The sequence below is a fragment of the Rhizobium sp. TAL182 genome (assembly GCF_002117725.1).
GTDB lineage: Bacteria > Pseudomonadota > Alphaproteobacteria > Rhizobiales > Rhizobiaceae > Rhizobium > Rhizobium esperanzae.
Genome location: NZ_CP021028.1, coordinates 1 through 57,671 on the forward strand (window position 1 = coordinate 1; position 57,671 = coordinate 57,671).

Sequence of the window (57,671 nt, forward strand, 5' to 3'; positions counted from 1 at the left end):
ACGGCCCAAAAGCTTCGCGCCAGTCGCAGCGGTTAAAGGGAGTGTGGATCGGCTATCTTCTTCGCTTCTTCACGCGCTTTCTTGAAACAAACCGTTAACCATGTCATAGATGGCGGAAGAAAACGGGTAGTTTGCTTCCATTTGTGAAAAACCGTAAAGCTTAACAATGCGCTACGATATCGATGGTGCGATGCTTCAGACACTGCTCCCATTCCTTGCTGCGGCGGAGGATGCGGTGGCGCGACTGGACGAGCGGGTGTTGCGCTCGCCGGTGGGGGAGGGCTTTGCCGAACGCAGCCATTTCTTCGATGCCGCGGGGGCGCTATGGGTCGCCGGCGAGCTGGTCCACGTCGAGGATCTCGTTTTGCACGACGCGCATATGGATAGCCGCGCCCCCAGCCACGAACTGACGATTGCCCATTCGGTGCTGCGGACTCGTCGGCGCATCTGGACCGGCGAACCATCGTGGGCGCTCGGCGCCTCCGGCCTTGCAACGTTGACCGCGACCATAGGGGAGGGGGAAGGTAGCGCTCAGGAAGCCAAAGGCCTGACGGTTGTCGGGGCCGACGACGAGGGCGACGATGAAGATGCGCCGCTTGCTGCCGAGATGGCAGAGATCGACGCGCTTCTTGCCCGCTCGCAGAAGCTCATCGACATCCATACCGGGAAAGCGCCGGCCGAGACAGCCGCGATATCCCCGGCCAAGCGCAACGAGGATCCGCTCGGCCTGCTCGGCGACGAGGAGTGGGACGAGGAACAGCGGCTCGCGGAGTGGCGCGGCGTGCTGCCCTTGGCCGATCGCCTGCCGCCGATTCTCGGCGCCGTCATCCTGTTCGAAGCCTGGGACAGGATCGAGCCGTTGCGGCGTCAGCATTGGCTCGGCGGGCTTCTGGTCGAAAGCTACCTGCGCGCCCGCGGTAAGGTCGCTTCGCATCTCTTTTCCTTTTACGGCGGGCTGAAATTGGTGCGCCATGAGCGGCGTCGGGCCCGTGACCGGGCGACGCGGCTGCAAGCTTTTATCGAAGCGATGCAACTGGCTGCGGCGGCCGGCCTCAAGGAAATCGACCGGTTGTCGCTGGCCCGCACGCAAATGGAGCTGCGCTTTCGCGGCCGTCGCTCGAACAGCAGCCTGCCGGAGCTTGCCGATTTCGTCCTGTCGCGGCCGATGGTGTCGGCGGCGATGATCGCCCGTCATCTGCGCATCACGCCGCGCGGCGCGCTGAACCTCGTCAATGAGATCGGCATTCGTGAAATCACCGGCCGCGGCCGCTATCGCGCCTGGGGCATCATCTGAAATAAAAAACACGGCCGGTTCGACGTCCGGCCGTGTCCTCTGAGAGTGAGCGCCCGGTCTGCCATCCTGTCACAGATTGCAGGCCGGGCGCCCTTGCGCTTCCATTGCCCCCAGAAGCGCGGTCCTATTCCCGCTCGCCGGTGAAGTTGAGCAGAAGCTGGAAGATGTTGACGAAGTTCAGGTAGAGCGAGAGCGCACCGAAAACGGCAAGCTTCTGGTTCGATTCCTGATCGTAGTTTTCCGAATATTGTTCCTTGATGTTCTGCGTGTCGTAGGCGGTCAGGCCGACGAAGACGACGATACCAATCACCGAGATGGCGAACTGCAGCGCACTCGAGCCCAGGAAGATGTTGACGATGGCGGCGATGATGATGCCGAAGAGGCCCATCATCAGGAACGAGCCCATCTTCGAGAGGTCACGCCTGGTCGTGTAGCCGTAAAGGCTGGTGGAGCCGAACATCGCCGCCGTGATGAAAAAGGTCTGGGCGATGCTCGTCTTGGTGAAGACCAGGAAGACGGAGGCAAGCGACAGGCCCATCACGGCGCAGAAGGCCCAGAAGGTGATCTGGGCGGTGCTCGCCGACATCGTCTGGATGCGGAAGGAGAAGAAGAAGACGAAGGCGAGCGGCGCCAGCATCACCACCCATTTCAGCGGCGAGCCGAAGATCGGGACATAAAGCGCCGGCGTCGAGCCGACGATGAAGGCAACGATGCCCGTTATGACCAGGCCGAGGCCCATATAATTGTAGACGCGCAGCATATGCTGACGCAGACCCTCGTCGAAGAGGGCCTGTGAGCCGGCGACGGCTCCGTATCGGGGATTGATCGGGTTCATGCTGATCTCCTCGGTTTGAACTAGTAGAGCGAACGGGCCAGCCGTTCGGCCGCCTGATCGAGATTGAGTCCGCTATCGTCGGCGATCAGCGCATAGGCGACCTCGCCGATCTGCCAATAGGCGGCTTCTGCTTTTTCGAGTGCGAGATGGCTGACCGGCCGGACCTCGAAGGCTCCCGGCCGGACGGCGAAAAGCGAAAGCCGCTTTCCATCGGCCACCGTGATCGCCATCTCGATGCTCGGGCCGAATTCGGACGGGAATATCTGGACGTCGGCGATCTTCCAGTCTTTCGGCAGTTCGGGCATGACGATCGCGGTCGCGGCGCGTATGTCCTCGGCGCTATAGCTGGTCGGGGTCTGCGAAGGCATCGAGGCGCGCAGGGCCGCGGTCTGATAGGCGCGGACGGCATCCTCGACATAAGCAGGCGCCGGAACGGAAGCCGCCACTTCGGTGGCCGAAAAGGCGCCGAAGGAATTATGCGCCACCCAGCCGGCGGTCAGCAGAATGCCGACGGCGGCGATGCGCTGCATGGACTGGAGGATGCGACCATAGGAAAGGCCGCGCTCCAGCCGGCGGGCGGCATCGCGGGTCTCGGGACGGCCGAAGGCGTTTTCGCCGGCAAGCGCCAGACGCAGCTCGCCCTTCATGCTGAGGTCGGCCATCACCTTGGCGGCAATCGCCGGGTTCTCCGAGAGATAGGACTCGACCTGAATACGGCGGGCGACATCGAGCTCGCCATCCACATAGGCATCGAGATCGGCATCGATGATCGGATCAACTGCTTTCATTGCCGCTCCCTCCGATTAACTTGAGATGCGAAATGCGCGGCGTCTTTTCCTCGAATTCGCGCAGTTGCGCCCGGGCGCGGGAGATGCGAGACATCAGCGTGCCAATCGGAATACCGAGCGCATTGGCGGCTTCCTGATAGGAAAGGTCTTCGATGGCAACGAGATGCAGCGCCTCGCGCTGCTCCTCCGGCAGGTCGAAGAAGGCGTCGCGCACCTGCTGCAGGCGCACGGCATGTTCCTGGCCGGCTGGCAGCGACTGCTCGGCTTCGACAGCCGCTTCGTCGTGGCGACGCGTCAGCGACCGATTCCGGCGAAGACGATCGATATGGGCATTGTGCAGGATGGAAAGCAGCCAGGTGCGCAGATTGCCGCCGCTTCGGAAGCTCTTTCTCTTCTCGAAGGCGCGCACCAGGGCATCATGCACCAGATCCTCCGCCTCATCCGAGTTGCGCACCAGCGCGCGAGCGTAGCGCCTCAGCGCTGCAAGCTGTCCGATGACATCGAAGGGGCGGTCTTTGCGTTCCATGCTTGAGTATACGCAAGCGCGGCGGATTTTATTCCCGGCGGCATAAAAAAATCATGCCCGCCGGACATCGCCGTCGACGAACCGGGGAAATACCATCCGCCAGCGCATGTGTGCCTTAAATCGGCGATTGTTTATGACAATTACATGACAGATCATCACGCCGCTGATTTGCAGGGGAAGATAAAGAATGAAGGAAAAGAAGCGGGTCTACGAAGCTCTCGTGGACGGCGCCATGGAAGGGCTGACGGGTGAGGCACTCTATGATTTCGTCAAGGCGCGATGCTCGAAAGCCACCAGCAAGAAGATCGTCAGGGCTTCGCTTCTCGCTCTGACCGATCCTCATCTCAGAGACCGCAATATTCTCGACGTGATCTACGCGCTTGCGATCAAGCATCGTCTCGATGAAGGCGTGCTTGATTACGGCGACGAGGACGAACCCGCCGCGCAGGCTCCCTTCAGGACGTTCAGCTAGTCTCTCCGGCTTTTCTAAAGCGGTCAGCGACCGTCCGAGAGCTCTTCGAGAATCGGACAGTCCGGCCGGTCGTTGCCATGGCAGGCATGCACGAGATGCTCGAGAGTGCGGCGAAGTTCCGTCAGTTCGCGAATCTTGCGGTCGATCTCCCCGAGTTTCGTCTCGGCAATGTCCCTGACGTCGGCGCTCGCCCGGGCTTTGTCCTCATAAAGCGCCAGCAATTGCCGGCATTCCTCGACCGAAAAGCCGAGACCGCGCGAACGCTGCAGGAAGCGCAGCTTGTGAACATCGGCCGCAGCATAGTCGCGATAGCCGTTTCCGCCCCTTTCGGGGCGGATCAGGCCGATATCCTCGTAGTAGCGGATGGTCTTCGAAGGCAGGCCGGAGCGCTCAGATGCTTCGCCGATATTCATGGCCGTCTCCTATAATTTTGCAAAGCGCAGTCTCAGCGCATTTGATATCACCGATACAGACGAGAGGCTCATCGCCGCCGCAGCGATCATCGGCGAGAGCAGCAAGCCGAAAACGGGATAGAGGATCCCGGCGGCGACCGGCACGCCGAGCGCATTATAGCCGAAGGCGAAGCCGAGATTCTGGCGGATATTGCGCATCGTCGCCTCCGCCAGCCGCCGCGCCCTGACGATCCCGTTGAGATCGCCTTTGACCAAGGTAATGCCGGCGCTTTCCATTGCAACATCGGCGCCGGTGCCCATGGCGATGCCGACATCGGCGGTCGCAAGTGCCGGGGCGTCGTTGACCCCGTCGCCGGCCATGGCGATCACCGCGCCTTTGGCGCGCAGTTCGTCGATCAGCGCCTTCTTGCCTTCCGGCAGCACGTCGGCGCGGACCTCGTCGATGCTGAGGCTTTTCGCCACCGCACGCGCCGTGCGCTCGTTGTCGCCGGTCGCCATGATGATCTTCAGCCCGCTGTCGTGCAGCGCCTTGATGGCGGCTGACGTCGTCGGCTTGATCCGGTCGGCGACGGCGACGAGACCGGCAAGCTTGCCGTCGAGCGTCACGAACATCACCGTCTTGCCATCGCCGCGCAGGGCTTCGGTCTTCTCCGACAGCGCCGACGGATCGACGCCGAGATCGGCGAGCAGCGCCGCATTGCCGAGCGCCACGCTTTTACCGTGCGCTATGCCCTGGACCCCTTTGCCGGTCTTCGCCTCGAAGCCGCTCACCTCCACGAAGGCGGCGCTGCGCTCTTCGGCGCCGGCAACGATCGCTTCGGCCAGCGGATGCTCGGAGCCGCGCTCAAGGCTCGCGGCCAGCGACAGCAGCCGGTTCTCCTCGACGCCGCCGACGGCGACGATGTCGGTGAGCACAGGCTTGCCTTCGGTCAGCGTGCCGGTCTTATCGACGATCAGCGTGTCGACCTTGGAAAAGCGCTCCAGCGCTTCGGCGTCCTTGATCAGCACGCCTTCACCAGCGCCGCGCCCGGTCGCGATCATAATCGACATCGGCGTCGCAAGGCCGAGCGCACAGGGGCAGGCGATGATCAGAACGGCGACGGCGGCAAGCAGCGCGTTTGCCAGGCTTGGCTCCGGCCCGATCGCGGCCCAGACGACGAAGGCAAGGATGGCTATGGCGACGACGGCGGGTACGAAGACGGCCGACACCCGGTCGACGGCGCCCTGAATCGGCGCCCGCGAACGCTGCGCCTTGGCGACCATGTCGACGATGCGCGACAGCACCGTGTCTGCGCCGACTTTCTCGGCCGACATGACGAGGGAGCCGTTCTTGTTGATCGTGCCGCCGGTCAGCCCGTCGCCCCTCGCCTTCTCGACGGGCAGAGGCTCCCCCGATATCATCGATTCGTCGACGGTCGACTGGCCCTCGAGGACGGAACCATCCACCGGTACGCGCTCGCCCGGGCGCACCCGCAGCCGGTCGCCGGTCTGAATCTCCTCTACCGGCACGTCCCTCTCATCGCCATCGGCGTCAATGCGCCGCGCCGTCTTCGGCGCGAGGTCGAGCAGAGCGCGGATTGCCGAGCCGGTCCGCTCGCGTGCCTTCAATTCCAGCACCTGGCCGACGAAGACCAGGGCGACGATGACGGCCGCCGCCTCGAAATAGACAGGCACGGTGGCGCCATGGCCGCGAAAGCTCATCGGGAAAAGACCGGGCGCAAGCGTGGCGACGACGCTGTAGACATAGGCGGTGCCGACGCCGAGGCCGATCAGCGTCCACATGTTCGGGCTTCGGTTGACGACAGACGCCCAGGCGCGGCGGAAGAACGGCAGCGCGGCCCACAGCACGACCGGCGTTGCCAGCGCTAGCTCAATATAGGTCGCCAGCGGTTCGCCGATCGCTTCCCGGAGCGGCAGGCCGAGCATCGGTCCCATCCCGAGCGCCAGCAGCGGCAGGGCAAGGATGGTGCTGACCCAAAGCCGTCTGACGAAATCGACAAGTTCCGGATTCGCTCCTTCGTCGGCCGGAGGAATGCCCATCGGCTCCAGCGCCATGCCGCATTTCGGGCAATCGCCGGGCCGGTCGCTGACGACTTCCGGATGCATCGGGCAGGTATAAAGCGTACCCTTCGGCGCCGGCTTTGCCGCCGGACGGGCGCCGTTGCGATAGGCCGAGGGGTCGGCCTCGAACTTTGTTTGGCAAGCGGCCGAGCAGAAGTAGAATTTCTCGCCCTCGAGTTTCACGAAGTATTTTGCCGTCGAGCGATCAACGGCCATGCCGCAGACGGGATCCTTCGCCGTCAGGTAATCCTGCGGCTGAGCCGCAAACTTCGTCCGGCAGCTCTCGGAGCAGAAATGATAGACACGACCCATGTGTACGAACGAGGGTTTGCCGGCTTGCGGATCGAGCGTCATGCCGCAGACGGGATCACGGATCACCGCTGCGGCGGCCTTCTCCTGATGATCATGGCCGCAATGGCAGTGACCGTCGCCGTGGCTGTGGTGATGGTGTTTGGTATCCATGACTATCTCCTTTGCCCTCAAGGGCAGTTGGAGAGGCTTATCCACCTTCCAGCAACTGGAAGGTCAAGCGCTAATTTTGACGACATCGAATTTTTCGAAAACGCCGCGTTGCGCAGCGCGACGGCGGCATCGCCCGATCCTCACATCGCGCCCGATCCTCAGATCGGGCTGATCAGCCCGAGCGGCTGGCTCCCGAGCAGTGTAGCGACCGAAATGCTGCCTCCCGGCTCGATTGTTTTTCCCGTCACGAGATCCGCCTTCAACCCATGAAGAGGGGAGGGCACCGCGATCGCCGTGTCTTCCCAGAACTCCGGACCGGCAAAAAGCACGCCGGGATCGAGCCAGCCGAACATCAGCCGCGGTGCGACGGTGATCGCGAATTCGCTGTTGCGCACGCGGGCGAAAGCCAGCACGTGATTCCGGCGGCTGCCAGTCGTCTTCAACGGCAGATAATCGCCTTTGGCAAAGAGAACCGGCTGCCGCTGACGCAGCTGCAGCCCAATTGTAACGATCCGCTGCTTCAAGGCCGCCGCCTGAAGCTTGGCGATCGGTCCGGCTTCATCAAGCCAGGCCTTCAGCTTGGCATGATCGACCGGCCGGCGATTGTCGGGATCGACAAGACTGAAGTCGAAAACTTCCGCGCCCTGGTAAATGTCGGGAATTCCAGGCGCCATCAGCTTGAGCAATGTCTGTGACAGACTGTTGACGTAGCCGGCCGCAATGAAGGGCTGCAGCACCCTTTCGAAATCTTCCAGAAAGGCGTCATTGTCCGGCGACACCAGCGCCGCCGCATAGACTGTGATCGCCTCCTCGTAGGCACCCTCCTGTTCGGTCCAGGCGCTGCGCAATTTCGCCTCGCGCACCGCCTTGACCGCGTAATCGGTAAAGCGTGCGCGAAGGTCTTCTATCTGTCCTCTGTCGAAATCCTCCGGCCAGACGCCGGCGAGCGCTTGATACAGCATCCATTCAGTATTCGGCTCGGGTGCTGCACCGTCCGGCAGATCCTTCAGCCACGGCCTATTCATGTCACGCCAACGCGCCACCGCCTGGGCAAAAACATCCGCACCCTCGCTCAGCACATAGAGCCGCGCGCGCGCATCCTCGCCGCGTTTGGTGTCGTGGGTGGCGCTGGCCGAAAGCCCATGCGGCTGCAGCCGCGCCCGCTCGGCCATGCGACGATGGAACCCGTCCGGCCCCTCGGGCGTCTTGCCTGGTTCGCCGCCGACCTCGTTTGCGGCAAGCAGCCTGTTATAGCGATAGAACAGCGTATCCTCTGTCGCCTTCGCCATGACCGGCCCGCTCAGCTGCTGAAAGCGGATCCGGAATTCATGCGCCGTATCGCCTTCGATCTTGCCTTCAAGAAGCTTCAGCACGTGGTCGAGCGCGCGCCGATCGTCGAGCCCAGCCATGACCTGTGATGCGGTCGCGGCAAGGACGGCCGAATCCTGCCAGCTCAGCGGACCGCCGTCGCCATAGGTGCGGTAGACGGGGAATGCGATCAGCAGCTCGAGCACGGCGGTGGCGATCTCTTCCCGGTTTATTTCGGGAAAGATGCCCGCCGCCATCGCAACCAGCCTGCCGGTCTCGCCAGCGAAATTGCGCTCGACCATCTGTCTCTTGGCAAGCCGCCGGCCCTCTTCGAGATTGCCCGCCTCGCCGGCGAGGCCGCGATAGGCATCGTCCAATATCGGCAGGCCGCCGGCGTCGATGAAGAGCTCGCTCAGCGCCGCGATGAATTCATATCCGGTGGTGCCGGCGACCGGCCAGCTCTCCGGCAGGACCTCGCCCGCCCCGAGGATCTTTTCGACAACGATATAGGTGTCGGCCCCGACTGCTGCCCTCAGCCTGTCGAGATAGGCCTTGGGTTCGGCGAGCCCGTCGACATGGTCGATGCGCAGGCCCTGCACCTTGCCATGGCGCACGAGTTCGAGCACCAGCCGGTGCATGTCTTCGAACACCAAGGGATCCTCGACGCGGGTGCCGACCAGTCCGGTCACCTCGAAAAAGCGGCGGTAACTCAGATGCCGCGCCGCTTCCTTCCAATGGATCAGCCGCCAATGCTGCTCGTCATGCAGGCTCTTGAGGAATTCGCGATCGGACGAGACGCCTTCGAGCTTCTCCCGAAGGAGCGCCCGATCGCCGCCCTCGAAGAGAATGTCGCGCAACGCGCGGGCGAAGTCCTCGCTTGACGTCGCGGCCGCGGCCTCTGCCATTCGCGTTGCGACCGGATCGTCGAGCCGGTTTGCGACCACGCCGTAACTGCTGGGTTTGACTGGCAACAGCGTCTGAAAATAGGTCAAGGCGAAGTTGCCGTGCGTCTCGTCGAGTACGAGGCGCAGTTCGCCTGAAGCCAGCGCCTCTTCGAAATCCTGGCCGAGCTGCGGCAGGGTCAGCGGTTCGCTCCAGTCGATGTCGAAATGGCGGGCATAGGCGCTCTGCGGGCCGAGGGCCAGCACGTCCCGCCACCAGTCATTCTCAGGCGAAGCGGCCATATGGTTCGGAACGATGTCGAGAACCAATCCCATGCCCGCCGAGGCGAGGCTTTCCGCCAGCCGGTCGAACCCCGCACGGCCGCCAAGCGCCGGATCGATCTCATTGGCATCGGTGACGTCATAGCCGTGAGTCGAGCCGCTCACGGCGGTAAAGATCGGTGAGGCGTAGAGGTGGCTGATGCCGAGCGTCTTGAGATAGGGAACGAGGTCGCAGGCACGATCGAAAGTCATGCCGTTGCGGAACTGTATCCGGTAGGTCGCTGTCGGAAGAATCATGAGGCCGTCTGACGTTGGAGGGAGACCCTTTCCAACGGTTGTGTCCGGTCTTTGGTTCCATCACAGCGCCGCGCGTCTGGAGCCTGCAAATGTCTCGTCTTGCGCAATTGCGGAAACCAATACCACCACAGAACCGACACTCCGATCGTCGCCGCGCCGCCGATTATCACCGCTGGAACGACGCCAAAGGCCCAGGCGGAGATGCCGGCCCGGAATTCGCCAAGCTCGTTGGAGGCGCCGACAAAAACCATGTTCACCGCATTGACGCGGCCACGCACGGCATCCGGCGTCCAGATCTGGATCAGCGTCTCGCGCACATAGACGCTTACCATGTCGAAACCGCCCATCAGGTCAAGCGCCAGCACCGACAGCCAGACTGCCGTCGAGGCGCCAAACACGGCGATGAAGAAACCCACCAGGGTGACGCAGACGAACATGATCACGCCGGCGTGGTCTTCACGGGATGACGCAGCAGGAAGGCCGCCACCAGGATCGATCCGATGCCGGGCGCTGCGCGCAGAAGGCCGAGCCCCCACGGGCCGACGGCGAGAATGTCGCGTGCATAAACGGGCAGCAAGGCCGAGGCTCCGCCGAGCAGCATGGCAAACAGATCGAAGATCGGCGCCACCGTCTGCTTCCCGTCGTGGTGAATATAAGCAGGGCCAGCGCGCATAGGCCTTCGCCGACAATGCAGCCCGTCATGATCAGGACACGGTTGAAACGGTCGGCAACGGTGCCGGTCACCAGCACGAGCAGGAAGGCGGGCAGGAACAGCATGAGACCCACCATGCCGAGATCGAAGGGGTCGCGCGTAATGTCATAGACCTGCCAGCCCACCGATACACCCATGATCTGGGAGGTCAACCAGCCCAAATCCAAGTTTTGGGCTGGTGCCTCAATCGATGAAAACGCCGACACTTGCGGCGCGTCCGGTTGAATCGATGACGGTCAGTTTCGAATAGCCGCCGCCGTCGGGCAGCCATTGCTGGGTGCGCCGGCGCGAGAGATCGGGCAATGGCTTGCCGTTGGCAAGCCAGCGGAAGGGGGCGCGGCCGCCCTGCAGCTTCAACAGCAGCGGCGACAGATCGCCCCCCTTTGCGCCGAGATCGATATGGGCGCCCTCGGGCGGATAGACGATCTGCGGCGCGGGCTCGCGGCCGGAGGCGACGAGCAGGCCGCTGGCGTTGAGCGCAAAACGCCGCTGGCTGATCGGCAATTCGGACTGGGCGATGCGCACGGCCCCCGCCGGCGGGCGGGGCAGGGGCGTCGTGGCGATGCCGGATTTGGCGAAAGCCTCGAACAGGATCGGCGCGGCGGTGCCATAGCCGGTCAGACCGGGCACGGCGCTGTTATCAGGCCGGCCGACCCAGACGCCGAGCACGTAACGGCCGTCATAGCCGACCGACCAGGCGTCGCGATAGCCGTAGCTCGTGCCGGTCTTATAGGCGATGCCGCGCTGCGGCGCGCCGGCGGGGGGAATGACGCCGGAGAGAATATCGGCGACGTTCCAGACGGCGATCGGCTCCAGCAGCGGTTCGCCGTCGATTTTGCCCGGTGTGCCGGTGACACCGTCGCCGAGCCTTGCCGGCTGGCCGCGATTGGCGAGCGCCGTATAAAGCTGCACCAGATCCTTCAGCGTGAGGCCGACGCCGCCGAGACCGATCGCCAGTCCGGGCGTTTCATTCGGCGGCAGGGCCGGGCGCACCTCGGCGCGGCGGAAGCGCACCAGCAGGCGCGACGGCCCGACGGCGTCGAGCAGCTTGACGGCCGGCACGTTCAAGGAGAGCTGCAAGGCCTCGCGGACGGTGACATCGCCCTGATAGCTCATGTCGAAATTGCGCGGCCGGTAGCCGAAGAAATCGGCGGGCCGGTCTTCAATGATCGTCTCCTGGGAGACCAGGCCCTGCTCGAAAGCGAGCCCGTAGATGAAAGGCTTCAGCGTCGAGCCCGGCGAACGGTTGACGCGCGTCATGTCGATCCAGCCGGAGCGGCTGGCATCGAAATAATCGGCCGAGCCGACTTCGCCGACGATCGCCCCAGTCTGCGCATCCGCCATCACCATGGCGAGCGAAAGTTTCGGCCCGAGTTTCGTCGCCGCTGCGCGCGCCACGGATTCCAGCCCCTGTTGCACCTGCTTCTTCAACGTCGTCTGATGCTTGAGGACCAGAGGCTCCTTGCGCAATGCGGCTTCGCCGAGATGGGCGGCAAAGGCAGGCAATTGCAGGCGTCGCGGCGGAATGGCGACAGCTTCGGCTCGTTCCGCCTCGCCATCGCCGACGGCCTCGGCCACTGCGACGCGATCGAGCACGCGTATGCGCGCCTCCTGCGCCGCCTTCAGATTGCGGTCCGGCCGACGCCGTTCCGGCAATTGCGGCAGGGCGACCAGCAGCGCCGCCTCGGCCACCGTCAGGCGGCGCGGCTCCTTGCCGAAATAGGCAAGGCTTGCGGCGCGCACGCCCTCGAGGTTGCCGCCATAGGGCGCGTGTGTGAGATAGAGGTCGAGGATCTCTTCCTTCGACAGCCGCCGTTCGATCTGCACGGCGCGTGCGAGCTGCAGAAGTTTTGCCGAAAACGAACGTTCGGCGCGCGGCTCGATCAGCCGGGCCACCTGCATCGACAGCGTCGAGGCGCCGGAGACGATGCGGCCGTTGCGGACGAATTGCAGGCTGGCCCGCCCGAGCGCCCAAAGATCGATGCCGCCGTGATCGTAGAAACGCTGATCCTCATAGGCAACAAGCATGCGCAGGAATTGCGGATCGACATCGGCGACCACAGTCTTCAGCCGCCAACGGCCTTCCGGCGTGGCGAAGGCGCGCAGCAGCTGCCCATCGGCATCCAGCACCTCGGGTGAAACCACATCAGCCTTGTCGAGCGGCGGCGGAAAGGCCCGGTCGGCGGCGTCGAGCGCGAAGAGAGCCGCGCCGGCAAGCAGGATGCCGGCGGCGGAGCCGATCGCGAACTTGTGCCACAGCCTCATTATTGTGCTGCTACGACCTCCATCTTGCCGGTCGCCGTGCGGGCCGAAAGCTCCGGCCGGTACATGTCCTCGACGCTTGCGGCCGGATGGTCGTAGGTGCCGGGGGTGACGGCGCGTACGACATAGGCGACGTTGAATTCACGCTCGTCGCCCGGTGCGCGGTTGAAGGCGGCGACGAAGCGGTCGAAGCGGAATTCCGTATGGGCGGCTGATATTTCGCCGATCCAGTCGAAATTCGTCATCTGGGCGCTGTCGACGAGGTTCGGATTGTCGATCTCGAAGCCGGCCGGCAGAAGGTCGGTGATGACGATGCGCGACTGCCAGTCATTGGTTTCGCGCACGTGGATGACGACCACATAGCGCTCGTTCTGCTTTGCCTCGCTGACATTGGCCTCCTCGCCGTCGAGCGTGTAATAGCTGCGCTCGATGAGGAAGCCGTCGCCGCCGGCCGGCAGCGGCACGGTGGGGGCGGCAACGGTGGTGACGACAGCCGAGACGGAGTCGTTCGTCTGGTTGGTCAGCGTCAGCGGATGATCGGCGAGCGCATCGCCGGTCATGCGCGCCATATAGGCGCCGCTATGCGCCGCGCCGTTGACATCGATCTTCAGACCGTCATCACCGCCGTGGAGGGCGCGCGCGGCAAGCAGCATCCAGGCCTCTTCCTGGGTGCTCTTATATTTGCTGCGGCCCCATTCCTTGGCGACGGCCTTGGCGAGATCCGGGACGACAGGCGGTACCGGTCGGCTTTCGGCGGCGAGCGCCAGGATCGCCGCACCGTCGCGCAGGATCGTGCCGTAGTCGGTGCGTGAGAGGTTGACGCGCGACACCATCGATTGCTGCGACATCTGCAGCGCGTCGATGAAAATGTTCTTCGAACGCTGGGCGTCGCCATAAAGCGCCAGTGCAGCGGCGATATGCGCCTTGGCAAGCGGCGTCGGGAAGTCGTTGATCATCGTATCGGCGTAATAACGCAGATCGCTGATCGCGGCCTTCTTATTGCGGGCAAGAACATAGATGGCATAGGCGATCTGGTCGCCCTGGCCCTTGATGTCGGTGGTGTAGGAGAGCGTGTTCTGCAGGTTTTCGAGGGCCTGCACGAAGGCCTTTTCCGGCACGTCATATTTCATTTCGCGGGCCCGCGTCAGGAAATCGGTGACGTAGGAATCGAGCCAGACGTCGCCGGAATCCGGTCCCCAGAGGCCGAAGCTGCCGGCCGAGGCCTGGTAGGAGAGCACGCGATAGATCGCGTCCTGCACGCGCTTGTGCACGTCCTCGTCGTTTTCGATGCCGGCCTGCTTCGCCACTTCGGCGAAGTAGAGCAGCGGCAGCGCCCGGCTGGTGGTCTGCTCGGCGCAGCCGAAGGGATAACGGTCGAGCGTCATCAGCAGCGCCGGAATGTCGAATGCCGCCGAACGAGTGACGTTGACGCTGATTGCGGCGCCGGGCAGCACGCTGTCGGCCAACAGGTTCTTGTCGACCGTCAGCTTGGCCGCCGGCTTCAGCGCCAGCACCCGGCGTTGGGTGATCGGCAGGGATGCCGGACGGACCGGCACGTCGACGGTCTGGTCGAGCGAAAGGCCGGAGGCGTCGGACAGGTTGATCGAGACACTGCCGGCGCCCGGCTGTTTGCCGATGAGCGAAAGCGTCAGTTCGGATTTCGCCCCGGCCTCGAGGCGGATCGTCTGCGCGGCGGATGCTGCTTCGATGCCGACCGCGTCATTGCCGGTCAGCTGCAGCTTGTAGTCGCCGGCCGGCGCATCGGTATTGGCGATGTCGAGGCGCAGATTGGCCTTGTCGCCAGGGGCGAGGAATTTCGGCAGGCTCGCTGTCACGACCACGGGATCGCGGATGATGACGTCCTTGACGCCGTGGCCGACACCTGATTTCGACCAGGCGACCGCCATGACGCGCGCCGTGCCGTTGAACTGCGGAATGTCGAAGGAGACCTTCGCCTTGCCCTCGGAGTCGAGCTTGACCGGGCCGGAGAAGAAGGCGACGAGCTTCTGCGTCGGCGGGCTTGCCTGCAGCGCAATGGCGCCGCCGTCGCCGCCGGTCCTGAGCTTGCCGGTCGCACCCAGCGAGCCGTCGATCAGCCGTCCATAGAGATCGCGGATCTCGAGACCGAGCTGACGCTGGCCGAAATACCAGTCTTCCGGGTTCGGCGGTTCGTAGCGCGTCAGGTTGAGAATGCCGACATCGACGGCGGCAACCGTCACATAGGCATCCTCGTTGGCGCCGGCGCCCGTCACCTGCAGGCTGATATCAAGCGGTCCGCGCGGCAGCATCTTTTCCGGCGTATCGAGCTTCACATCAAGCGCGCGCTGTTCGGGGTCGACCTTCAGCCACTTGATGCCGATCGAGCGCATCGGCATATGGCTGTCCTGCGCGTCGCCCGGGCGGAAGAGTGTTGCCGTGACATAGGCGCCGGCGCCCCAGTCCGCCGTGACCGGGATGTCGATCTCGCCGCCGGTCTCGCCGATCGTGGCGTTCTCTACGGCAACGAGCTTTTCTGTTCCGGCCGTCACCATCAGTTCGCCGCCGTAGCGCGACGTGATTTTCAGCTTGGCGGTTTCGCCGATCTTGTAGCTATCCTTATCGAGGGCGATTTCCAGGCCGTCCGGCGTTTCGGTCGACGTCGAGGCGACGAACCAGCCGGCGTCGAATTCGACACTGGAGGTCGGGCCGTCGGCGTCAGGGCTTTCCACTTCGAGGCGGTAGCGGCCCCAGGTCACCGGCACGGAAATCTTGCCGCCATCCATCGTCGCGTCGACGCTGCCGTTGGAAACCTGCTCGGCGGTATAAACCGGCTCGTATTTCCAGGCCGTTCCCTCGCGATACCATTGGTATTCGCGGTTGAGGCTGTAGAATTTCCAGCGCAGGCCCTTCGTCTCCTGCTTGTGTCCCTCGGCATTGACGCCGATCACCGTGAAGTTGGCGACGGAATTCTCGGGCAGCTCGTCGGAAAATTCCGGCTTGATGCCGATCGAAGCGCGCTCGCTCTTCACCGGAAGGACAAGCGAACGCTCGATGGCGCGCCCACCCGCTTCCTGCATGCGTATATAAACGGTGGCGTTGAGCAGCTGCGTCGTTGCCGGCAGCTCGCCGACGGTGAGGTCGGTCGAAGCTTCGCCATTTTCGTCGAGTTCCGGCAGACCGTCGATCGGCAGACGCGAATCCTCGTTCGCCTCCTCGTCGGCAAGGCCGAAGAAGAATCCCTTATAGGCGGTGCTCTCACGCGTCGGCTTGACGACGACGTCGCCCTCGAGCGTCAGCCCGACGGCCGGAGCGCCATAGAGATATTTGCCTGAGATGGTGATGTTCGCTGGCGTGTCCGGGCCGATCTCCTTGGCCTCGGTCTTGATCTCCATGTCGGTACGATCGGGCACGAAATCGTCGACGAGGAAACTCTTGCTGGCGATCGCGCTGCCCTTCGGATCGGTATAGATGTTCATCGTCCAGGTGCCGCGCATGGCGTTTTCCTGGGTGGCGAAATCGACGGAATAACCGCCGAGATTGCTGGTCTGGCTGACGATCCGGCGGTCTTCGACGCCATCCGGCCGGCTGAAGATGAAGGTCAGCGGCAGGTTCTCGATGGCATTGCCGTCGGTATCGCGGGCAAGCGCCTGCGCATGCACCGTTTCGCCGGCGCGATAGATGCCGCGTTCGGTAAAGGTCAGCACGTCGATCGCGCCGGGTGAGGCCCGGCCGGTGACGCCGCGGTCGGAGAGATCGAAGCCGGCGCGGGTCATATCGAGGAAGACATAATCCGACGCGCCGTTCTTGGCGGTAATGACGGCGGGCGTCAGCGCCGCCGTGCCGCGGATCAGGCCGGCGGTGAAGGTCGCGCGGCCGTTTTCGTCGGTCGTTGCCGTGCCGAGCACCTCATTGTTCTTGGCAAGCAGCTGCAATTCGACGCCTGCTATCGGCTTGGCCGAGGCGAGCGAGCGGGTGAAGACGTTGAGACCGTCAGTGCCGGCATAGGTGCTGATGCCGATATCGGAGACCAGGAACCATTGCGTCGCCTGCGAATCCCACTCCTGCGCCGGGCCGTTCGGCGCCGTCGCCGTCATCACATAGATGCCGGGCTTGCGCTCGGGCAGCGCCTCATCGACGGGGAAGCTGGTGATGATGTCCTTGTTGAGCTCGTTGGCGATGTCGATCGAACCCTGCCACACGAGTTCGCCGCTTTGATCCTCGATGTTTTGGGCGCTGTAGCCGTCGAGCTGGGTCAGGAACTGCGAGTTGGTCAAGAGCGGCGCGATGGCGCGGTCGCCGATGCGGTAGAGCTTGAGGTTGGCCGAGGTCAGGTTGACCGAGACGATCGGAATGCCGCGGCGCGCCGTCGAGGGCAGCACGAAGCTATCGCCGGTGAAACGCACCATCTGGCTGCGGTCCTTGATATAGACGTCGATGGTAACAGGCGCGTCGAGCGTCTCGTCGACCGATGACGGCAGGCCGGTGCGGAAGGCGATCTTGTAGGTCTGGCCATGCGTCAGGCCCTCGACGCAAATCTGCTTGTCCTTGGTTTCGACCGCCTTTGGCGCTTCGCCGTTCAGCGTCACGAAAGGCGTGTAGTCGGTGGTTTTGATCAGCGCCTCGGAGAAGGTGGCGCAGGCGCGCGGCGTGGCGCTGTCGGCGTCGACCGTATGTTCGGTGATGCGGAAGCCCTGCGTCGATTTCAGCTGCAGGTAGGCCGCCTGCACATCCTCGGAGGCAACCAGCGCCAGGCTCGCCTTGTAGGCGTCGAGAGCCGGACGGTAATTGGCGTTTCGGTCCAGGGCGTCGGCGAGGACGGCGAGCGCCTCGGCGCGCTTCGGCTTGGTGCGCGTCAGCTCGTAGCCGTTCAGCGCGTCGAGCACGGCCTGGCCTGATGTGTTGGTCTCGGCGCTGCCGAGCGAAGCGGCGGCGCGGGCGGTTTCGAGCCAGAGATCGGCGTCGTCAGGGGTGATCGACAGCGCGCCATGGAAGGACTTCAGCGCCTCGGCCAGATTATTGCCGGTGAGGTCGATGCGGGCGTTGGCCGTCAGGCTGTCGACGCCCTGGCCCTGCTGGTCGTCGGCAAGCGCGAGATTGTCTTTGAAGTCATGCGCCTGCTGGACGAGGTCGTTGCTCAAAAAGGTCAGGCGCGGTGCGGCGCCGAGATCCGGCTCCTGCTTGCCTGATGTCTCGACGATCTTGCCGGCGATGGCGCCGGGGAAGGCGTTCATCGTCTTGAAGTCTGATTTCAGGAAGCACCATTTCACCTTGGGATTGTAGGTGAAGGCCTTGCAGCTCTTGTCGCCGATGCAGGAGGTCTTGCACTGGTCGAGCGAGACGTTCTGCTCGGTGCGAAGATCGAAGCCGAAGAAATCGGCGTCTTTTATCGTCTGGATGTCACGCTTGGTCTCCGCAGCGGCGGCTGGAAGGCCGATGGCAATGGCGGAAAAAAACGCGATGATGGCGAAAGCAAAGAAAGAGCGCACGGACATAGGTCCCCCCCGGAATGCTGGCTCTGATCGGCGGCACTCTCCTCACTCCTCATGCGATTGTCAACTCAACTTGAGCGGTGTTTCATCTCCAAACACACGCTTTCATCTGGTTGTCACATCGGCGTGAGTGAACGCCTTGTGATTTGCCGCTTTTGCAAGGATGAGCAAGGATTTGAGCGATCGTCAGGAGGTCGTGCAATGTCGATGTCGTCGCGCCGCCGCAATAGCCTTGCCGGGGTTTTTGCCGCCACCATTCTCACACTCGGCGCCGGTGCTGCCGGTGCGGCCGAGGAAGCGGTTGTGATACCGCCGCCGGCCATTGACGAGACCGCCGGGTCCGGCACCGAGACCGCCATTTTCGCCGGCGGCTGTTTCTGGGGCGTCCAGGGTGTTTTCCAGCATGTGAACGGCGTCGAGAACGCCGTCTCCGGTTATGCCGGCGGCGAGGCTGAAACGGCGCAATACGAAACGGTGAGCACCGGCTCGACCGGTCACGCCGAAGCCGTCGAGGTCAGGTTCGATCCGAAAAAGGTGACCTACGGCAGGTTGCTGCAGATCTTCTTCTCCGTGGCGCACAACCCGACGCAGCTGAATTTCCAGGGACCGGATCGCGGCACCCAGTACCGCTCGGCGCTGTTCGTCACCGCTGCCGAGCAGCGAGAGGTGGCCGAGCGCTACATCGATCAGCTCGACAAGGCGCACGTCTTCCCGAAGCCGATCGTCACCAAGGTATCGGATGCGCGCGGCTTCTATCCCGCCGAGGCCTATCACCAGGATTTCCTGACGCGCAATCCGACCTATCCCTATATCGTCTACAACGACCTGCCGAAGATCGAGAATTTGAAGTCGCTGTTTCCCGCCGACTACCGCAGCCAGCCGATGCTCGTCGGGAAGACCAAGGGCTGATTTGAGCCTGTCGGTCTCGGGGTTGATGCCGGTGGACTGGTCGCACTCGCTTAAGGCATGATGTCGATGGGCGTATGGTCGGGAACGCGGGCCCAGACATCGCGCATCTCCGCATCGGTGACCGCGATACAGCCATCCGTCCAATCCCACAGGCGATGGATTCCTGCGAGCAGGCCCCAGCCATTGGGCAGCCCGTGGATCATGATGCCGCCGCCGGGCGGATAGCCGCCTACGTCAGCCTCATGCTGCTCTTTCGGATTCGGATAGGAAATGTGCAGGCTGAGATGGGCCACGGATTTTGGATTGCGCCAGTCTATTTCATAACGCCCTTCCGGTGTTTTCTCGTCGCCTTCGCGTTGTTTGGGGCCTGCATCGGCGGCACTTCCAAGCGAAATCTGATACGTCGAGATCGGAGCGTCTCCCCTGAAAAGGACCATGCGGCGTTCGGACTTATAAACGCGAATGAGGTCCGCGCGCTGCTCCGGCGGTGCATTCGCGGGCGGCGAGCCCGAGCCGATCCTGGCCATGACTTTGGTATAGGCGAACAGGCTGACGGCCACGATCAGGACGATAAGTTTGGTTCGCAACGTGATCCTCAATCGCCGAGCCCCATGGATGATCCGATCGTATCATTGCCCGCTCTCATCCAGAAGTAGGCGGTTGAAATTCAACGTGATTGAGCGGCGGGTTTTTGCCTTGTCGGCTTCGTGTTAAGGATTTATCAACGTTAACAATAGGTTAAATGGCGAAAATCGCGTTCCACCGCGGAACATATCGTCAGGTTTCCCGTTACGACAATGAGTTTCGGCAGGGACGACTGCCGAGCGGCTCCTTCTTTCGAAGTATGTGCGTAACAAGAGGACGGATCATGGCCACCAATGTCGTGCGGCGCTGCCAACGAGATGATCTCATGAAGCAGAGAGTATTGATCGTCGAAGATGAATTCCTGATCGCGCTTGATCTCGGCGCGACGGTGGAAGGTATCGGCATGCAGGTCGCAGGCCTTGCGAATAATCGCGAACAGGCGCTGCGGCTGGCGCCGTCCGCCGATATCGCCTTCGTCGACGTCAATCTCGCCGATGGCCGGACCGGGCCTGATCTCGGCAGGCGGCTGGCGGAAGAGCATGGTCTCGCCGTCGTGTTCATGACCGGCAATCCCGAGACCGTCGCCGGCGGCGTCAAGGGAGCGGTCGGCTTCGTCCAGAAGCCGGTCATGCCTTCGCTTGTCGAACAGCTGCTGAAATATCTGGCCGCGCGCCGTGTCGGCGGCTTCGCGGTCGTGCCGGCGCAGATGACGGTCTTTACGTGATCGCAGGGGAGATCAGCCGGACATGGCCGCGAGCTGCGGTTCTCCGGCGCCCTTTTCGGCTTTCGGGTTGCCATAGGCCTTGAGAAAGGTCCGCACGGCATTGCGCGCCGCCTTTTCCAGTTCTTCATTGGTGGGTGTGCCGCCGAACAGCGTCATCATCTGCAGGTCGGCATTGGCGAGCGCCACGAACTGCCGGGCGGCGACGTCGAAATCATCGATAGCAAGCGCTTGACTGTGGGCAAGGCGCGCGAGAAGCGCGGAAAGCGCAGTGGTCAGCTTGCCCGGCCCCTGCTGGCGCCAGCTTTTGAAGAGGTGCGGATATCGCTCACCCTCCGTCTGCACCAGTTTGCGCAGGAATTTTCCGTCATGATTGCAGATGCAGTTTTTGTTGAGGCGCACCGCAAACGCCGTCAGACCGTCCTCCAGATCGTCGGCGCTGTCAGGAAAGGTCGACAGCACGGAAAAGAGCGTGGCGTTGGCGCGGTTCATCACGTCCTCGACGACGGCGACGAACAGCGTCTCCTTTTCCCGATAATGATTGTAGATCGTCTGGCGGGAGACACAGGCAACGGCGGCGATCTCGTCGATGCTGGCGGCTGCAAAACCCTTGCGGCAGAAGACGTCGGCGGCGGCATCGAGGATCGACATACGCTTGGCGCATTGTCCACGCTGCGTATGCCCCGCCATCCGGCCTGCCGGTGTCACGCTGTCTTTCATGGAGCGAAGATAAGACGTCTTGACGGTTTAGACAATGGCGTCTAGTTTTACAGGCGTGTCCAAATTTATTGACACTCTTGGTTCCGCCGCTGGAGATATGAGCTCCCAACTTCGTCTTCGCGCGAACGATCATCATTGAACCCAGCGCATCGGCGCGAAAATCGGACTGATTTTCGGAGAGCACGATGCGTCGATTCCAAAGAGTGCGGAGCGACGATCCGGCGCCTCCGCTGCGCTTTTACGAAAGATCACCATTATGACGGCTTCCTTCTTTCGCATTGCCCTCATTCTCGGCCTGTTGTCGGCCATCGGTCCTTTTGCCATCGACATGTATCTGCCTGCGCTGCCCTCCATCGGCCAGGACCTGCATGCCGATAACAGCGTCACCCAACTGACCCTGCTCGCTTTCTTCATCTCCTTTGCGCTTGCGCAGCTCGTCTACGGGCCGCTGTCGGACATGTGGGGCCGCAAGCTGCCGCTCTATCTCGGTATCGGTCTCTTCGCCGTCGCGTCGATCGGCTGCGGATTTGCGACCGATATCGAAACGCTGATCGCCTTCCGTTTCGTCCAGGGCATCGGCGGTGCCGCCGGCATGGTCATCCCCCGCGCCATCGTCCGCGACATGCATACCGGCGTCCAGGCCGCGCGGCTGATGTCGCTGCTGATGCTGGTCTTCTCGATCTCGCCGATCCTGGCGCCGCTGACGGGCAGCGCCGTCATCGAGCTCTCCGGCTGGCGCGGCGTATTCTGGGCCGTGACCGGTGCCGCGGTGATCGGCCTCCTCCTGCTTTCCACCCAGCTTGAGGAAACCCGCCCGGCCGAGGAGCGCAATGGCAGCAGCCTCGGCAGCGCCATGAAGGCCTATCGCCTGCTGCTCGCCGATCGCAATTTCCTGACGCTGACTTTCATCGGCGGCCTCGGCATTTCGAGCTTCCTCGTCTATCTCGCCAACTCGCCCTTCGTGCTGATCCAGCATTACGGGCTGACGCCGACCGAATACAGCTTCGCCTTCTCGATCAATGCCGTCTCCTTTTTCGCGGTATCGCAGGCGACGGGCTGGCTCGGCGAGCGTTTCGGCCTGGTGCGCGTCATGCGCATTGCCGTCAGCGCCTTCGCGCTGGCCATGGTCGTCATGGCAGTGGTGATGGCCTCAGGCTTCAATCAGCTGCCTGTTATGGCGAGCTTCCTGTTCATCGGCTACGGCTTCCTCGGCCTCGTCATCCCGACGAGCGCCGTGCTGGCGCTGGAGGATCACGGCGCAATCGCCGGCACCGCCTCGTCGCTGATGGGCACGCTGCATTTCGTCATCGCCGCCGTCGCCATGGTGATCTCGAGCCTGTTCTTCGACGGCACCGCCGTTCCAATGGCCGCCGGCATCGCCGTCTGCGCCTTCATGGCCTTCGTGCTAACGCAGGCCACGATCGGCCGCCGCGCCGCGGTCGCCGCCGCCGAATGATCCGGACAGGCCGTAGCCGGTTGTCGGTTGCGGCCACCAATCAGGGTTGCGGCACCGGAGAAAATACCTCGCACAATTGAATATTAGTCGATAGCGCTATCTAGGCGTCTAACGACATTGTCATTGCGGAGAATATGCATGGTCGACGAGAAGCGGCTGATCTCGAAAATCACCTGGAAGCTGATGCCGTTTCTCGGCATCCTCTATCTCATCGCCTATATCGACCGGCAGAATGTCAGCTTCGCCAAGCTGCAGATGGTCGATGCGCTCGGGTTGAGCGAATATGCCTATGGTCTTGGCGCCTCGCTCTTCTTCATCGGCTATTTTCTCTTCGAGGTGCCGAGCAACCTCTTCCTCGACAGGCTCGGCGCCCGTGTCTGGTTCGCCCGCATCCTGGTCTCCTGGGGGCTCGTCACCATCGCGCTCGCCTTCACCCAGAACGCGGCTATGTTCTATATCCTGCGTTTCCTGCTCGGTGTGTGCGAAGCCGGCTTCTTTCCCGGCGTCCTCTATCTCCTGACGCTGTGGTTTCCTTCGGCCTATCGCGGCCGGATGGTCGGGCTGTTCATGATCTTCAGCGCCATCGCCAATGCCGTCGGCGCACCGCTCGGCGGCGCGCTGCTCGATCTCGACGGCCTCTACGGCTTTGCCGGCTGGGAGTGGGTGTTCCTGGCGACCGGTATTCCCGCCGTCATCGCCGGCGTCGTCACCTTTTTCTATCTTCCCGGCCGGCCCGAAAACGCGAGCTTCCTCAGCAGCGAGGAGAAGAACTGGCTCGAACGCCGGCTCACCTCGGAAAATGCCGGCATGGACGAAAATGCCGGAAACGGCTTCAAGGTGACCCGCGCGTCCTTTTGATGGCACTCTGCTATATCGCCTTTCCGCTGTCGGCCTATGGGCTGAGCTATTGGCTGCCGACCATCGTCAAGGCCTTCGGCGTCAGCAACACGGTGAACGGCTTCCTCAACGTCATTCCCTGGCTGCTGGTCGCCGTCGCGCTCTATGCCGTTCCCGCCATGGCCGACAAGGCGCAATCGAAGACGCCCTATATCGTCATTCCGGCGTTTATCGGCGCCGCCTGCCTGCTGCTCTCGGCGCTGATCCCGAACCACACGCTGCAATTCGCCTTCCTCTGCGTCGCCGCCGCCGGCATCTTCGCACCGCAGCCGGTGTTCTGGAGCCTGCCCTCGCGGTTCCTGAAGGGGGCGGGTGCGGCGGCCGGGCTTGCCGCCATCAATTCGGTCGGCAATCTCGGCGGCTTCGTCGCCCAGAACGTCGTGCCCTGGATCAAGGATGAGAGCGGCAGCACGATTGCGCCGATGTTCTTCCTCGCCGCCTGCCTTGCCGCCGGCGCCCTGCTGGTCTTCTTCGTGACGCGCCAGTTGACGAGCCGCGAAGCTTCGGCGGCACCAAGCCGGGTCTGAGCAGTGTGCTTCAAGCCGTCAGCGTGAAGGCGTCGCTTTCGCCCGGAACGAGCTCCATCGGCCAGATCCTGTTGCGGGCACCCTGCGGATAATGGTCGGCATAGGCCGGCATGGTGGCGAGCAGGGTTTCGCCGAGCTGGGCGCCGAGATCGCGCAGCGACATGCGGAAGGAGGTCAGCGTCGGCTGCAGGAAATGCGTGCGCGACTCTTCGCGGAAGCCGACGACGGCGAGGTCGCGGCCGGGCACGATGCCGGCCTCGGCCAGCCTGCGATAAAGCCCGATCGCCATGAGCTCGTGGATCAGGATGATCGCCGTCGGCCGGTCTTCGATCATCAGCAGCTCGTGGCCGGCCTGATAGCCGCCCTGTTCGCTCGATTTCACACGGATGACGAGGGCGGGATCGAAGGGAATATTGTGGCGTTTCAGCGCCTGACGGTAACTGTCGAGGAAGATATAGCCGAGATTGATGTCGGAGGAGGGGGCCGCCACGGCAATCCGCCGGTGGCCCTTGGCGACGAGCCGGTCGACGCCGCGTGCCGCTACACCTTCGAAATCGAGGTCCATCCAGGTATAGCTGCCGCCGGACGCACTGCGGCCGAGCGCCACGAAGGGGATGCGGGCCTTTTCCAGAAGCTCGATGCGCCGGTCGGTGCGCCGCGTCGCCGAGATGATCAGCGCATCGACGAGGCGTCGCGCCACCATGCGCTTCAGATATTCGTGCGGATCCTCGTCGTCAGGGCAGGGCAGCATGACCAGATCGAGCTTGTGACGGGAAAAGACGCTCTGCAGCCCGTCGGTGACGCCGAGGAAGAAGTCGTCGCTGTTTTCGACCGTCTCGCGGCTGACCTCGAGCATCAGCCCGATGACGTTGGTCATGCCCTGGCGCAGGCTGCGGCCCGACTGGTTGGCGACATAACCGAGCTCTTCGGCGGCGGCGAGCACGCGCCGGCGCGTGTCTTCATTGACATCCGGCTTGCCGTTCAGCGCCCGCGACACCGTTCCGATCGAAATGTCAAGATGCTCGGCGAGCTGGCGAATTCCTTTCATCTGCAGCGATCTTCCTCCCTGACGACGCCGCGCGATGGAAACGCGCAAAGGACGTAACGCCTCGATTGCCAGATCCTTCTTGCCACAGGATGGCGCCTGCGAAAAGCTAAGGCTTGAAGCTCTGGCGGATGATGAGTTCCGGGATGACGCGTTCGTAAGCCGGGGGCGAGTCCGGATTTTCGAGCCGCCGCTCCATCAGATCGACGGCGCGCTGCGCCATAACAAGCGGGTCCTGGCGGAAGGTGGTCAGCTGGTAGCTCAGCCAGGCGGATTCCGGCACGTCGTCGAAACCGATGACGGCGACGTCCTCCGGAATTCGCAGCCGCGCTTCCAAGCGCGCGACATCCATCAATCCGAAGGCGATCAGGTCGTTGGCGCAGAAGATGGCGTCCGGCTTTATTCTTGCGGAGAAGAGGGCGCGGCCAGCGGTGACGCCGCCCTGATAATCCGAATCGCCGCCGCGTGCGACGACAGCGGATGCACCGAGCGACTCGGCCGCCGAAACGAAGGCGCTTTCGCGCTCGACGATCGCAGGCGTTCCCGAGTTGGAGCCGATCACCGTCAGCCGACGCCTGCCGCTTTTGCAAAAGGCCGTCGCCGCCATGCGCGAGGCTTCGGAATTGCCGGCGCGCACATGATCGGCGTCGGGCTCCGAACGGCCGATGACGACGAGCGGCTGGCCGTTGCGCTGGGCGAGTTCGAGGAAACTCGGCGGCGGCGAGCCGGACAGGATGATGATCGCCTCGGCGCGGTGGCCGATCAGCATCTTCTGGGCGGCGAGCAGCTCCTCTTCCGTCTGGCCGGTGTTGATGAGGATCGGAATGCTGCCGCGCCGGATCAGGGCTTTGGCAAGGGCGGCGGCCAGATGCGCGCGAAAACCCACCTCCGGCCGTGTGGCGACGATGCCGACGAGGCGGCTCTGATTGGCAAGCACGCCGCGCGCCAGATCGTTGACGTGATAACCGAGCTCTTTAGCCGCCCGCAGCACCTTTTCGCGCGTTGCAGCCGCAACGCTTGCACCTGGCGTGAAGGTGCGAGACACGGCGGAACGCGAAACGCCCGCCAGCTGCGCCACCTGCTCGGCGCTGACGAAGCGCATGCGTTCTTTTTTTGGCGCTTTGCCGTCGTTCACGGGACCATCATTCATCGGCTCTCAGCTATTGCGCGTCTCTGACAGTTGCATGACAGATGCGGGGCGGGCGGATTTTTTGCGAAGGTATTGTCGTCAGGATGACCGCCGATTCGCGCCAAAGGCTGCCCCTCACCCTAACCCAACCGGTGTCGAGCCGCTGGTCTCCACCCGTCCTTCGGACCTCCGTAAAACGGGGCGAGGGGACGTGGCTCGCGAGACGTTGGCGAGGGACGGAGAGGTTGCGGCTTGGTCCCTTCGCCCCGCGAGCGGGGGTCCGAAGGACGGGACGAGACCCCTGGCTCGACCCCGGTTGGTGGCGGCAGCCGGATGAGCGGCGGCTCTCCTGGTCGGCATGCCGTTGATATGAACTAAAAAAACCGAGGCTGCGGAACGCAGCCTCGGCTGAGGGTCGAGCGGCGCTGACGAATTCAGCACCACTTCAAAGCTTCAGATCTACTCGCAGACCCGCACGGTTTCGGCGTGGTAGCCGCCATCATAGCGATTGCGGACGTCGCGGTCCTCATACCAGCATCTCGGTTCGACATAGCGGGGGCTCTCGACATAACGAGGGCCTTCATCGACGTAGCGCGGGCCGCCGCCGTTGACGAGTGCGCCGCCGATCAGGCCGCCGACGACGCCTGCGGCTACACCGCCGGCGATGATGCGGCCGGTATTGTTGTGGTGGTGATGGTCACGCGCGGCAGCGGGCTGAATAGCCGATCCAACAAGGGCCGTCGCGATCAACAGGCTGCTGATAATTCTCTTCATAATATTCTCCTCAGTGGTACCGGCCCCCGATTAAAAGGGAAATGCGGCATCAAGGCGTTGGTTCATTCAATCTTTGCAACATGAATTAATGCATGTCATCCGCCTTTAGTCTTAGGTCGCCGATTGCGTCGCCGTCGTCTCCTCCAGCACATCTTCGGGAATATCATCGAAAGAGGCATAGTTGAGGTTATAGAGCCTGGAATAGAGCTTGTCGTTCTTCATTAATTGCCGATGGTCGCCGCTTTCGATGATCTCGCCGTTCTGCAGCACGATGATGCGGTCGGCCTCGCGGATCGTTGCCAGGCGATGGGCGATGACCAAGCCGGTGCGATTCTCTAGCAGCTTGACCAGCGCCTTCTGGATCAGCATTTCGGTATAGCTGTCGATATTGGCGGTCGCCTCGTCGAGCACCAGGATCTTCGCATCCGCCACCAGCGCTCGGGCGAAGCTTAGGAGCTGGCGCTGGCCGAGCGAGAGATTGCCGCCGCGCTCGCCGAGAATGCTGTCATAGCCATCGGGCAGGCGCATGACAAAATCATGCGCGCCGACGGCTTTCGCCGCCTCGATCACCTGCTCGCGGGTCGCTTCCAGCTTGTGATAGCGGATGTTTTCGAAGACGGTGCCGGTAAAGAGGAAGGGCTCCTGCAGCACCATGGCGATCTGCGCCCCGAGCGAATCCTGCGTCAGATCACGCACGTCGTGGCCGCCGACCAGCACCTGGCCCTGTTGCACGTCGTAAAAGCGATGGATCAGCGACATACAGCTCGATTTGCCCGAGCCCGTTGGACCCACAAGCGCCACCGTCTCGCCCGGATTGACCTTGAAGCTCACATGTTTCAGCACCGGATGCTTCGGATTGTAGCCGAAGACGACGTCCTTGAATTCGACCGAACCGTCCATGTCGCGCGACAGGGTCTTGGCGTCGGGGGCGTCCTTGATGTCGACGGGCACGTCGAGCACTTCGGTCAGCCGCTGGCCCGACGCCATGGCGCGCTGCATCACCGAATATTGCAGGGTCAGTGAGCGGATCGGGTCGAAGAAGCGCTGGATATAGAACAGGAAGGCGACGAGCACGCCGACATCGAGCGCCTGGTTGAGAACGCGGGCGCCGCCGACGACGATGACGAGAGCCATTGCGACGCCGGTGAGGCTGTCGACGATCGGCACCATCACCTGCGCGTAACGCGCCGCCGTCAGATGCGTCTTGAGGTTGGCCCGCGCCTTGTCGTCGTAGAGCGTGAAGTTGACGCCCTGGCGATCCATGCTCTGGACGGCGCGCACGCCGTGGATCGCTTCGGCGAGCGCGCCTGCCGCAACCGAATTGGTCTCGTGCGCGGCCATGAAGGACTTGCGGGCGAGCGGCAGCCAGAAGAGGCGGACGACGAAGAGCACCGGCAGCACCGAAAGCGTCAGCAGCCCCAGCTTGAAATCGAGATAGAGCATGACGAAGACGATGCCGAAGAGCAGGACGATGTCGCCGACCGACAGCACCGAGGTTTCGAGGAATTCCTGCATCGAGTTGACGTCGCCTTGCAGGCGCGACATCAGCCGCCCCACTTCGGTCTTGTCCATGAAGGAGAGCGAAACCCGCTGGAGATGCGAAAACATCGCCTTGCGGATGTCGAACAGCACCTCTTCCGCGACATTGCCGACCAGCGTCTCCTGGGCGTAGCTTGCCGCATAATTGATTGATATGGCGACGGCAAAGGCCGCGATTGCCCAGATCAGCGCCGCATGATTGCCGCCCGGCGACATGCCGTGATCGATGGCGTAACGGATGATCAGCGGGATCAGCAACTGCATCGTTGTGAAGGTCAGCACGGCGACAACAGCCCAGAGGACCTGGGTGCGGTAGGGGCGAACGAAAGCCCAGATCCGCTTGATGATGTTGCCGTCGAAGGCCTTGCCGAACATCTCCTCCTCGACGCGATGCGAGCCGACCACCGCCCGCGGCGGGCGGCGTCCATCCTCGCGAATGTCGGGACGCTCGGTTTCCAGTTCCTCGGCCATCGTCGTTCCTCCTGCGGCCATCACTTGAGGTGGTCCGCGCGTGAATTCTTTGTCCGCTTCTCCCCAGCGGGGAGAAGGTGCCCGAAGGGCGGATGAGGGGGCCGCACGGCACGCCCTCCGTTTGCCCTTCGCTACCGCGCCTCGCCCCCTCATCGCCTCGCTTTGCTCGGCACTTCTCTCCAGCGGGGAGAAGAGGGGAACTACGCGCTCAACACCTCGTCGCCCGGCCGCACCTGCAGCTCGTAGAGCGCCTTGTAGCGCCCGCCGAGCGAAAGCAGCGCCTGATGGGTACCGCGCTCGACGATCCTTCCGTCTTCGACGAACAGGATCAGGTCGGCATGCATCAGCGAGCTCAGGCGGTGGGCAACGATGATCGTCACGCGGTCGGCGGCATAGCGGCGCATGGCGCTGCGGATGCGCTGCTCGGTGGCCGCGTCGATTGCCGCCGTCGAATCGTCGAACACCATCACCGCCGGCCTCAGCATCAGCGCCCGGGCGATCGACAGCCGCTGCCGCTGACCGCCGGAGAGCGACACGCCGCGCTCGCCGACGACGGTGCCGTAGCCGGTGGGAAGGCCGAGCACGTAATTGTGCAGCTGAGCGCTTTCGCTGGCGCGTTCGATGCGGCTTTCCTTTGCCCAGGGATCGCCATAGGCGATGTTGTTCTCGATCGTCGTCGTGAACAGAAAGGAGTCCTGCTGCACGACGGCAACGGAACGGCGCAGCGACTGCAGCGTCGCCTTGCGGATGTCCTGTCCGTCGATGGCGATCCTGCCGCCGGTCACATCGTAGAAGCGCGGGATCAGATGGGCGATCGTCGACTTGCCGCTGCCGGGAGGGCCGACGATGCCGATCGTCTGGCCGCGCCGGGCTTCGAAGGAGACATCGTGGAGCACGGTGCGCTTTTCCGAGCCGGGATAGGCGAAGCTGACATTCTCGAAGCGCAGCACGCCCTCCGATACCGCCAATTCTTTGGCATCCGGCGCATCCTTGATCGCGATGTCGAGGTCGAGCAGGTTGAAGAGCCGCGAGCCGCAGGTGGAGGCGCGGGCAAAGGCATTGACCATCAGGCCGAGCTGGCGCACCGGCATCTGCAGGATGGTCATGAAGGTCAGGAACGAGGCGAGCGTGCCGACGGTGATCTCGCCCGCCATCACCTTGCCGCCGCCGACCCAGAGCACCAGACCCATCGCGGCGAAGAAGGAGAAGGTCATGGCGCTGGTGTTGACGACACGGATGCCGACGCGCTGATGGGCGAGCGCGAGCGCGTTTTGCGATGCCGCCTCGAATTTCGTCAGTTCGTGCTCCTGGGCGGCAAAGGCGCGCACGACGCGAATGCCGCCGAGATTCTCCTCCATGATCCGGGTCAGCACCGAAAGCCGCTCCTGCAGGTCGAGCCAGGTGGCGCGCAGCCTGAGTTGCGTCGCCGAGGAACGCCAGCCGACGAAGGGCACGAAGGAGAGCGCCAGCAGGCCGAGCACGACATCGGTCGACAGCAGCATATAGGCGCCGATGCCGATCAGGACCGACAGCAGGATCATGCGGACCAGCGCTGTCGAAAAATACATGCGCACGCCTTCGAGATCGAGCAGGCCGACGGTAATCAGATCGCCGGAATGGACCGTGTCGTGAAAGCTGAAGGAGAGGCGCTGGATCTTCTCGTAGCAGGCCAACCGCAGCTCGTAGCCCATGTGGTGGCCGACGGATTCGCTGAAATAGTTCTGCACCATGGTGAAGAGGCCGCGCAGCACGCTGGCGCCGAGCAAGAGCAGCGCCGTGGTCAGAAGCGCGTCCTGCGCCGCCTGGCCGGCCGCGCCGCCGCCCATTGCCATCTGCGTGTGGTCGACGGCCCGGCCGAGAAGCCGGGGAATCATCAACTGGAAGGTGGAGGCGATGAGGGTGGCGCCGATCGCAAAGCCGGCCTGCCAGGGGTGGCGGAAGGCCATCACGGTGATGCGCACCAGTGTATAGAGGCCTCTGCCCCAGCCTGCCGCAGTTGCAAGCGCCATCGAAGCCGAAGGCTTCGTCGCGCGTGTTGACGCATCGCTGCTCACGGTATTTTTCCAATAGATGTGGTGCTCGGACGCTGGCCCGAAAAGACGGCAAATCCATGAAGGGATTGATAGCACCGTCATTTTTGCCGATTCCAACTGGGCGTTCAAGTAAAGAATTCACCAACTGGTTATTTTTACGTGAGGCTCCCCGCGCGTCCCTGCGGGAACAATCGGCGCGCGGGTGGGTTGCAGCAGCAGACCCCCGTCAGGCAACCGCTACGGAGAGACCCATGCCGCTGAAAGCCCTTGCTCTCAACGCGACGCTGAAGGCGAGCGACGCCAAGGATCCGTCGTCGACCGAGCGGATGATCGCTCTCATCGACAAGGCGATGGCTGAATTCGGTGTTACGACCGAAGTGCTGCGGCTTGCCGATTTCAACATCAAGCCGGGCGTCACGTCGGAAGAAGGCGTCGGCGATGACTGGCCCGACATTCGCGCCAAGGTGCTCGCCGCCGATATTCTGTTGATGGCGACGCCGATCTGGCTCGGCCAGCCCTCCAGCGTCTGCAAGCGGGTGCTCGAGCGCATGGACGCCTTTCTCGACGAGACGGACGATCAGGGCCGTATGGTGTCTTACGGCAGGGTCGCGGCCGTCGCCGTCGTCGGCAACGAGGACGGCGCCCATCACGTGTCGGCCGAACTCTACCAGGCACTGAACGATGTCGGCTTCACCATTCCGGCGAATGCCGTCGCCTACTGGGTCGGAGAGGCGATGGGCTCTACCAATTTCGTCGATCTCGACAAGGTGCCGAAGGTCGTGACGAAAGCCGTCGGTATGCTGGCGCGCAACACGGCGCATCTGGCGGGCCTGCTGAAGGCGAAGCAATATCCGGGCGAGGGCGGCTGAAGGCGACCGCTGGCGCGTCGCACAAAATCTAAAATCTGATCAATGGTTTAGAACAAGAGATAATAAAGCTCTTGCCAGGGGTGCCGTTTAGCGCTTTCATACACGACCAGTTTGATAGACTATCGCCGAGAGATCGGCCCCTCTTTTTTGGCGGGTTCCCCGGTTGGACCCGAGCTGCGGCGTGAATGGCCGCGTGACCCTCATCAACGCGTGATCCGCTGTTTATGCGTTGAAACCTCGATCGACCCCAGGCTGCGGATGAAGCGCAAAGGAGTTGCGATGACGGTTCAGGGACTTTTTTCCGCAAGGGCCAAGGCGGCGGCACAGATCTCGGCCGTGCCGCGCATAGCGATTGTCGGGCGCGGCTTCTCCGGAATGATGACGGCCATTGCGCTGATGAAGACAGTGCGCGCACCCTTCCATCTTCAGCTGTTCGATCCGAATTCGTCGGTCAGCGGCGGCCAGGCGCTGGCCTCGGCCCGCGCCTCGACGATCCTCAACACTCGCGTGCGTGATCTCTCGGTTTCGGTCGGCGACAGCGACGATTTCAACGACTGGCTCTGTAGCAACGCCGCTTTCCGCGCCGCCGTGCCGGCCGCCATTCCCGGTTTCCGGCAGATCTTCGTGCCGAAGGAGATCTTCAGCGATTACGTCTACCAGCGCTTTTCGGAAGCGCTCGCCGCGCGCCGGGACATCACCGTTCAGGTCTGCAACGATCCCGTGGTGGCGATCCGCCGGAGCCATGGCAACCGCTTCCTGCTCGAAAGCGCCAATCCGGCCAATCCGCTGTTCGATACGGTGATTCTCGCCACCGGCTACGGCCTGGGTGATCCGGATGCCGAGGAGCCGGGTGCGTCGCCGGTCAGGGCCCAGCGCCTCGTCGCGCGGCCGCATGCCGTGTTGCTCGGCAGCGGCATTCGCGTCGTCGACCAGTTGCTGCAGCTGCGCGATTCCGGTTATGCCGGCCAGGTGACGATCATTTCCCGGCGCGGCTTCCTGCCCCAGAGCCATACGCCGAATTCCGCCGATCCGGTGTTTCCGGCCGAAGCGCTGCCTCAGAGCCTGCCTGACATCGTGCGCTTCATCCGCCAAGCCTGCCGCGAGGCGGAAGAAGAGGGGCGAAGCTGGCAATCCGTGATGAACGGGCTGAGGAAACATGCCCGCTCTCTGTGGAGATCGCTGCCGGCCCGCGACAAACATCAGTTCAACCGCCATTTGCGGGCGATCTACGACAGCCACCGCAATCGCCTGCCGGAGGCCATGCACCTGCGCCTGAAACGCGAGCTCGCCGAAGGCCGCACGGTGCTGCGCCGCGGCCGAGCCGGCCGCCGGGGCCTGAGCGGCCTGTTCTTCACGCCGGCCGGCTCCTCTGTCGAAGAGGTCATCCATGCCGAGCGCATCATCGATTGCCGCTGCCAGGCGCCGGATCTTTCAGCGCCGCTGATGCAGAGCCTGTTTTCCGCCGATCTCGCCATGCCGGACGAACTTTCGCTCGGGCTGGCGGTCAATGCGCGCGGCGAGCCCTTCCTGGAGGACGGTTCGACGGTTGCCGGACTTTTTGCCGTCGGTCCGCTCGGCCTCGGCAGTCTCCCCGATATCGATCTCGTGCCGGAGATCGTCTCGCAGGCCTATGCCGCTGCCGAGCGTATCGGTGAGCGGTTCCATCCACAGGTCAGGGCAGTCTGAAAAGTGTGATATTTTCGGAACCATCTGTTCGGTACCGCGTTAAAAGCGCTGGTAACCGAGAGGGGCAGATGGAAGTGCTGGATCGATATGATACGTCTCTTGATGAAGAGGGACGCTTTCGTCTTCTGGTCGATGCCATCACCGACTATGCCATCTACATGCTGAGCCCGGAAGGCATCGTCACCAGCTGGAATACCGGCGCTCAACGTTTCAAAGGTTACAAGCCCTCGGAAATTCTCGGCGAGCACTTTTCCCGTTTCTATGTGGACGAGGATCGCGCCGCGGGCATCCCCGAGCGCGCCCTCGCCACGGCGGTGGAAGAGGGCCGGTACGAGGGGGAGGGCTGGCGCCGGCGCAAGGACGGCAGCCGCTTCTGGGCGCATGTGGTCATCGATCCGATCCGCCATCCCTCCGGCGAACTGGTCGGCTTTGCCAAGATCACCCGCGATCTGACCGAACGAAGGGCCGCCGAACAGGCTATCCGCCAGAGTGAGGAGCAATTTCGCCGTCTGGTTCAGGGCGTTTCGGACTATGCGATCTACATGCTCGATCCTGACGGCAATGTCAGCAGTTGGAATTTCGGCGCCGAGCGTATCAAGGGTTATCGGCCTGATGAAATCATCGGCCGGCATTTCTCGACCTTTTATACACCCGAGGATCGCGCGGCCGGCCTGCCGGAGAAGGCGCTCCGGGTCGCGCGCGCCGAAGGCCGGTTCGAAAGGGAGGGCTGGCGTGTCCGCAAGGATGGCAGTCGCTTCTGGGCGAGTGTCGTCGTCGACGCTATCCGCGACGAAGACGGCGAAGTACTAGGTTTCGCCAAGATCACCCGCGACATCACCGAAAAAATGGAAACGCAGCGGGCGTTGGAGCAGGCGCGCGAAGAGCTTTTCCAATCGCAGAAGATGGAGGCGATCGGCCAATTGACCGGCGGTATCGCCCATGATTTCAACAATCTGCTGATGGCCGTGCTCGGCAGTCTCGAACTCCTGAAGAAGCGCATGCCGCAGGACCGCTCGCTGACGTCGCTGGTCGACAATGCCATGCAGGGCGCCCAGCGGGGTGCTGCCTTGACGCAGCGCATGCTGGCCTTCTCCCGCCGGCAGGAGCTGCACCTGGAGCCGATCGACGTCTCGGGCCTGGTGCGCGGCATGATGGACATTCTGAGCCGGTCGCTCGGCCCCCTCACCACGATCGAGACCTCCTTCCCGGTCAGGCTGCCGACAATCCTCACCGACCCCAACCAGCTCGAGATGGCGATCCTCAATCTCGTCGTCAACGCGCGCGACGCCATGCCTTCCGGCGGCCGTATCATGCTTCGCGCATCCGAGGAAACGATAACCGCAGGCAAGGGGCCGCTGTCGGCCGGCCGCTACATCCGAATCGCGGTGATCGATGAAGGCGAGGGCATGGATGCAAAGACGCTGGAGCAGGCGGTCACGCCGTTCTTCACCACCAAGGGGGTCGGCAAGGGCACCGGTCTTGGCCTTTCCATGGTCCAGGGTCTCGCAAGCCAGTCCGGCGGCCGGCTCAGCCTGAAGAGCACGCTGGGCGAAGGCACGACGGCCGAGCTATGGTTTCCGGTCGTCATTGCCGAACAGACTGCCGAAGCACCGGCCGACATGCCGCAAAAGCCAGATAACGCACCGCAGGGGCTGCGCATTGTCGCCGTCGATGACGACGGCCTGGTGCTGATGAATACGACGCTGATGCTGGAGGATCTCGGCCACACCGTTTTCGAGGCGATGGCCGGTCCGGAGGCGCTCGACATTCTACGCAAGGAGCCGGTGGATCTGGTCATCTGCGATCACGCCATGCCGCGGATGACGGGAGCGCAGCTCGCCGAGGCGATCCGCAGCGAGTGGCCTGAGATGCCGATCATTCTCGCCACGGGTTACGCCGATCTGCCCGATGGCGCCGGCGCGGCCAATCTGCCCCGCCTCGGCAAGCCCTTCTCGCAGGCGCAGTTGGCCGAAGCGATCAGCCGGATCGCTTGTTAACCGCTCTAGTCTAGGCGCGAAGCTTCTCGTCGCCATTATCTTGGATGACCGCGTGGTCGGCTCCGAGTTCTGAGGTCGTCGGAATTTGCTGTTTACCCGTCGTGGCCGGAGTTGTGCGGTCCAGCAGGCGCTTTTCGGTCTCTTGCAGGTCGAGGATCGCCTGCTCAATCGTCTCAGCCGGAGTTTCGCGCGCGGCTGCGCGCCACCGATAATGCCGCCACAAGCCGACGAGCAGGCGTCGGCTCGGAACTTCTATCGTCTCGTGAATGAACCATGCTCCTGCCGTCGCAACAAAAAGCGCCACCATGATGAGCACCGGTTCCGGCATCAGCGCCTCGAAAGCCCGGCGTACAAGGAACATGATCGGGACGTGGAAAAGATAGAGCGAAAAGCTGATCGCGCCGAAGAACCGCACGGGTGCCGCTGCCAGAACATCGGCTGCGATGGGAGGCTGCCGAGCGACGAGCGCCACAATCACGGCTGCGGCGGCCGCGCTTTGCAGGCTCCAGAATTCAGGGGAGAAACCAGGCAAGACATGCCTGTAAACAAAGAACGCCGCCAGAAGGAACAGCGTGAAAGCGCCTGTGGAGGCGGATGGCCTCCACCTGTCCCAGCAGGAATGCATCGCCCCGGCAAGGGCGCCGAACAGAAAATAGGGGAACTTGGAAAGAAGCAGTATGCCTGGTCCCGGCAGTTCAAGCAGACCATCCACCACGAGCAGCACCGCCAAGCCTACGATCACACCGCTATAGCGCTGCGGGCGGGTCAAGCAGAGCCAAAGGATCGGGAAGAACAGATAGAACTGAATTTCGGGTGGAATTGACCAGAAAACCCCGCTCGAGCCCAGAAGAAAGACGTGGCGGAGAAATTCCGTGCCGCCGATGATCGGCTGAACGAAGTTTGGACTTCGCATTCCGGACAGCATCGCCACAAGCAGGACAGCAGCCAGATAGACCGGATAGATACGGGCAAAGCGGCTTACAAGAAAATCCAGGACGGTTTCCTTGGTCACCGGTCGCGAGCCGTAGAGATGGGCCATCAGAAAGCCGCTGAGGGCGAAGAACAGGCCGACGGCTTCGCTGCCCATCGTCATGTCACGCAAGGCTGTATTCGGAAAGATGAGCCCGATATGCGCCTGCACGACCAGAAGCGCGGCGATACCGCGCAGACCATCGAGACTGGGGATGTAATCCGGCCGGTGCATGTACAACTTTGAAATGTTCTGTTCAGGCAAGCAGTATCGGACATCGCTTTACAAGAGATTAATCCGGCGCGCGCGAGCCATCGGTGTGCAACTGCTGCTTGCCGGTGCGCTCGAATGAAGCAAGCGACCGCTCTAGTCTCGGCGCCTTGTTCCGATCTCGCCGCGAAGAATAAACATCAGCAACGCCAGCACCATCACCGCCAGTCCGTACCAGGTGATCGCATAGACGAGATGGTTGTTGGGAAAACGGATGACGGTGAGGCCGCCGACGGGCAGGCCGCCGGGATTTGCAGCGGCGTCGGCATCGATGAAATAGGGCGCGACCGCGCCGAGGCCGCGCTTTTGCGCGATCGCTGCGACATCGCGCGAATACCAGCGGTCGGCGGCGACGTCATTGGATTGGAGCAGCGATCCCTTCGGCTCCGTCATCCGCATGAGCCCGGTGATCTCGATCGGGCCTGATATCTGACCGTCGCGGCGCGAGGCGGGGTCGCGCCTGTCCGTCGGCACGAAGCCGCGATTGACGAGGATGGCGGTGCCGTCGGCGAGCATTAGCGGCGTCATCACCCAATAACCCGGACCGAGCACGGTCGAGGCGTAGACCAGCGTTTCCTTGTCGTTTGCCAGCATTCCCTCGACGCTCACCCGTCGATATTCGCCTTCTGCGGCATTGACCTTGTCCCAGTCGGGGCGCGCCGGGGCCGGCACGGCGGCTGCGTGCACGCGCTGGTCGACGCGGGCGATGAGAGCGCGCTTCCAGCCCAGGCGTTGAACCTGCCAGGTGCCGAGACCAAAGAGGATGGCGGCAAGCAGCGTCAGACAGACGGCGAAGAGCGCGCGTTTTGCCCGGAAATGCCGTCTTTCTGATTTATCCGTGGGGGCTTCGCTCATTGGTGTCAGGGCGGCGCTGCGGCCGCCCCTTCGTTTGCCGTTACGGCATGTTCTTCATCATCTCAGGGCTCATCGGCATCATATTGGAGTTGAGATGATGCATGACCCAGAGCGAACCGGAGAGCGCGATGGCGACGATGATGAGGGTGAAGATCAGCGCCATCATCGTCCAGCCGCCTTCGCTCCTAGGGTTCATGTGCAGGAAGAAGACCATGTGGACGACGATCTGGATGGCGCCGATACCCATCACCAGCACCGCCGTCAGCGCCGGGCTGGCGAAGACGCCTGACATGACAAGCCAGAAGGGAATGGCGGTCAGGATGACGGAGAGCGCGAAGCCCACCATATAACTGCGGAACGTGCCGTGGCCGGCCTGGTGGCCGTGGCTGTGGCCGTGATGCGCCTCGTGGGCATCCTCATGGGTCGGTGCTTGCGAACTCATCCGAGAACTCCGAGCAGATAGACGAAGGAAAAGACGCCGATCCAGACGACGTCGAGGAAGTGCCAGAACATTGAAAGGCACATCAGGCGGCGGCGGTTGGCCTCGACCAGCCCGTGCATCGACACCTGCACCATCAGCGTGATCAGCCAGATGATGCCGAAGGTGACGTGCAGCCCGTGGGTGCCGACGAGCGTGAAGAAGGAGGAGAGGAAGGCGCTGCGCGTCGGCCCGGCGCCCTCGTGGATCAGGTGGATGAACTCGTAGAGTTCGAGCCCGATGAAGGCCGCGCCGAACAGACCGGTGACGGCGAGCCAGAACAGCGTTTCCGCCTTGGCGTTCCGCTCCATCTGCAGCATGGCGAAGCCGTAGGTGATCGAGGAGAACAGCAGCATCGAGGTGTTGAGGGCGACGATCGGCAGATCGAAAAGATCGGCCGGCGACGGGCCGGCGGCATAGTTGCGGCCGAGCACGCCGTGCGTGGCAAACAGCACCGCGAAGATCAGGCAGTCGCTCATCAGATAGAGCCAGAAGCCGAGATTGGTGCTCCCTTCCGGATGATGGTCTTCCGTCAGATAGAATTCAGGCTTTTCCGCCGTGTCGATGGTTTGATCGCTCATGGTCATTACACCTGCTCGGCAAGCAGCGCCGTGCGCTTGCCTTCCGTTTCGGTCACCTTGCCGGCGGGGATGTAGAAGTCGCGTTTGTAGTTGAAGGTATGGCCGATCGCCACCACCAGCAGTGCGACGGCGGAGAGGATCACCAGCCACCACATGTACCAGATCAGGCCGAAGGCAAGCGCGACGCTGATCGCCGACAGGATGGCGCCGGTGCCGGTATTCTTCGGCATGTGGATCGGCTTGAACCCGCCGAGCGGGCGTTCGTAGCCGCGCCTTTTCATGTCGTACCAGCTGTCATGGTCGTGGACCACGGGCGTAAAGGCGAAGTTGTAGTCCGGTGGCGGCGAGGAGGTCGACCATTCCAGCGTCCGGGCATCCCAGGGATCGCCGCTGTCGTCGCGCAATTCCTCGCGTTTCATGAAGCTGACGACGATCTGGATCAGGAAGGCGGCGATGCCGAGCGCGATCAGGCCGACGCCGAAGGCGGCAATGATGAACCAGATCCGCAGCGACGGGTCCTCGAATTGGCTCATGCGGCGGGTGACGCCCATCAGGCCAAGCACGTAGAGCGGCATGAAGGCGAACCAGAAGCCGATCTGCCAGAACCAGAAGCTCGTCTTGCCCCAGAAGGGATCGAGCTTGAAGCCGAAGGCCTTCGGAAACCAGTAGTTCACGCCGGCGAACATGCCGAACAGAACGCCGCCGATGATGACGTTGTGGAAATGGGCGATGAGGAACAGCGAATTGTGCAGCACGAAGTCGGCCGGCGGCACGGCCAGCATGACGCCGGTCATGCCGCCGATAACGAAAGTCACCATGAAGCCGACCGTCCACAGCATCGGCACCTCGTAGCGGATGCGGCCGCGATACATGGTGAAGAGCCAGTTGAAGATCTTCGCTCCCGTGGGGATGGAGATGATCATCGTGGTGATGCCGAAGAAGGAGTTGACGGAAGCACCCGAACCCATGGTGAAGAAGTGATGCAGCCAGACCATGTAGGACAGGATCATGATCACGCAGGTGGCGTAGACCATCGAGGCATAGCCGAACAGGCGCTTGCCGGAGAAGGTCGCGACCACTTCCGAGAAGATGCCGAAGGCCGGCAGCACCAGGATGTAGACCTCCGGATGGCCCCAGATCCAGATGAGGTTGATGTACATCATCGGATTGCCGCCGAGGTCGTTGGTGAAGAAATTCGTCCCGGCATAGCGGTCGAGCGACAGCAGCGCGAGCGTTGCCGTCAGGATCGGGAAGGAGGCGACGATCAGCACATTGGTGCAGAGCGCCGTCCAGGTGAAGACCGGCATCTTCATGAAGGTCATGCCGGGCGCACGCATCTTGACGATGGTGGCGATCAGGTTAATGCCGGACAGCGTTGTTCCGACACCGGCCACCTGCAGGCCCCAGATATAATAGTCGACGCCCACACCCGGACTGTAGGCGGCCCCCGACAGCGGCGGATAAGCGAGCCAGCCGGTCTGGGCGAATTCACCGATGAACAGCGACAGCATGATGATGATGGCGCCGGCGGTGGTCATCCAGAAGGAGAAGTTGTTGAGGAAGGGGAAGGAGACGTCGCGCGCCCCGATCTGCAGCGGCACCACGAAGTTCATCAGGCCGGTGACGAAGGGCATCGCCACGAAGAAGATCATGATGACGCCGTGGGCGGTGAAGATCTGGTCGTAATGGTGCGGCGGCAGGTAGCCCTCCGAACCGTTGAAGGCGATCGCCTGCTGGACGCGCATCAGGATCGCGTCGGAAAAGCCGCGCAGCAGCATGATGACGGCGAGGATCACATACATGATGCCGATCTTCTTGTGATCGACGCTGCAGATCCAGTCGTGCCAGAGCGAGCCCCAGAACTTGAAATAGGTGATGGCGCCAAACACGGCGAGACCGCCGATGACGACGCCGATGAAGGTCACGACCAGAATCGGCTCGTGATAGGGGATGGCGTCGAGGGTCAACCGGCCGAAGATCAACTTCAGGAGGTCAGGATTGGAAAACATGGAACAACCCGTTCATTATGTCTTGCGACGCAAAGCGCCAGGTTAATTGTTGTTGTTGAGCTGCGCCGGCGCCGGATCGGCGCCGTTGCCCGTGCCGGGCATGGAATGACCGTCATGCCGCATGTCCGTGCCGGGCGTGCTGTCCATTCCGGGCATGTCGTGCTGCATGCCGTTGCCATCGGTGCTCTTGGGCGGCTCGACCTGTGCCGGAACGCCCGTTGCCGGCACGGTAGCCCCAGGCTCGACGACGTCTTCGCCGGCATGGCGGTTGTCGTATTGCAGCTTCTCGCGGTTTTCGGCGCTTTCCTTGCCGCCGCCGCCCGTCATGTCGATATGCATCATCTCGTTCATGCACATCTTGCCCGGCGTGGCGCACATGTTGAGGATGGCGTCGTAGAGATCGGCGTCGGCGCCGGCATAGTAGCGCACCGGCTCCTTCTCGCTCGGCTTCTCGAGCTTCAGATAGGCGTCGCGGTTGAGCATCGTGCCCTGCTGCTTGACCTTGGCCACCCAGGCGTCGAAGCCTTCGCGGGTGAGGCCATGGAACTTGAAGCGCATGTGCGAGAAGCCGGCGCCGCTGTAATTGGCGGAGAAGCCTTCATATTCGCCTTCCTGATTGATAACGGCGTGCAGCTTTGTCTCCATGCCGGGCATGGCGTAGATCTGGCCGGCAAGGGCGGGGATGTAGAAGGAGTTCATCACCGAGGAGGAGGTGATTTTGAAATTGACCGGCATGTCGACGGGCGCGGCGAGCTCGTTGACGGTGGCAATGCCGAGTTCGGGATAGAAGAACAGCCATTTCCAGTCGAGCGCCACGACCTCGACGGTCAGCGGCTTGGTATCGGCCGGGATGGCGCGCTCGGCATCGAGCCGGTCGAGCGGGCGGTAGGGATCGAGCTTATGCGTGGAAATCCAGGTGACGGCGCCGAGCGCAATGATGATCGCCAGCGGTGCCGCCCAGATAACGATTTCGAGGCGGGTCGAATGATGCCATTCCGGCGCGTAAGTCGCGGCCGTGTTAGAGCGGCGGTAGCGCCAGGCGAAGAGCAGCGTCAGGAAGATCACCGGAACGATGATCAGAAGCATCAGCACCGTCGAGATGACGATCAGATCGCGCTGTTGCGCGGCGATGTCGCCGGAAGGCGCCATGACCACCATGTTGCATCCTGCCAGGAAAAGCAGCGGCAAGACGGATAGAAGGCGGGAAAACTTCATGAGTTTTGGCACGTCTCTAAGCTCTTGTTGTTTCGTTTTGTCCGCGACTAAAGCACTGAACCGGATAGCGACATGAGGCGGAAGGTCGCAGTGCAGCAAACATGCCGCACTGCGGCAAAATCATCGGGCGCTAGTGCTTTGAAATCCTGATGAAATATAGAAGGATTTTAGGCCTGCGCATGTTTCATCCAATATATCCGCAACTGCCGGTCAGGCCAGCATTTGCAGGGGAAAATCACCCTCCGGATCACGCATTTTTTCCGTCCGCGCTTCATTTGAGCCGTGATGATGAACTATTTCGGTCTCACGGACTTGATAAGCCTGCCGGTTTGATCAAGATCAGACCTGAGGCGCCTTGCCGGAAGCGCCTTAACGAGGAGGCGTTTTATGGCAACAACATCGCATTACGGACCGTCGTCGTCGTCGCTTGAACGCGACGCACGGCGCATTCACGACGACAAGCCGGTGTCACCGGGCAGCATCGCCATCGGCGTAGTGATCGGCCGCATGTCGGAATTCTTCGATTTCTTCGTCTACGGCCTCGCCTCGGTCCTGGTCTTTCCGCAGCTCGTCTTTCCTTTCGCGCCCGACAGGCTCACCGGCACGCTCTATTCCTTCGCCATCTTCTCGCTCGCGTTCCTCGCCCGCCCCGTCGGCTCCGTCGTCTTCATGACCATCGACCGGATGTATGGGCGCGGCACGAAGCTGACGATTGCGCTCTTCCTGCTCGGCGGCTCCACCGCCTCGATCGCCTTCCTGCCGGGTTATGCGGAAATCGGCGTCTGGTCGATCGCCCTTTTGGCGCTCTTCCGTCTCGGCCAGGGCTTCGCGCTCGGCGGCGCCTGGGACGGCCTGGCATCGCTCCTCGCACTTAACGCGCCGCCCAATCACCGTGGCTGGTACGCGATGATCCCACAGCTCGGCGCGCCGATCGGCTTTGCGCTGGCAAGCACGCTCTTCGGTTATTTCGTCGCCAACCTTTCCAGCGAGGATTTCCTTTCCTGGGGCTGGCGCTATCCCTTCTTCGTCGCCTTCGCGATCAATGTCGTGGCGCTGTTTGCGCGTCTGCGCCTGGTCATGACCAAGGAATTCGGCACGCTGCTCGAGCAACATGAGTTGGAGGCCGCACCGATCCTCCAGGTGCTGCGCGTTCACGGCCGCGACATCCTGATCGGCGCCTTCGTGCCGCTCGCCAGCTTCGCCATGTTCCACCTGGTGACCATCTTCCCGCTCGGCTGGATGAGCCTTTACGGCAACCAGCCGATCGGCACCTTCATGGTGGTGCAGGTGGTCGGCGCCATGGTCGGCGTCGTCGCCATCATCGCCTCCGGCCTGATCGCCGACCGCATCGGCCGGCGCGCCCAGCTTGCGATCTGCGCCGTCATCATCGCCGTCTTCAGTTTTGTCGGGCCCATCCTGATCGCATCCGGCAATAACGGCCACGATGCCTTCGTCATCATCGGCTTCGGCGTGCTCGGCCTCTCCTTCGGCCAGGCGACCGGTTCGATCTCGTCGCGCTTCGGCCGCGGCTATCGCTATACCGGTGCTGCCTTCACCTCGGACCTCGCCTGGCTGGTCGGCGCCGGCTTCGCACCGCTGGTGGCGCTCAGCCTCTCCAGCCGCTTCGGCCTGACCTTCGTCGGCTACTACCTGCTCTCCGGCGCCATCTGCACGCTGGCGGCGCTGGCCTTCAGCAAGGCGCTGGAACAGCGCGAATAGGTCGAACCACAGCAGCACGCCGGCAAGTCCGGCGTGCTGTCTCATTCTGTATCGTATCGAAGAACGGCACCGCCGAATTGATGCAAGACTTGTTGGTTGTTAGCGATATCCACGGCTGTCCCGAAACCTTCGACGAACGATTGGATGGCAGGTGCTCTAAGCATCGTCTATTACAACTGGCCGAGCTGAGCGGTCGACCTGGCCTGCGCGGAGACGAGCTTCACCACCATCTTTTCAACGAAGATGGCATGCGGCATGCGGTTCGGGCACTTCGCGAGGTTGGCGGACACAGGTGCTTGGGGATTGGTTTCAGCGCCGGTGGAACCGCTTTGTGGAATGCGGTCAAAGAGGGCCTGGAGCTTCAGGCTCTGATCTGCGTGTCGTCAACCAGATTGCGCTTCGAATCGTCTCCATTGAATATACCCACAATGGTAGTCTGGGGAGAGCTTGATCCATATCGGCCGCCGGAAAGCTGGAACCACGCTGTTCCCCAGCGTTGGAAAACCTATGCTGGCAAGCAACACGATTTTTACCGCATCGAGGCGCTTGCATCCGAATCGCCGTTACGGGCCGATATCGCCGTGTTCATCGAAGACTCTTTCCTCTTTGCATAGCGCATATTGCGGCGCTTCGGCCGGCGCCGGCCGGCCGCCGGATCTGTAATCGTTGGAGCCGAATGGTGCTGATTTGTTCTGAGTGGATGCCCGCAATCCGCGAAATCGACGAACCGACGGCCATTTGCGCGATAGGCGATAGCTTGATCTTCGGTCGACGGGGAACGGGCGCGGGTTTCATCACCTGTGGACGAAGGCCCGTGCGCCCTTCATCGCGCTGCCGCCCAGATCCTCAACTGAGAACCTTACTGCGCCATCTGCGGCTGCTTCGCCGCCCGCGCCGCGGTCAGCTCCGCGGTGGTGTGGTTCAGGCGGTCGGCGAGCACGCGCATGATTTCGACGGCCATTTCGGGGAAGTCGCTGAGCAGCTTCAGGAAGTGCTCCTTGCTGATGCGCAGCACCTCAAGCGGCGAGGTGGCGCGCACCGTTGCCGTGCGTGAGACATCGCAGAGAATGGCGATTTCGCCGACGATGGAATTGAGCTCGACGTCGGCGACCTTGATCTCGCCGGCCGGCGAGGAGACGATGATATCGGCGCTTCCGGAAAGGATGACATAGGCGGCGTCGCCGACGTCACCTTGATGGAAGAGATCCTGACCGGCCTTGTAGGTCATACGGTCGGAGGTGAAGGCCAAAAGCTTGAGTTTCGCTGGTGCAATCCTCGAAAAGATCGGCACCCGGCGCAGCATTTCGACTTCGTCTCTCAACAGCATGAGCGTTTCAATCCCCTGACGCAGGGTTCTTGGAACCAGGCGCCTCAATTCCGGGCGTTCCCCCGGGAACGCCTACCATCGCCGCCCCAATAGAATATTACGATAACAGTTCCTTGAACATACCGTTTTTCTCGGAAAGTTCCGGATAGTTCCCGGCTTCCGCCAGCCCGCCGCGGTCGAAGAGCAGAATCCGGTCGAACATCTCGGCAAGTCGCGCATTCGAAAGCACCCAGATGATCGCCGGGCGCTCACCTTCCTTGTGCAAGTCTTCGATGATGTTGCGGGTGATTTGATCCTGAACGCGCTGATCGAGTGCGGACAGCGGCCGGTTGAAGACGAAATAGTCCGAGCGCTTCAGAAGTGCGCGGGCAAGATTCAGCTTCTGGCGCTGCACCATGGTCAGCCGCTTGCCGCCGGAGCCGACGTCGAATTCGAGGCCGATCGACAGGACATCGTCATAAAGGTCGAGCGCGTCGAAGAGCTCGCCCATGATGGCGCGGATGCGGTCGGAGGCGTCGGCCTGCTGATAGGCGATGCGGCCGAAGAGCACATTGTCCATCAGGCTGGCCGATGGGGTGAAGCGCTCGGCGTCGTAGCGCTCGATCAGCTCGGCGAGATCGGCCGGAATATGCGCGTGGAACTGCTTGCGGGCGCTGACGATCTTGTCCATCAGCTCATTGGTCAAAAGGCCGAAGCGGTGGCGCGGCTCGATATAGGCGAAGCTCAGCCGGATGATGGCGGAGCGCTCCTCGGGTGTGGCGTCCTCGAAACGTCGGCTTTGCAGCTTCTGCAACAGCGCCTGATAGGTCGGAATGTCGTCCGCCGTCATGAAGGTCAGCTGCTGGAAGAAAGGATGATCCGGCGGCAGGTCGTGGAAGAGTTCGACGGCGTTCTCGGCGATCTCGAGGCCCATGGCGTAGAGATCGGTGCTGAGGCCCGTCTCGCGGAACAGCTGCTGGAAATAGGGATGGGCGGCAAGCCGGCGATTGGTCATCAGCGGCCGCTTCATCGTGCCGAAGAGCAGGTTCTCACCGACCGTCGCCTGGGCGTTGTAGGCGTCGAAATCGAAAGGCACGACGATGCCGTCGAGACCTTCGTCGCGCAGCCGGTCGCGCAGCGAGGCGCGCAGCGCCACGACATGGTCGCTGACCGCCACATGCACCTCGGTATTGACGTTCGAGCGCAGCGCCAGGTCGAGGATATCCTGCGAGATCAGCACGGCGTCGAGCACCGGCCGGATCGCTTTCAAGAGATCATCCGGTCCATTGGCGCCGGCCGCCTGGTAATCCACCCAGTCGCTGTTGAGGTCGAGCGTCGGGTTGCCGGCCTTCACCGCCTCGATGGAGTGCCATTTATACTCCTGCGCTTCCTTCTCGTCGTAGACGGCGTCGATCATCGGCGCGTGCTTGAGGCCGTAGAGCAGGTTGCTCGCGAGCGTGCCATGGAAGAAGAAGGTGTCGGCCGAGGCATAGGAGATGCGGCGGCCGGTGATCGATTCCGGCAGCTCGAGCAGGTCGCGTCCGTCGATGGTGATGCGGCCGGAGTCGGGCCAGATCATGCGGCCGAGCGCTTCGGCGAAGGCTTCGGCGCCGCTGCCGTTCGGACCGACGATCGCAACCGTCTCGTTCGGCTTGATTTCGACCGAGACGTGGTCGAGGAGGCGGGCGCCGCTATCGTCGGAGAGCGTCAGATTGGTGACGACGAGTGCGCTGGTCAGTGCGCCCACGGGTGCGGTCGCCAATTCCTGGATGTGGCTCTCGATCAAGGGCTCGACGTTGAACTGCTCGTAGACCTGCTGATACTTCACCTGCACGTCCTGGCGCATCTGGTCCCAGTCGATCAGCTCCTTCAGTGGCCCGGGCAGGTCCTTGTAGGCTGATATGACGGCGACGAGCTGGCCGATGTCGAGCCGGCCCTGCAGCGCGAGATAACCGCCGATCGCGTAGAACAGGAAGGGGGTGACCTGGGCGAGAAAGTTATTGATGAACTTCACCAGGAACTTCCACTGATAAAGGTCGTAGCGGATCGAGAAGATGCGGCCGAGCCGCCAGGCGATATCGGCACGTTCGAGGTTGGATGTGTCGTTGCCGTGGATCGTGCCGATGCCGTCGACGATTTCGCCGACGCGGCCGGAAAGCTCGCGCGCCGTCAGCTGCCGCTGGCGGCCGAGATCCAGCAGGCGTTTGCGCATGCGGGGAATGACGACCGCCTGGACGCCGACGATGGCGGCGGCGATCATGCCGAGCCAGAAATTCTGCACGATGATGAAGGCGAGCGCGGTGATCGCCTGGCCGCCGAGCAGGGCGGGCGAGACGAAGGCGTCGCCGGTGAAGCCGCCCATCGGCTCCACCTCGTCCTTGATCATGGTGGCGATCTCGGCCGATTTCACGCGCTTGAAATGGGCCGGCGGAAACCGCAGGACCCGGTCGATCAGCTCGAAGCGGATGCGCCGAAGCATGCGTTCGCCGAGCCGGCCCTTATAGGTGTTGATGTAGAACTTGAAGAGCCCGTTCAGCACCACCAGCGCCAGGAATACCAGACTGAGAGCCATCAGCATCTGGAAGCGGTCGAGCTGCACGCCCTTGAAGAATTCGACATGGCCGATCAGCGGAATGTCATAGGCGATGTGCATGAAGGTCTGGGTTGCGCCGGGGCCCTCAAAGCCGTCGCCCTGGATCGGTCCGTTGACGATCTGCTTCGGCAGATCGAAGGACAGGAAATAGGGGACCATCGAGGCCGCGACGACAGCCAGGATCCACAGCTGCTGCAGCCGCGTGTTCTTCCAGATATAGCGGGCGAGGCTCTTTTCCATGGCTAACCGTCAGCGTGCTGGGAAATTCCGAAGGCGCGATCCGGGCGCGGGGAGGGCAGGAATTGTCGAGAACAGGACCATGCAGCCGGACCGCCGATATCGCAATGAAAACAAGGCGAAGGGACCGGCTGCAGAAAGGCCGATTCTCGCCCGAACTCTGCTTATATCACAGGATTTTTAAATTAGGCGAGCGATTCGGCAATCATCGAGCGAATGACGGCGGCCGTCTTCTCCGCCCCTTCGAGATCGAGCGAGACCGGCTCCTGCCGAGGCGCTGCCAGCGCCTTTTCGACAGCCTCTTTCACATGGGTCGAGGTCAGCCCTTGTTCCGGCAGGATATCGGCAAGACCCAGCGCCTGCAGCCGTTCGGCGCGCACTGTCTGTTCGGTCTCGCCGCCAGCGACGAAGGGGATGAGGATCGGCCTGCACTCGGTGCGCAAGAGGTCACCGACCGTGTTGTAGCCGGCCTGCGAGATCGATACTCTGGCGCCACGCAAGAGCGAGGGAAAATCCTTGCGGAAGCGCACCAGCGTCACATTCGGGCCTGCGTCCCGCGACAACCGGGCGAAATCGCCTTCCGGCAGGTTGGGGCCTGAGATCAGCAGCCAGCGAAGATTGCCGGGCAGCAGCGCCGCGGCCTCCTTCGCCGCGCCGATCAGCTCGGCGCCGACCGCGCCACCGCCGGCCGATGCGATGATGTCGAAGGTTTCCGTCGGTTCGGGCGCCGGCGGCGGCGCGACGAGGCCGGTATAACGCAGCCTGTCGGCGATCTCTGGCGTCAGCGGGAAGGTATCCTCGAGCCTGACGAAGCCGGGATCGCCATGGACGAGCACGGCGTCGAAGTGATTCCTGACCAGCGCCACCGTCTCGGCGTCGCGGCCGGCCTTACGGTTTTCCTGCAGGATGTCGCGCACCGAGCTTACGAGTTTTGGCCGCGGTTCGGCCGCTTCGATCGCTGCGAGCAAGGGCAGGAGTTCGAAGCGCATCTGCCGCCGGCCGAAGGGGAAGGCCTCGATGATGACGACATCGGGCCTGGCGGCATGGAAGGCGTCGAGCAGCAATTGCCGGCGGGCGGCGAGGAATTCTTCGCCGGCCGGCCGGCCATCGGCATCGGCGAGGCCGGAGAAACCGGCATTGCTGGCGACGACCGCCGGCAGGGCAAAAGTCTTCACACCCTCGCCGGGAAAGCCCGGCACCGGCAGGCCGCCGGTCACCACGGTGACGTCGAAGCCGTCCCTGACCAGTGCATTGGCGATGCGGCTGGCGCGGGCGATGTGGCCGATGCCGAGCAGGTGCTGGACGTAGAAGAAGATGCGCGGTGCCGTCATGAGGCCTTCTGCCATTCGGCCTCGAACAGGCCGGCGAGCTGTCTGATGCTGGAGTGATAGTCGAACTCCTCGCGCACCCGCCGTTCGGCGGCGTCGCCGAGGCGCTGGCGCAGCGCCGGATCGCGGATCGCCGCCTCCAGCGCCCGGGCAAGCAGCGCCGGATCCTCCGGCGGCACGACGAGGCCGTTCTCGCGGTCTTTCAGCAGTTCCGGCACACCGGAAACCGCGGTCGACACGCAGACGAGCCGCTGGCTCGAGGCCTCGACCAACACGTTCGGCAGGCCGTCGCGGTCGCCGTTGGCGGCGATGCGGCAGGCGAGCGCAAAGAGATCGGCGCGGCGGTAGTGATCGAGCACGTCTTCCTGCGCCATGGCGCCCTTCCAGACGATGCGGCCGGAGAGGCCGAGCTCGGCGGCGAGCGCCTTCAGCGTCGCAAGCTCGCCGCCGCCGCCGATATGCTCCAGGCGCCAATGGAGATCGGCGGGCAGCAGCGCCAGCGCCCGCAACAACACGTCATAGCCCTTCTTCTCGACGGCGCGGCCGACGCTGAGGATGAAGGCCGGATCAGCCGGGTCGTTGCCGGTTCTCTCGGAACGCGCGCCGGAAAAATGGCCGAAGCGGGCGAGATCGAGGCCGTGATAACTCAAATGGACGGCCTGCTTGCGCGATGTCAGCATGCGCATGTGCTCGTAGCCGGTCCGGGTGCAGGTGACGGTCCAGCGGGCGCTCTCCAGCTTCTTCTTCAGTTCCCAGTCGGGCGAGGTCCAGATGTCCTTGGCATGGGCCGAACAGGTCCAGGGCGTGTCCGTCAGGATGCTGGTATATTCCGTCACCGAGGCCGGCGTATGGATGAAATGGGCATGCAGCCACTCGCCCCCATCCGGCCATTCGCGCGCCAGTACCAGCGCCTGGCCGAGGCGGCGGAAGCGGTTGCGGGAGAGGTCGCGCTTGAGGTCGGCGAAGAAGCGTTTCATCAGCGCCTTGAAGCCGGTTTTGCCGAAGCCGGCGACGAGGCCTTTCAGCACGCGGATCGGTTCCTCGTGCAGATATTCCGGCAGATAGACGACGCGCGCCTTGATCTCGTCATGCACGGGATGGCGCTTCTTGTCGGTCGGCCGGCGCATGGAAATCAGCGTCAGGTCGAAGCCGGCCCTTTCGAGGCCGAGCAGTTCCTGGGCGATGAAGGTTTCCGAAAGGCGGGGATAGCCTTTCAGCACGACGAGGATCTTGCGGCGTGGCGGCAATTCTGTGCCCTATTCTGCGCCGACAACGGCAAGGTGGGTGGCCCGGCCGTCGAGCCATCGGCCGACGGTCTGCGAGATGTGGTCCAGCCCTTCGAGATGCATATTGCTGCCGCTTTTCGACGGCGGCAGGCGGGAGGGCAGGCGCTTCAGCGCCGCGGCCATGATGGCGGGATCAACCGATTGCTCCGGCAGCAGCATGTCGACGAGGCCGAGCTCGCTCGCCCGCTTTGCGCGCAGCAGCTGCTCCTCGCGCGGCTTGACGCGAGGCACGATAAGGGCCGGCTTGTCGAAGGAGAGGATCTCGCAATAGGTGTTGTAGCCGCCCATGGCGACGACGCCGGTGGCGTCGGCGATCAGCTCTTCCATGTGATTGTCGAATTCGATCACCTCGATATAGGGAATGGCTTCGCCCTTCTGCACCAGCTTGGCGCGCTCGGCGGCCGGCATATAGGGCCCGAGCACGACCAGCGCCTTCTGCGTCAGCGTCGGATCGGCCTCGTAGGCATTCATGACGTCGTGGACGAGATCGGAGCCGTCGCCGCCGCCGCCTGTGGTGACCAACAGGTAATTATCCTTGCGGGCGTTGATCGAGCTCTTGCCTTTGGAGACGCTGCGCTGCAGGAATCCGACAAAATCCATCTTGCGGCGCAGGCTCGCCGGCACGTCGAGACCAACAAGCGGATCGTAAAAATCCGGCGGTCCGTAGACCCAGACGCTGTCGTAATATTGGTCGATCTTCTGCATGACGCTGTTCTTCTTCCACTCGGCCTCGAGCAGATGCGGCGCGTCCATGATTTCGCGCAGCCCCAGCACCAGCACGGTGCCGCGGGCCTTGAGATAGGCGAGCGTATCCTCGACCTCGCCCTTCAACCCCATCGGCTCCTTATCGACGATGAAAATGTCAGGCTGGAAGGTCTCGGCCGTATGGCGGATGCTCGATTCGCGCATCTTCAGCGTCTCGTGCAGATCGATATGGCTGGCGAGCGACGTATATTCGCCATTGCGCAGCTTGATGACGCTCGGGATCTTCACGAAATCGACGCGGGCGCGGTAATCGAAGGCGCCGGCGATCGTCGCCCCCGAAATGATCAGGATGTTGAGGCCGCGATAGTCTTCGACCAGCGCATGGGCGATGGTGCGACAGCGCCTGAGATGGCCGAGACCGAACGTGTCGTGGCTGTACATGAGGATGCGAGCATCTTCGAGACGTCTGGCCATGGGTGTTCCCTCCGGGGTGAACAACATGAATTAGTACCCCCACCGTCCGGAGGCCAAGAGGCGGGCGCGGTGCCGTGAGGCGCCGCCGAGCTTCCCGCTATTTGTAGGGATCTGCCGCATCGCGCAAGCCGTCTCCCAGAAAGTTGAACGCCAAAATGACAAGAACAACAGGAATGATCGGAAAGAGCAGCCAGGGATAGAAGGCGATGACGCTGACGCTTTTTGCCTCCGTCAGCAGAATGCCCCAGCTGGTGATCGGCGGCCGAAGACCGAGGCCGAGGAAGGAGAGCGCGGTCTCGCCGAGGATCATGCCGGGGATCGAAATCGTCGCCGAAGCGATGAGATGCGACATGAAGCCCGGCACCAGATGGCGGCCGATGATGCGCGGCGTGCTGGCGCCCATCAGCTGCGCGGCCTGGACGTAATCCTCCTCGCGCAGCGCCAGCAGCTTGGAGCGCACGGCACGCGCCAGCCCGGTCCAGTCGATGATGCCGAGGATGACGGTGATGCCGAAATAGATGACGATCGGGCTCCAGGTCACCGGCATGATGGCGGCGAGCGCCATCCACAGCGGCAGGCTCGGCAGCGACTGCAGCACCTCGATCAGGCGCTGGACGATGAGGTCGAAGACGCCGCCCCAGTAGCCGGCAAGGCCGCCGATGACGATGCCGAGCACGAAGCTGATCGAAATGCCGATCAGGCCGATCGTCAGCGATATGCGTGCGCCGTAGAGGATGCGCGACAGCACGTCGCGGCCGAGCCGGTCGGTGCCGAGCAGGAACATCTGGCCGCCGATCGCCGGGCAGATCAGATGGTAATTCGAGGCGACGAGGCCCCAGAATCTATAGGAATCGCCGCGGCAGAAGAAGCGGATCGGCTGCACGTCGTTCGGCCGGTCGGTATAGACGCGATGCAGCGTGTCGAGATCGAGCGTCATGGAGCGGCCGTAGACGAAGGGGCCGACGAACTCTCCCTTGTCGAAGAAGTGGACGCGCTGCGGCGGCGCATGGATGAAATCGACATTGCGGGTGTGCAGGCCGTAGGGCGCCAGGAACTCGACGATCAGGATCATCAGGTAGATGGCGGCAAGAAAGATGCCGGAGATCAATGCCAGCCTGTGCTGCTTGAACTTCCACCACATCAGCTGCTTCTGCGAAGCGAGATGGATGCGCGATTGTGCCGCCGTCATGGTTTCGGTCGCATGCGGATCGAAAGGCGCGGTCGAGACGTAATGGGGAAGTGGCGCGCCGGGTGCGGGAAGGGGCGACATTATTTGGTGCTCCTGCCTTGCAGACGGATACGGGGATCGAGGAAGCCAAGGGCGATATCGGAAATCAGCACGCCGATGACATTGAGAAAGGCGAGGAACATCAGAAACGAGCCGGCGAGATACATGTCCTGGCTCTGCAGCGCCTTGATCAGCATCGGCCCGGTCGTCTCCAGCGACAGGACGATGGCGACGATTTCGGCGCCCGAGATGATCGACGGCAGGATCGAACCGATGTCGGCGATGAAGAAATTGAGCGCCATGCGCAGCGGATATTTGACCAGCGCCCGCATCGGATGCAGGCCCTTGGCGCGGGCGGTCGTCACATATTGCTTCTGCATCTCGTCGAGAAGATTGGCCCGCAGCCGCCGGATCATCCCGGCCGTGCCAGCCGTGCCGACGATGATGACGGGGATCCACAGATGGGCGAGGATCGACTTCGCTTTTTCCCAACTCATCGGCGCGTTGAGATATTGCTGGTCCATCAGGTGGCCGATCGACAGACCGAACCAGACGTTGGCGAAATACATCAGGATCAGCGCCAGCATGAAGTTCGGAATGGCGATGCCGAGCAGGCCGAGGAAGGTCAGCCCGTAATCCCCCCAGCTGTACTGGTGCGTCGCCGAATAGATGCCGATCGGAAAGGCGATCAGCCAGGTGAGCAGGATCGTCGTGAAGGAGACGAGGATCGTCAGCCACAGCCGGTCGCCGACGACGTCGGAGACCGGCAGCTGGTATTCGAAGGAATAGCCGAAATCGCCGTGCAGCATGCCGCCGACCCAGTAGAAATAGCGCACGATCTCCGGCTTGTCGAAGCCGTATTGCTGGCGCATCTCCTCGATTTCCTGGAGGTTGGCGGTCTCGCCGGAGGCGCGCAGCTCGGCGATCTGGCTCTCGAAGAAGTCGCCGGGCGGCAGTTCGATGATGGTGAAAACAAGCGCCGAAATGACGAAGAGCGTCGGGACCATGGCGGCGATGCGCCAGAGAATATATCTGAGCACGCCTCAGGCCTCCTTGTACCAGAAAACATCCGGCATATAGACGCCGAGATAGGAGGTGGGATCGAAGCCGTAGAGCGCTTTCTCCGGCAGGTTCTGCAGCTTGGCGGCGCGCAGGATCGGCTGCAGCGTGCTGTTGATGAGGCCGATCGAGAAGACCTGCTGCGTATAGAGCGACAGCATTCGGTGCCAGATCGCCTGACGCTCCTCGAACTTCGCCGTCGAGCCCCACTGGCCGAGCAGATCGACCAGTTCGGCCGCTTCCGGCAGGTCGGGAGCGACACCTTCCTGGCCGGCGGAGAGATAATGCATGCCCCAGAGCGGCCACTGCAGCTGATCGTCGAGCGTCGGCGCAAGACCGGACGGCGACATGTCGGCCGTCGGCACGCCATTGTCGAGGCCGTACCAGATCGACATCATGATCGTGCCGCTCATGGCGCGGTTGCGGAAGACGTCGCGCTGCGAGGTGCGGGTATAAAGCGCAAGGCCGATATCGGCCCAGTGATCGTGCACCAGTTCCAGTACGTCGGTATCGAGATTGCTCTCGCCGGCGGTCTCGACGGTGATCTCGGCGCGCCGCCCGTCCGGCAGCAGCCTTATGCCGTCGTCGCCGCGCCTGGTCAGGCCGAGCTCGTCGAGCAGGCGATTGGCCTCGTCGGGATCGAATTTGACGAAGGCGTCGGCATATTCCTGCTTGAAGAGCGGGCTGTCGGGCAGCACGGTATCGGCGCTCGGCGTGCCCAAGCCATAGAAGGCGACCATGTTGATCTCGTGCCGATTGATCGCCAGCGACAGCGCCCGGCGCAGCCGCACGTCACGGAACAGGCCGCGCCACACCTCGTCGGCGCAGTTGAGATTCGGCAACAGTGTGATGCGCGATCCGCGTGCGACCTTCCAGAGATTGACCTTCACCGGAAAGCGCTTCTCCGCCTCTTTCAGGAAGGTGTAGTCGTTGAAATCGATGCCGGTCGCCTGCAGGTCGGCCTCGCCCGCACCCGCCTTGGCGGCGATGATCGACGAGGAAGAGACGTTGAGGACGAAACGGTCGAGATAGGGAAGCTGCCTGCCGGTTTCGTCGACGCGATGGAAGAACGGGTTACGCTCGAAGACGAACTGCTCGGCCGGCAATGCGGTGGTATTGTGCCAGGGATCCAGTGTCGGCAGGTTCGGATTCTCGGGACGGTAGGAGCGCGCCATCTTGATGTGCAGGTCCTGCCATTTCTTGGCGCGGTTGGCCTGCATCATCTGTTCCATCTTCGCCTGGTCGGGCTGATACTTCTTGTGGAACTGCTTGAGGTAGTGCGCCGGCCCGACGATAACGAGCGGTATGGGTCCTGCCAGGGCCGGCAGGAACATCGGGTTGGGTTTTTCCCAGGTGTAACGTACGGTCAGCGGATCGAGCATCTCGAAGCGCGGCAGGCTGCCGTGCGGACGAAGCTCGAGCGCACCGCCGCCGGGTGTCAGCTTGTCGTTGAGGATGACGTCTTCCCACCAGTAGTGGAAATCATCGGCCGTGAACGGCGCCCCGTCCGACCATTTATGGCCCTCGCGCAGCGTGAAGGTGAAGACCGTGTCGTCCTCGGAGCGGAAATCGGCGAGAATGTCAGGCTGGAACTGAAGGTGCTTGTCGTAGCCGATCAGGCGGGCATAGCCGTAGATCGTCATGAAGCGGATGTCGCGCTGGCTGCCGATGATGGTGCGCACCGTGCCGCCATAGGCGCCGGGTTCGAGCCCCATCTCCTTCAGGTTGACGATGCGCGGACGGGCGGGAATGCGCTCGGCCATGCCAGGCAGGCTGCCTGCGGCCAGCCGCTCCTTGAGGAATTCCGGTTCGCCGGCCGACTCGGCTCGCAGCACCGCCGGCGCGATCGCCGCACCGACGAGGCCGCCCAGAAAGGTGCGACGCGTCACCATCAGCGCAACTCCTTGGCCGTAGCGCCCTTGCGGGCGCGCACCAAATGGCCGTCGCCGAGATCGGCATAGGCAAGCTCGGAAGCATCGTCATGTTCGGCGGTGAAGGTCACGCCCCAATTCTGCTTGTCGGCGGCGCCGTTTTCCCGGAGCGCCTTGAAATCGAGCGGCCGATCGAGATCGGGGAAGGGAACGGCGGCGAGCAGCGATTTCGTATAGGGGTGCACCGGATCGCGCAGGATGATCTCGCGCGGCGCGATCTCGACGATGCGGCCCTTGCACATGACGGCGATGCGGTCGGCCATGTAATCGACGACGGCGAGGTTGTGCGAGATGAAGAGATAGGTCAGCCCCAGCTCCTTCTGCAGATCCTTGAGCAGGTTGAGGATCTGTGCCTGCACCGAGACGTCGAGGGCCGAGACCGGCTCGTCGAGGATGACGAGTTTCGGGCCGAGCGCCAGCGCGCGGGCAATGCCGATGCGCTGGCGCTGGCCGCCGGAAAAGCTGTGCGGGTAACGGCTGAGGTAGCGCTTGTCGAGGCCGATCGCTCCCATCAGCCCCTCGACCTTGCGCTTGCGCTCATCACTGTCGCCGCGATCGTGGATCTCCAGCGGTTCGCTGAGGATGTTGCGCACCGTCATGCGCGGCGACAGCGAGGAGACCGGATCCTGGAACACCATCTGGATCTTGGTGCGCATGTCCTGCAGCTCGTCGCCCTTGACGGCAAGCACGTCGATGACCTCCTTGCCGTCGTTGAACACGACCGCGCCGCTGTCGGGTGTGATGGCGCGCATCAGGATCTTGCTGAGCGTCGTCTTGCCGCAGCCGGATTCGCCGACCAGGCCGAGACATTCGCCGCGGCGGATGTCGAAGCTGACATCGTCGACGGCGCGCAGGACGGTGGCCTCATACTTGCCCAGGAGACTGCGCTTGCGCGTCTTGTAGGTCTTCGAGAGATTGGTGACCGACAGCAGCGTGCCCGGCGCCTCCGCCTGCAGCAGCTTCTTCTTGCCGACGAGAGTCTCGAGATTGACCGGCACGTCGCGCAGCGCCTTCAGCCGCTCGCCGGGTTTCATGTCGAAATGCGGAACGGCGGCCATCAGGGCCTTGAGATAGGGATGCTGCGGGTTTCGGAAGATCGCCTCGACCGGCCCGGCTTCCATGATTTCGCCGTGATAGATGACGACCACCTCGTCGGCCATGTTGGCGACGATGCCGAGATCGTGGGTGATGAGCAGCATCGCCATGCCGAGCTTGGCCTGAAGATCGCGCAGCAACTCCAGGATCTGCGCCTGGATCGTTACGTCGAGCGCCGTCGTCGGCTCGTCGGCGATCAGCAGCGCCGGCTTGCATATCAACGCCATGGCAATCATGGCGCGCTGGCGCATGCCGCCCGACAACTCGAACGGATACATGTCGTAGGTGCGGTGCGGATTGGAGAAGCCGACGAGGCCGAGCATTTCCTCAGTCTTTTGACGCGCCTCCTGCTTGTCGGTCTCGGTATGGATCAGCAGCACCTCGCTGATCTGGTTGCCGACAGTGTGCAGCGGCGAGAGCGAGGTCATCGGCTCCTGGAAGATCGTCGCCATGCGCTTGCCGCGCAGATCGCGCATCTCCTCGCTGTCGCGCGAGAGCGACAGGATATCGGTCGTGCTGCCGTCGAGCGGGTCGGTGAATAGGATGCTGCCCGAGGCCCTGGCGGGGTTGGGCAGAATGCCCATGATCGCCTGGCTGATCACCGATTTGCCCGAGCCGGATTCACCGACGAGAGCGGTGACCTTGCCCGGGAGGATACGAAGATTGGCTTCCTTTACGACGCGCAGCCGGTCGCCGAAAACGGAGAAAGAGACATCGAGGTTCTCAATACGCAACAAATCGGCAGCGGACGCCATACCAATGAAATTCCCCAGTCTTCTATGTTCCCGTTAGGGCACACTATCGTACCGCAAACGGGGTGTCTAGCTGATGACAATCAAGGGGATATTGCCGCCTTTCGCCGTGGTGGTGCGGACGAAACACGCAATTTTATCGGTGCCGACCTGGCGTTTTA

General features: G+C 62.9%; 42 protein-coding genes and 2 pseudogenes (1 of these 44 running past the window's edge). 12 read left to right on the top strand and 32 right to left on the bottom strand.

Annotated features, from left to right (window positions below):
- The first annotated feature begins 166 nt into the window (after positions 1–166).
- Positions 167–1,294 carry an RHE_PE00001 family protein gene (locus tag Tal182_RS26660; protein WP_085861414.1) on the top strand — a complete coding sequence of 376 codons (1,128 nt, stop codon included), beginning with the start codon at positions 167–169 and terminating at the stop codon, positions 1,292–1,294.
- Positions 1,295–1,418: 124 nt separating this feature from the next.
- Here the strand turns inward: Tal182_RS26660 and Tal182_RS26665 are convergent, their stop codons facing one another.
- Genes Tal182_RS26665 through Tal182_RS26675 form a run of 3 tightly spaced genes read right to left on the bottom strand, consistent with a single transcriptional unit; the run spans position 1,419 to position 3,443 of the window.
- Complete coding sequence (locus tag Tal182_RS26665; RefSeq protein ID WP_064808016.1) at positions 1,419–2,129, bottom strand: Bax inhibitor-1/YccA family protein; 711 nt, start codon at positions 2,127–2,129, stop codon at positions 1,419–1,421.
- 20 nt (positions 2,130–2,149) lie between these two features.
- Positions 2,150–2,917, bottom strand: coding sequence for an anti-sigma factor (locus tag Tal182_RS26670; protein WP_085861415.1), 768 nt, complete (start codon positions 2,915–2,917; stop codon positions 2,150–2,152).
- Positions 2,904–3,443, bottom strand: coding sequence for a sigma-70 family RNA polymerase sigma factor (locus Tal182_RS26675; protein ID WP_064812020.1), 540 nt, complete (start codon positions 3,441–3,443; stop codon positions 2,904–2,906). The genes Tal182_RS26670 and Tal182_RS26675 overlap by 14 nt, the downstream gene beginning before the upstream one ends.
- A gap of 187 nt (positions 3,444–3,630) precedes the next feature.
- Between Tal182_RS26675 and Tal182_RS26680 the strand changes: the two genes are divergently transcribed.
- Positions 3,631–3,915 carry a hypothetical protein gene (locus Tal182_RS26680; RefSeq protein ID WP_085861416.1) on the top strand — a complete coding sequence of 95 codons (285 nt, stop codon included), beginning with the start codon at positions 3,631–3,633 and terminating at the stop codon, positions 3,913–3,915.
- 23 nt (positions 3,916–3,938) lie between these two features.
- On the opposite strand, the gene cueR is transcribed toward Tal182_RS26680, so the two are convergent.
- The 6 genes and pseudogenes from cueR to Tal182_RS26710 all read right to left on the bottom strand — a co-directional run bounded on the left by cueR (position 3,939) and on the right by Tal182_RS26710 (position 18,064).
- Positions 3,939–4,328 carry a Cu(I)-responsive transcriptional regulator gene (gene cueR / locus Tal182_RS26685; RefSeq protein ID WP_064808024.1) on the bottom strand — a complete coding sequence of 130 codons (390 nt, stop codon included), beginning with the start codon at positions 4,326–4,328 and terminating at the stop codon, positions 3,939–3,941.
- Between the two features lie 9 nt (positions 4,329–4,337).
- On the bottom strand, positions 4,338–6,851 hold the full coding sequence (locus tag Tal182_RS26690; RefSeq protein ID WP_085861417.1) for a heavy metal translocating P-type ATPase: 2,514 nt from the start codon (positions 6,849–6,851) through the stop codon (positions 4,338–4,340).
- A gap of 158 nt (positions 6,852–7,009) precedes the next feature.
- Positions 7,010–9,619 carry a malto-oligosyltrehalose synthase gene (gene treY / locus Tal182_RS26695; protein ID WP_085861418.1) on the bottom strand — a complete coding sequence of 870 codons (2,610 nt, stop codon included), beginning with the start codon at positions 9,617–9,619 and terminating at the stop codon, positions 7,010–7,012.
- Positions 9,616–10,519, bottom strand: a pseudogene (locus tag Tal182_RS31995) (MFS transporter). The gene treY and the pseudogene Tal182_RS31995 overlap by 4 nt, the downstream one beginning before the upstream one ends.
- Positions 10,515–12,596, bottom strand: a complete 2,082-nt coding sequence (pbpC, locus tag Tal182_RS26705) for a penicillin-binding protein 1C (protein ID WP_085861419.1) — start codon at positions 12,594–12,596, stop codon at positions 10,515–10,517. The pseudogene Tal182_RS31995 and the gene pbpC overlap by 5 nt, the downstream one beginning before the upstream one ends.
- On the bottom strand, positions 12,596–18,064 hold the full coding sequence (locus tag Tal182_RS26710; protein WP_085861420.1) for an alpha-2-macroglobulin family protein: 5,469 nt from the start codon (positions 18,062–18,064) through the stop codon (positions 12,596–12,598). Before Tal182_RS26710 ends, pbpC begins: the two co-directional genes overlap by 1 nt.
- A 198-nt stretch (positions 18,065–18,262) precedes the next feature.
- Between Tal182_RS26710 and msrA the strand changes: the two genes are divergently transcribed.
- Positions 18,263–18,970, top strand: coding sequence for a peptide-methionine (S)-S-oxide reductase MsrA (gene msrA, locus Tal182_RS26715; protein ID WP_064812025.1), 708 nt, complete (start codon positions 18,263–18,265; stop codon positions 18,968–18,970).
- Between the two features lie 50 nt (positions 18,971–19,020).
- Here msrA and Tal182_RS26720 read toward each other — a convergent pair whose 3' ends face one another.
- A complete protein-coding gene (locus tag Tal182_RS26720) occupies positions 19,021–19,557 on the bottom strand; it encodes a L,D-transpeptidase family protein (protein WP_085861421.1) in 537 nt (178 codons plus the stop codon).
- Between the two features lie 281 nt (positions 19,558–19,838).
- On the opposite strand from Tal182_RS26720, the gene Tal182_RS26725 reads away from it, so the two are divergent.
- Positions 19,839–20,279, top strand: coding sequence for a response regulator (locus Tal182_RS26725; protein WP_085861422.1), 441 nt, complete (start codon positions 19,839–19,841; stop codon positions 20,277–20,279).
- Positions 20,280–20,291: 12 nt separating this feature from the next.
- Here Tal182_RS26725 and Tal182_RS26730 read toward each other — a convergent pair whose 3' ends face one another.
- Entirely contained in the window at positions 20,292–20,996 is a 705-nt protein-coding gene (locus Tal182_RS26730) for a TetR/AcrR family transcriptional regulator (RefSeq protein ID WP_085861423.1), read from the bottom strand.
- A gap of 256 nt (positions 20,997–21,252) precedes the next feature.
- On the opposite strand from Tal182_RS26730, the gene Tal182_RS26735 reads away from it, so the two are divergent.
- The 3 genes from Tal182_RS26735 (at position 21,253) to Tal182_RS33270 (ending at position 23,876) form a co-directional block, all read left to right on the top strand.
- Positions 21,253–22,452: a multidrug effflux MFS transporter gene (locus Tal182_RS26735; protein WP_085861424.1), complete on the top strand. Its 1,200-nt coding sequence runs from the start codon at positions 21,253–21,255 to the stop codon at positions 22,450–22,452.
- A 138-nt stretch (positions 22,453–22,590) separates the two neighbouring features.
- A complete protein-coding gene (locus Tal182_RS33265; RefSeq protein ID WP_348627702.1) occupies positions 22,591–23,310 on the top strand; it encodes an MFS transporter in 720 nt (239 codons plus the stop codon).
- Entirely contained in the window at positions 23,223–23,876 is a 654-nt protein-coding gene (locus tag Tal182_RS33270) for an MFS transporter (protein WP_348627704.1), read from the top strand. Before Tal182_RS33265 ends, Tal182_RS33270 begins: the two co-directional genes overlap by 88 nt.
- 10 nt (positions 23,877–23,886) lie before the next feature.
- On the opposite strand, the gene Tal182_RS26745 is transcribed toward Tal182_RS33270, so the two are convergent.
- The 5 genes from Tal182_RS26745 to Tal182_RS26765 all read right to left on the bottom strand — a co-directional run bounded on the left by Tal182_RS26745 (position 23,887) and on the right by Tal182_RS26765 (position 30,843).
- The gene (locus Tal182_RS26745) at positions 23,887–24,924 is read right to left on the bottom strand and encodes a LacI family DNA-binding transcriptional regulator (protein WP_064808051.1); all 1,038 of its coding nucleotides are present in this window, start codon (positions 24,922–24,924) and stop codon (positions 23,887–23,889) included.
- Positions 24,925–25,030: 106 nt separating this feature from the next.
- Entirely contained in the window at positions 25,031–26,071 is a 1,041-nt protein-coding gene (locus Tal182_RS26750) for a LacI family DNA-binding transcriptional regulator (RefSeq protein WP_085861425.1), read from the bottom strand.
- A 438-nt stretch (positions 26,072–26,509) separates the two neighbouring features.
- Positions 26,510–26,824, bottom strand: a complete 315-nt coding sequence (locus Tal182_RS26755) for a hypothetical protein (protein WP_004678454.1) — start codon at positions 26,822–26,824, stop codon at positions 26,510–26,512.
- Positions 26,825–26,935: 111 nt separating this feature from the next.
- The gene (locus Tal182_RS26760; RefSeq protein WP_085861426.1) at positions 26,936–28,834 is read right to left on the bottom strand and encodes an ABC transporter ATP-binding protein; all 1,899 of its coding nucleotides are present in this window, start codon (positions 28,832–28,834) and stop codon (positions 26,936–26,938) included.
- 200 nt (positions 28,835–29,034) lie between these two features.
- The gene (locus tag Tal182_RS26765; protein ID WP_085861739.1) at positions 29,035–30,843 is read right to left on the bottom strand and encodes an ABC transporter ATP-binding protein; all 1,809 of its coding nucleotides are present in this window, start codon (positions 30,841–30,843) and stop codon (positions 29,035–29,037) included.
- Between the two features lie 275 nt (positions 30,844–31,118).
- Between Tal182_RS26765 and Tal182_RS26770 the strand changes: the two genes are divergently transcribed.
- The 3 genes from Tal182_RS26770 to Tal182_RS26780 all read left to right on the top strand — a co-directional run bounded on the left by Tal182_RS26770 (position 31,119) and on the right by Tal182_RS26780 (position 35,419).
- Entirely contained in the window at positions 31,119–31,736 is a 618-nt protein-coding gene (locus Tal182_RS26770; protein ID WP_085861427.1) for an NAD(P)H-dependent oxidoreductase, read from the top strand.
- Positions 31,737–32,015: 279 nt separating this feature from the next.
- A complete protein-coding gene (locus tag Tal182_RS26775) occupies positions 32,016–33,422 on the top strand; it encodes an FAD/NAD(P)-binding protein (protein ID WP_085861740.1) in 1,407 nt (468 codons plus the stop codon).
- Positions 33,423–33,490: 68 nt separating this feature from the next.
- Positions 33,491–35,419, top strand: coding sequence for a PAS domain-containing sensor histidine kinase (locus tag Tal182_RS26780; protein WP_085861428.1), 1,929 nt, complete (start codon positions 33,491–33,493; stop codon positions 35,417–35,419).
- A 10-nt stretch (positions 35,420–35,429) separates the two neighbouring features.
- Here the strand turns inward: Tal182_RS26780 and Tal182_RS26785 are convergent, their stop codons facing one another.
- The 6 genes and pseudogenes from Tal182_RS26785 to cyoA form a co-directional block, all read right to left on the bottom strand.
- On the bottom strand, positions 35,430–36,623 hold the full coding sequence (locus Tal182_RS26785; RefSeq protein WP_085861429.1) for an acyltransferase: 1,194 nt from the start codon (positions 36,621–36,623) through the stop codon (positions 35,430–35,432).
- Positions 36,624–36,755: 132 nt separating this feature from the next.
- A pseudogene (locus Tal182_RS26790) lies at positions 36,756–37,514 on the bottom strand (SURF1 family protein); the annotation flags it as partial.
- Positions 37,515–37,554: 40 nt separating this feature from the next.
- Positions 37,555–37,956: a cytochrome o ubiquinol oxidase subunit IV gene (gene cyoD / locus Tal182_RS26795; RefSeq protein ID WP_064808064.1), complete on the bottom strand. Its 402-nt coding sequence runs from the start codon at positions 37,954–37,956 to the stop codon at positions 37,555–37,557.
- Positions 37,953–38,573: a cytochrome o ubiquinol oxidase subunit III gene (cyoC, locus tag Tal182_RS26800; RefSeq protein ID WP_064812310.1), complete on the bottom strand. Its 621-nt coding sequence runs from the start codon at positions 38,571–38,573 to the stop codon at positions 37,953–37,955. The genes cyoD and cyoC overlap by 4 nt, the downstream gene beginning before the upstream one ends.
- 5 nt (positions 38,574–38,578) lie before the next feature.
- The gene (cyoB, locus tag Tal182_RS26805; protein ID WP_085861431.1) at positions 38,579–40,582 is read right to left on the bottom strand and encodes a cytochrome o ubiquinol oxidase subunit I; all 2,004 of its coding nucleotides are present in this window, start codon (positions 40,580–40,582) and stop codon (positions 38,579–38,581) included.
- Positions 40,583–40,624: 42 nt separating this feature from the next.
- On the bottom strand, positions 40,625–41,797 hold the full coding sequence (gene cyoA / locus Tal182_RS26810) for a ubiquinol oxidase subunit II (RefSeq protein ID WP_245344901.1): 1,173 nt from the start codon (positions 41,795–41,797) through the stop codon (positions 40,625–40,627).
- 387 nt (positions 41,798–42,184) lie between these two features.
- Here cyoA and Tal182_RS26815 point away from each other — a divergent pair, with 387 nt between their 5' ends.
- Complete coding sequence (locus Tal182_RS26815; RefSeq protein WP_085861433.1) at positions 42,185–43,516, top strand: MFS transporter; 1,332 nt, start codon at positions 42,185–42,187, stop codon at positions 43,514–43,516.
- A gap of 80 nt (positions 43,517–43,596) precedes the next feature.
- Positions 43,597–44,130 (top strand): alpha/beta hydrolase, encoded by a 534-nt coding sequence (locus Tal182_RS26820; RefSeq protein WP_020922948.1) that lies wholly within the window; start codon positions 43,597–43,599, stop codon positions 44,128–44,130.
- Positions 44,131–44,375: 245 nt separating this feature from the next.
- Here the strand turns inward: Tal182_RS26820 and Tal182_RS26825 are convergent, their stop codons facing one another.
- From Tal182_RS26825 to Tal182_RS26870, 10 genes are all read right to left on the bottom strand, one after another.
- Positions 44,376–44,843, bottom strand: a complete 468-nt coding sequence (locus Tal182_RS26825; RefSeq protein WP_004679746.1) for a cyclic nucleotide-binding domain-containing protein — start codon at positions 44,841–44,843, stop codon at positions 44,376–44,378.
- Positions 44,844–44,940: 97 nt separating this feature from the next.
- Positions 44,941–47,655 (bottom strand): ABC transporter ATP-binding protein, encoded by a 2,715-nt coding sequence (locus tag Tal182_RS26830; RefSeq protein ID WP_085861434.1) that lies wholly within the window; start codon positions 47,653–47,655, stop codon positions 44,941–44,943.
- A 182-nt stretch (positions 47,656–47,837) separates the two neighbouring features.
- Complete coding sequence (locus Tal182_RS26835; RefSeq protein WP_085861741.1) at positions 47,838–48,983, bottom strand: glycosyltransferase; 1,146 nt, start codon at positions 48,981–48,983, stop codon at positions 47,838–47,840.
- Complete coding sequence (locus Tal182_RS26840) at positions 48,980–50,227, bottom strand: glycosyltransferase (protein WP_085861435.1); 1,248 nt, start codon at positions 50,225–50,227, stop codon at positions 48,980–48,982. Before Tal182_RS26840 ends, Tal182_RS26835 begins: the two co-directional genes overlap by 4 nt.
- A gap of 9 nt (positions 50,228–50,236) precedes the next feature.
- Complete coding sequence (locus Tal182_RS26845; protein WP_064808078.1) at positions 50,237–51,445, bottom strand: glycosyltransferase family protein; 1,209 nt, start codon at positions 51,443–51,445, stop codon at positions 50,237–50,239.
- 97 nt (positions 51,446–51,542) lie between these two features.
- Positions 51,543–52,715, bottom strand: a complete 1,173-nt coding sequence (locus Tal182_RS26850; RefSeq protein WP_085861436.1) for an ABC transporter permease — start codon at positions 52,713–52,715, stop codon at positions 51,543–51,545.
- Positions 52,715–53,713 carry an ABC transporter permease gene (locus Tal182_RS26855; RefSeq protein ID WP_085861437.1) on the bottom strand — a complete coding sequence of 333 codons (999 nt, stop codon included), beginning with the start codon at positions 53,711–53,713 and terminating at the stop codon, positions 52,715–52,717. The genes Tal182_RS26850 and Tal182_RS26855 overlap by 1 nt, the downstream gene beginning before the upstream one ends.
- 3 nt (positions 53,714–53,716) lie before the next feature.
- Positions 53,717–55,624: an ABC transporter substrate-binding protein gene (locus Tal182_RS26860; protein ID WP_085861438.1), complete on the bottom strand. Its 1,908-nt coding sequence runs from the start codon at positions 55,622–55,624 to the stop codon at positions 53,717–53,719.
- Complete coding sequence (locus tag Tal182_RS26865) at positions 55,624–57,513, bottom strand: ABC transporter ATP-binding protein (protein WP_085861439.1); 1,890 nt, start codon at positions 57,511–57,513, stop codon at positions 55,624–55,626. Before Tal182_RS26865 ends, Tal182_RS26860 begins: the two co-directional genes overlap by 1 nt.
- 155 nt (positions 57,514–57,668) lie before the next feature.
- Positions 57,669–57,671 carry the end of an adenylate/guanylate cyclase domain-containing protein gene (locus Tal182_RS26870; RefSeq protein WP_064808086.1) on the bottom strand. 1,341 nt of this gene lie beyond the right edge of the window, so only the last 3 of its 1,344 coding nucleotides appear in the window; its start codon lies off the right edge, out of view — the gene reads right to left on this strand; its stop codon occupies positions 57,669–57,671.

Bases quoted from the DNA above. Each gene is read 5' to 3' on its own strand.
- Tal182_RS26660 (WP_085861414.1), top strand. From the start codon at position 167: ATGCGCTACGATATCGATGGTGCGATGCTTCAGACACTGCTCCCATTC.
- Tal182_RS26665 (WP_064808016.1), bottom strand. From the start codon at position 2,129: ATGAACCCGATCAATCCCCGATACGGAGCCGTCGCCGGCTCACAGGCC.
- Tal182_RS26670 (WP_085861415.1), bottom strand. From the start codon at position 2,917: ATGAAAGCAGTTGATCCGATCATCGATGCCGATCTCGATGCCTATGTG.
- Tal182_RS26675 (WP_064812020.1), bottom strand. From the start codon at position 3,443: ATGGAACGCAAAGACCGCCCCTTCGATGTCATCGGACAGCTTGCAGCG.
- Tal182_RS26680 (WP_085861416.1), top strand. From the start codon at position 3,631: ATGAAGGAAAAGAAGCGGGTCTACGAAGCTCTCGTGGACGGCGCCATG.
- cueR (WP_064808024.1), bottom strand. From the start codon at position 4,328: ATGAATATCGGCGAAGCATCTGAGCGCTCCGGCCTGCCTTCGAAGACC.
- Tal182_RS26690 (WP_085861417.1), bottom strand. From the start codon at position 6,851: ATGGATACCAAACACCATCACCACAGCCACGGCGACGGTCACTGCCAT.
- treY (WP_085861418.1), bottom strand. From the start codon at position 9,619: ATGATTCTTCCGACAGCGACCTACCGGATACAGTTCCGCAACGGCATG.
- pbpC (WP_085861419.1), bottom strand. From the start codon at position 12,596: ATGAGGCTGTGGCACAAGTTCGCGATCGGCTCCGCCGCCGGCATCCTG.
- Tal182_RS26710 (WP_085861420.1), bottom strand. From the start codon at position 18,064: ATGTCCGTGCGCTCTTTCTTTGCTTTCGCCATCATCGCGTTTTTTTCC.
- msrA (WP_064812025.1), top strand. From the start codon at position 18,263: ATGTCGATGTCGTCGCGCCGCCGCAATAGCCTTGCCGGGGTTTTTGCC.
- Tal182_RS26725 (WP_085861422.1), top strand. From the start codon at position 19,839: ATGGCCACCAATGTCGTGCGGCGCTGCCAACGAGATGATCTCATGAAG.
- Tal182_RS26730 (WP_085861423.1), bottom strand. From the start codon at position 20,996: ATGAAAGACAGCGTGACACCGGCAGGCCGGATGGCGGGGCATACGCAG.
- Tal182_RS26735 (WP_085861424.1), top strand. From the start codon at position 21,253: ATGACGGCTTCCTTCTTTCGCATTGCCCTCATTCTCGGCCTGTTGTCG.
- Tal182_RS33265 (WP_348627702.1), top strand. From the start codon at position 22,591: ATGGTCGACGAGAAGCGGCTGATCTCGAAAATCACCTGGAAGCTGATG.
- Tal182_RS26745 (WP_064808051.1), bottom strand. From the start codon at position 24,924: ATGAAAGGAATTCGCCAGCTCGCCGAGCATCTTGACATTTCGATCGGA.
- Tal182_RS26750 (WP_085861425.1), bottom strand. From the start codon at position 26,071: ATGAATGATGGTCCCGTGAACGACGGCAAAGCGCCAAAAAAAGAACGC.
- Tal182_RS26755 (WP_004678454.1), bottom strand. From the start codon at position 26,824: ATGAAGAGAATTATCAGCAGCCTGTTGATCGCGACGGCCCTTGTTGGA.
- Tal182_RS26760 (WP_085861426.1), bottom strand. From the start codon at position 28,834: ATGGCCGAGGAACTGGAAACCGAGCGTCCCGACATTCGCGAGGATGGA.
- Tal182_RS26765 (WP_085861739.1), bottom strand. From the start codon at position 30,843: ATGGCGCTTGCAACTGCGGCAGGCTGGGGCAGAGGCCTCTATACACTG.
- Tal182_RS26770 (WP_085861427.1), top strand. From the start codon at position 31,119: ATGCCGCTGAAAGCCCTTGCTCTCAACGCGACGCTGAAGGCGAGCGAC.
- Tal182_RS26775 (WP_085861740.1), top strand. From the start codon at position 32,016: ATGACGGTTCAGGGACTTTTTTCCGCAAGGGCCAAGGCGGCGGCACAG.
- Tal182_RS26780 (WP_085861428.1), top strand. From the start codon at position 33,491: ATGGAAGTGCTGGATCGATATGATACGTCTCTTGATGAAGAGGGACGC.
- Tal182_RS26785 (WP_085861429.1), bottom strand. From the start codon at position 36,623: ATGCACCGGCCGGATTACATCCCCAGTCTCGATGGTCTGCGCGGTATC.
- cyoD (WP_064808064.1), bottom strand. From the start codon at position 37,956: ATGAGTTCGCAAGCACCGACCCATGAGGATGCCCACGAGGCGCATCAC.
- cyoC (WP_064812310.1), bottom strand. From the start codon at position 38,573: ATGAGCGATCAAACCATCGACACGGCGGAAAAGCCTGAATTCTATCTG.
- cyoB (WP_085861431.1), bottom strand. From the start codon at position 40,582: ATGTTTTCCAATCCTGACCTCCTGAAGTTGATCTTCGGCCGGTTGACC.
- cyoA (WP_245344901.1), bottom strand. From the start codon at position 41,797: ATGAAGTTTTCCCGCCTTCTATCCGTCTTGCCGCTGCTTTTCCTGGCA.
- Tal182_RS26815 (WP_085861433.1), top strand. From the start codon at position 42,185: ATGGCAACAACATCGCATTACGGACCGTCGTCGTCGTCGCTTGAACGC.
- Tal182_RS26820 (WP_020922948.1), top strand. From the start codon at position 43,597: ATGCAAGACTTGTTGGTTGTTAGCGATATCCACGGCTGTCCCGAAACC.
- Tal182_RS26825 (WP_004679746.1), bottom strand. From the start codon at position 44,843: ATGCTGTTGAGAGACGAAGTCGAAATGCTGCGCCGGGTGCCGATCTTT.
- Tal182_RS26830 (WP_085861434.1), bottom strand. From the start codon at position 47,655: ATGGAAAAGAGCCTCGCCCGCTATATCTGGAAGAACACGCGGCTGCAG.
- Tal182_RS26835 (WP_085861741.1), bottom strand. From the start codon at position 48,983: ATGACGGCACCGCGCATCTTCTTCTACGTCCAGCACCTGCTCGGCATC.
- Tal182_RS26845 (WP_064808078.1), bottom strand. From the start codon at position 51,445: ATGGCCAGACGTCTCGAAGATGCTCGCATCCTCATGTACAGCCACGAC.
- Tal182_RS26850 (WP_085861436.1), bottom strand. From the start codon at position 52,715: ATGTCGCCCCTTCCCGCACCCGGCGCGCCACTTCCCCATTACGTCTCG.
- Tal182_RS26860 (WP_085861438.1), bottom strand. From the start codon at position 55,624: ATGGTGACGCGTCGCACCTTTCTGGGCGGCCTCGTCGGTGCGGCGATC.
- Tal182_RS26865 (WP_085861439.1), bottom strand. From the start codon at position 57,513: ATGGCGTCCGCTGCCGATTTGTTGCGTATTGAGAACCTCGATGTCTCT.